Source organism: Candidatus Eremiobacterota bacterium (assembly GCA_031082125.1).
Classification (GTDB): domain Bacteria; phylum Vulcanimicrobiota; class CADAWZ01; order CADAWZ01; family Ess09-12; genus Ess09-12.
The window spans coordinates 1-57119 of record JAVHLM010000022.1; the positions used below are offsets into that span (position 1 = coordinate 1).

The 57119-nt window shown below is 56.3% G+C and carries 54 protein-coding genes (1 of these 54 running past the window's edge); 23 read left to right on the top strand and 31 right to left on the bottom strand.

Going from position 1 to position 57119, the window contains the following annotated elements:
• Nucleotides 1-125 precede the first annotated feature (125 nt).
• From RDV48_21260 to RDV48_21270, 3 genes are all read left to right on the top strand, one after another.
• Nucleotides 126-368 carry an AbrB/MazE/SpoVT family DNA-binding domain-containing protein gene (locus tag RDV48_21260; protein MDQ7825343.1) on the top strand — a complete coding sequence of 81 codons (243 nt, stop codon included), beginning with the start codon at nt 126-128 and terminating at the stop codon, nt 366-368.
• Nucleotides 362-709, top strand: a complete 348-nt coding sequence (gene mazF, locus RDV48_21265) for an endoribonuclease MazF (GenBank protein ID MDQ7825344.1) — start codon at nt 362-364, stop codon at nt 707-709. Before RDV48_21260 ends, mazF begins: the two co-directional genes overlap by 7 nt.
• Before the next feature lie 187 nt (nt 710-896).
• Complete coding sequence (locus RDV48_21270; GenBank protein ID MDQ7825345.1) at nt 897-2342, top strand: hypothetical protein; 1446 nt, start codon at nt 897-899, stop codon at nt 2340-2342.
• On the opposite strand, the gene RDV48_21275 is transcribed toward RDV48_21270, so the two are convergent.
• Nucleotides 2308-3693: an MATE family efflux transporter gene (locus tag RDV48_21275; protein ID MDQ7825346.1), complete on the bottom strand. Its 1386-nt coding sequence runs from the start codon at nt 3691-3693 to the stop codon at nt 2308-2310. The two genes, RDV48_21270 and RDV48_21275, sit on opposite strands and share 35 nt — an antisense overlap.
• A gap of 669 nt (nt 3694-4362) precedes the next feature.
• Between RDV48_21275 and RDV48_21280 the strand changes: the two genes are divergently transcribed.
• The 5 genes from RDV48_21280 to RDV48_21300 all read left to right on the top strand — a co-directional run bounded on the left by RDV48_21280 (nt 4363) and on the right by RDV48_21300 (nt 9801).
• Nucleotides 4363-6660, top strand: coding sequence for an HNH endonuclease signature motif containing protein (locus RDV48_21280; GenBank protein ID MDQ7825347.1), 2298 nt, complete (start codon nt 4363-4365; stop codon nt 6658-6660).
• Between the two features lie 51 nt (nt 6661-6711).
• Nucleotides 6712-7686: a PfkB family carbohydrate kinase gene (locus RDV48_21285; GenBank protein MDQ7825348.1), complete on the top strand. Its 975-nt coding sequence runs from the start codon at nt 6712-6714 to the stop codon at nt 7684-7686.
• A 147-nt stretch (nt 7687-7833) separates the two neighbouring features.
• Nucleotides 7834-8565, top strand: coding sequence for a DUF364 domain-containing protein (locus RDV48_21290; protein ID MDQ7825349.1), 732 nt, complete (start codon nt 7834-7836; stop codon nt 8563-8565).
• A 41-nt stretch (nt 8566-8606) separates the two neighbouring features.
• Nucleotides 8607-8996, top strand: a complete 390-nt coding sequence (locus RDV48_21295) for a 4Fe-4S binding protein (protein ID MDQ7825350.1) — start codon at nt 8607-8609, stop codon at nt 8994-8996.
• Nucleotides 8997-9000: 4 nt separating this feature from the next.
• The gene (locus RDV48_21300; GenBank protein MDQ7825351.1) at nt 9001-9801 is read left to right on the top strand and encodes a radical SAM protein; all 801 of its coding nucleotides are present in this window, start codon (nt 9001-9003) and stop codon (nt 9799-9801) included.
• Nucleotides 9802-9811: 10 nt separating this feature from the next.
• Here RDV48_21300 and RDV48_21305 read toward each other — a convergent pair whose 3' ends face one another.
• The 4 genes from RDV48_21305 to RDV48_21320 form a co-directional block, all read right to left on the bottom strand.
• Nucleotides 9812-10414 (bottom strand): histidine phosphatase family protein, encoded by a 603-nt coding sequence (locus RDV48_21305; protein ID MDQ7825352.1) that lies wholly within the window; start codon nt 10412-10414, stop codon nt 9812-9814.
• A gap of 13 nt (nt 10415-10427) precedes the next feature.
• On the bottom strand, nt 10428-10898 hold the full coding sequence (locus RDV48_21310) for an HAD family hydrolase (protein ID MDQ7825353.1): 471 nt from the start codon (nt 10896-10898) through the stop codon (nt 10428-10430).
• A 348-nt stretch (nt 10899-11246) separates the two neighbouring features.
• Nucleotides 11247-11450, bottom strand: coding sequence for a hypothetical protein (locus RDV48_21315; protein ID MDQ7825354.1), 204 nt, complete (start codon nt 11448-11450; stop codon nt 11247-11249).
• Nucleotides 11451-11765: 315 nt separating this feature from the next.
• Nucleotides 11766-12590, bottom strand: a complete 825-nt coding sequence (locus RDV48_21320; GenBank protein MDQ7825355.1) for an alpha/beta hydrolase — start codon at nt 12588-12590, stop codon at nt 11766-11768.
• Between the two features lie 355 nt (nt 12591-12945).
• On the opposite strand from RDV48_21320, the gene RDV48_21325 reads away from it, so the two are divergent.
• From RDV48_21325 to RDV48_21340, 4 genes are all read left to right on the top strand, one after another.
• Nucleotides 12946-13293 (top strand): DUF4405 domain-containing protein, encoded by a 348-nt coding sequence (locus RDV48_21325; protein MDQ7825356.1) that lies wholly within the window; start codon nt 12946-12948, stop codon nt 13291-13293.
• Between the two features lie 299 nt (nt 13294-13592).
• Nucleotides 13593-14387: an ankyrin repeat domain-containing protein gene (locus tag RDV48_21330; GenBank protein ID MDQ7825357.1), complete on the top strand. Its 795-nt coding sequence runs from the start codon at nt 13593-13595 to the stop codon at nt 14385-14387.
• 514 nt (nt 14388-14901) lie between these two features.
• Nucleotides 14902-15453, top strand: a complete 552-nt coding sequence (locus tag RDV48_21335) for a hypothetical protein (GenBank protein ID MDQ7825358.1) — start codon at nt 14902-14904, stop codon at nt 15451-15453.
• Entirely contained in the window at nt 15416-16276 is an 861-nt protein-coding gene (locus RDV48_21340) for a hypothetical protein (GenBank protein MDQ7825359.1), read from the top strand. Before RDV48_21335 ends, RDV48_21340 begins: the two co-directional genes overlap by 38 nt.
• Before the next feature lie 87 nt (nt 16277-16363).
• On the opposite strand, the gene RDV48_21345 is transcribed toward RDV48_21340, so the two are convergent.
• From RDV48_21345 to RDV48_21415, 15 genes are all read right to left on the bottom strand, one after another.
• Nucleotides 16364-16663, bottom strand: a complete 300-nt coding sequence (locus RDV48_21345; protein MDQ7825360.1) for a DUF4405 domain-containing protein — start codon at nt 16661-16663, stop codon at nt 16364-16366.
• A 144-nt stretch (nt 16664-16807) separates the two neighbouring features.
• The gene (locus tag RDV48_21350; protein MDQ7825361.1) at nt 16808-19678 is read right to left on the bottom strand and encodes a molybdopterin-dependent oxidoreductase Mo/Fe-S-binding subunit; all 2871 of its coding nucleotides are present in this window, start codon (nt 19676-19678) and stop codon (nt 16808-16810) included.
• Nucleotides 19675-20514, bottom strand: a complete 840-nt coding sequence (locus tag RDV48_21355) for an FAD binding domain-containing protein (protein ID MDQ7825362.1) — start codon at nt 20512-20514, stop codon at nt 19675-19677. The genes RDV48_21350 and RDV48_21355 overlap by 4 nt, the downstream gene beginning before the upstream one ends.
• A gap of 33 nt (nt 20515-20547) precedes the next feature.
• Nucleotides 20548-21444: an ATP-binding protein gene (locus tag RDV48_21360; GenBank protein ID MDQ7825363.1), complete on the bottom strand. Its 897-nt coding sequence runs from the start codon at nt 21442-21444 to the stop codon at nt 20548-20550.
• Nucleotides 21445-21472: 28 nt separating this feature from the next.
• The gene (locus RDV48_21365) at nt 21473-21928 is read right to left on the bottom strand and encodes a hotdog domain-containing protein (GenBank protein MDQ7825364.1); all 456 of its coding nucleotides are present in this window, start codon (nt 21926-21928) and stop codon (nt 21473-21475) included.
• Nucleotides 21919-22770 carry an ATP-binding protein gene (locus RDV48_21370; GenBank protein ID MDQ7825365.1) on the bottom strand — a complete coding sequence of 284 codons (852 nt, stop codon included), beginning with the start codon at nt 22768-22770 and terminating at the stop codon, nt 21919-21921. The genes RDV48_21365 and RDV48_21370 overlap by 10 nt, the downstream gene beginning before the upstream one ends.
• Nucleotides 22771-22881: 111 nt before the next feature.
• Nucleotides 22882-23037: a hypothetical protein gene (locus tag RDV48_21375; GenBank protein ID MDQ7825366.1), complete on the bottom strand. Its 156-nt coding sequence runs from the start codon at nt 23035-23037 to the stop codon at nt 22882-22884.
• A complete protein-coding gene (locus tag RDV48_21380; GenBank protein ID MDQ7825367.1) occupies nt 23034-23396 on the bottom strand; it encodes a NifB/NifX family molybdenum-iron cluster-binding protein in 363 nt (120 codons plus the stop codon). The genes RDV48_21375 and RDV48_21380 overlap by 4 nt, the downstream gene beginning before the upstream one ends.
• A 15-nt stretch (nt 23397-23411) precedes the next feature.
• Nucleotides 23412-23606, bottom strand: a complete 195-nt coding sequence (locus tag RDV48_21385; GenBank protein MDQ7825368.1) for a hypothetical protein — start codon at nt 23604-23606, stop codon at nt 23412-23414.
• A gap of 14 nt (nt 23607-23620) precedes the next feature.
• Complete coding sequence (locus RDV48_21390) at nt 23621-23851, bottom strand: zinc ribbon domain-containing protein (protein MDQ7825369.1); 231 nt, start codon at nt 23849-23851, stop codon at nt 23621-23623.
• A gap of 30 nt (nt 23852-23881) precedes the next feature.
• Complete coding sequence (locus tag RDV48_21395) at nt 23882-25126, bottom strand: iron-sulfur cluster carrier protein MrpORP (protein ID MDQ7825370.1); 1245 nt, start codon at nt 25124-25126, stop codon at nt 23882-23884.
• Nucleotides 25127-25137: 11 nt separating this feature from the next.
• The gene (locus RDV48_21400; protein MDQ7825371.1) at nt 25138-26004 is read right to left on the bottom strand and encodes an ATP-binding protein; all 867 of its coding nucleotides are present in this window, start codon (nt 26002-26004) and stop codon (nt 25138-25140) included.
• Nucleotides 26001-26873: an ATP-binding protein gene (locus RDV48_21405; GenBank protein MDQ7825372.1), complete on the bottom strand. Its 873-nt coding sequence runs from the start codon at nt 26871-26873 to the stop codon at nt 26001-26003. The genes RDV48_21400 and RDV48_21405 overlap by 4 nt, the downstream gene beginning before the upstream one ends.
• A gap of 50 nt (nt 26874-26923) precedes the next feature.
• Nucleotides 26924-27172, bottom strand: a complete 249-nt coding sequence (locus RDV48_21410; GenBank protein MDQ7825373.1) for a DUF5320 domain-containing protein — start codon at nt 27170-27172, stop codon at nt 26924-26926.
• A 92-nt stretch (nt 27173-27264) separates the two neighbouring features.
• A complete protein-coding gene (locus RDV48_21415) occupies nt 27265-27675 on the bottom strand; it encodes a helix-turn-helix transcriptional regulator (GenBank protein MDQ7825374.1) in 411 nt (136 codons plus the stop codon).
• Between the two features lie 330 nt (nt 27676-28005).
• Between RDV48_21415 and RDV48_21420 the strand changes: the two genes are divergently transcribed.
• The 3 genes from RDV48_21420 to RDV48_21430 are packed head-to-tail and all read left to right on the top strand — an operon-like array spanning nt 28006 to nt 34054.
• Complete coding sequence (locus RDV48_21420) at nt 28006-29436, top strand: TolC family protein (protein ID MDQ7825375.1); 1431 nt, start codon at nt 28006-28008, stop codon at nt 29434-29436.
• A gap of 24 nt (nt 29437-29460) precedes the next feature.
• Nucleotides 29461-30783, top strand: coding sequence for an efflux RND transporter periplasmic adaptor subunit (locus RDV48_21425; GenBank protein MDQ7825376.1), 1323 nt, complete (start codon nt 29461-29463; stop codon nt 30781-30783).
• Between the two features lie 4 nt (nt 30784-30787).
• Nucleotides 30788-34054, top strand: a complete 3267-nt coding sequence (locus RDV48_21430; protein MDQ7825377.1) for an efflux RND transporter permease subunit — start codon at nt 30788-30790, stop codon at nt 34052-34054.
• Nucleotides 34055-34057: 3 nt separating this feature from the next.
• Here RDV48_21430 and RDV48_21435 read toward each other — a convergent pair whose 3' ends face one another.
• From RDV48_21435 to RDV48_21455, 5 genes are all read right to left on the bottom strand, one after another.
• A complete protein-coding gene (locus RDV48_21435) occupies nt 34058-34684 on the bottom strand; it encodes an NAAT family transporter (GenBank protein ID MDQ7825378.1) in 627 nt (208 codons plus the stop codon).
• 32 nt (nt 34685-34716) lie between these two features.
• Nucleotides 34717-36321 carry an IPT/TIG domain-containing protein gene (locus RDV48_21440; protein MDQ7825379.1) on the bottom strand — a complete coding sequence of 535 codons (1605 nt, stop codon included), beginning with the start codon at nt 36319-36321 and terminating at the stop codon, nt 34717-34719.
• 14 nt (nt 36322-36335) lie between these two features.
• Nucleotides 36336-37958: a carboxylesterase/lipase family protein gene (locus RDV48_21445; GenBank protein MDQ7825380.1), complete on the bottom strand. Its 1623-nt coding sequence runs from the start codon at nt 37956-37958 to the stop codon at nt 36336-36338.
• 278 nt (nt 37959-38236) lie between these two features.
• A complete protein-coding gene (locus RDV48_21450; protein MDQ7825381.1) occupies nt 38237-39721 on the bottom strand; it encodes a PQQ-binding-like beta-propeller repeat protein in 1485 nt (494 codons plus the stop codon).
• 172 nt (nt 39722-39893) lie between these two features.
• Nucleotides 39894-40226 (bottom strand): hypothetical protein, encoded by a 333-nt coding sequence (locus RDV48_21455; GenBank protein MDQ7825382.1) that lies wholly within the window; start codon nt 40224-40226, stop codon nt 39894-39896.
• A gap of 189 nt (nt 40227-40415) precedes the next feature.
• Between RDV48_21455 and RDV48_21460 the strand changes: the two genes are divergently transcribed.
• From RDV48_21460 to RDV48_21490, 7 genes are all read left to right on the top strand, one after another.
• Entirely contained in the window at nt 40416-41126 is a 711-nt protein-coding gene (locus tag RDV48_21460; GenBank protein MDQ7825383.1) for a response regulator transcription factor, read from the top strand.
• 144 nt (nt 41127-41270) lie between these two features.
• Nucleotides 41271-43025, top strand: coding sequence for an ABC transporter ATP-binding protein (locus RDV48_21465; GenBank protein ID MDQ7825384.1), 1755 nt, complete (start codon nt 41271-41273; stop codon nt 43023-43025).
• A 14-nt stretch (nt 43026-43039) separates the two neighbouring features.
• Nucleotides 43040-44455 carry a radical SAM protein gene (locus tag RDV48_21470; protein MDQ7825385.1) on the top strand — a complete coding sequence of 472 codons (1416 nt, stop codon included), beginning with the start codon at nt 43040-43042 and terminating at the stop codon, nt 44453-44455.
• A gap of 9 nt (nt 44456-44464) precedes the next feature.
• Nucleotides 44465-44956, top strand: a complete 492-nt coding sequence (locus tag RDV48_21475; GenBank protein MDQ7825386.1) for a nucleotidyl transferase AbiEii/AbiGii toxin family protein — start codon at nt 44465-44467, stop codon at nt 44954-44956.
• Entirely contained in the window at nt 44953-45132 is a 180-nt protein-coding gene (locus RDV48_21480) for a hypothetical protein (protein ID MDQ7825387.1), read from the top strand. Before RDV48_21475 ends, RDV48_21480 begins: the two co-directional genes overlap by 4 nt.
• 66 nt (nt 45133-45198) lie before the next feature.
• A complete protein-coding gene (locus RDV48_21485; protein MDQ7825388.1) occupies nt 45199-47847 on the top strand; it encodes a DUF4139 domain-containing protein in 2649 nt (882 codons plus the stop codon).
• 2 nt (nt 47848-47849) lie between these two features.
• The gene (locus RDV48_21490) at nt 47850-49457 is read left to right on the top strand and encodes a mucoidy inhibitor MuiA family protein (GenBank protein ID MDQ7825389.1); all 1608 of its coding nucleotides are present in this window, start codon (nt 47850-47852) and stop codon (nt 49455-49457) included.
• Nucleotides 49458-49583: 126 nt separating this feature from the next.
• Here RDV48_21490 and hxsC read toward each other — a convergent pair whose 3' ends face one another.
• The 6 genes from hxsC to RDV48_21520 all read right to left on the bottom strand — a co-directional run bounded on the left by hxsC (nt 49584) and on the right by RDV48_21520 (nt 56900).
• A complete protein-coding gene (gene hxsC / locus RDV48_21495; GenBank protein MDQ7825390.1) occupies nt 49584-50759 on the bottom strand; it encodes a His-Xaa-Ser system radical SAM maturase HxsC in 1176 nt (391 codons plus the stop codon).
• Nucleotides 50746-52215: a His-Xaa-Ser system radical SAM maturase HxsB gene (gene hxsB / locus RDV48_21500; protein MDQ7825391.1), complete on the bottom strand. Its 1470-nt coding sequence runs from the start codon at nt 52213-52215 to the stop codon at nt 50746-50748. The genes hxsC and hxsB overlap by 14 nt, the downstream gene beginning before the upstream one ends.
• Nucleotides 52212-52547: a hypothetical protein gene (locus RDV48_21505; GenBank protein MDQ7825392.1), complete on the bottom strand. Its 336-nt coding sequence runs from the start codon at nt 52545-52547 to the stop codon at nt 52212-52214. Before RDV48_21505 ends, hxsB begins: the two co-directional genes overlap by 4 nt.
• A gap of 51 nt (nt 52548-52598) precedes the next feature.
• Entirely contained in the window at nt 52599-52916 is a 318-nt protein-coding gene (locus RDV48_21510; GenBank protein MDQ7825393.1) for a hypothetical protein, read from the bottom strand.
• A gap of 39 nt (nt 52917-52955) precedes the next feature.
• Entirely contained in the window at nt 52956-53588 is a 633-nt protein-coding gene (locus RDV48_21515) for a hypothetical protein (GenBank protein MDQ7825394.1), read from the bottom strand.
• 222 nt (nt 53589-53810) lie between these two features.
• Nucleotides 53811-56900 carry a tetratricopeptide repeat protein gene (locus RDV48_21520; GenBank protein ID MDQ7825395.1) on the bottom strand — a complete coding sequence of 1030 codons (3090 nt, stop codon included), beginning with the start codon at nt 56898-56900 and terminating at the stop codon, nt 53811-53813.
• 162 nt (nt 56901-57062) lie between these two features.
• Here RDV48_21520 and RDV48_21525 point away from each other — a divergent pair, with 162 nt between their 5' ends.
• Nucleotides 57063-57119: the 5' portion of a VWA domain-containing protein gene (locus RDV48_21525; protein MDQ7825396.1), read on the top strand. Its footprint extends 1914 nt past the window's final position; only the first 57 of its 1971 coding nucleotides appear in the window; the start codon lies at nt 57063-57065; the stop codon falls past the right edge of the window.

Consider the following 57119-nt stretch of genomic DNA (forward strand, 5'->3'; position numbering starts at 1 on the left):
TTGTGTCCACAATCTCCCACAGGCATTTTCATTGCGAGTTATGCAGGGCTCTCCACCGCTCAGTGTTGAAAAGCCCGCACGAATAATGTATAATCAATGTAGACACATAAAGGAGCACCTCGAAAATGAGATTGAAAGTAAGAAAATGGGGAAACAGCCTGGCGATAAGAATACCGCGGGAGCTCGCAGCTTTGTCCCGCATCACCAATGATTCAAGTGTGGAAGTGGAGGTCTCTGAAAAGATGCTCATTCTGAGGCCCGTGGAAGAAAAGAAGCCGGCACTCTCAGAGCTGCTTCAGATGATAACGCCACAGAACCTTCATACAGAGATGGATTCAGGCCGGCCCCGGGGGAATGAGGCATGGTAGAAAGAAGAGACTTCATCCCGGAGAAGGGAGACATCGTTGCGCTGGTCTTTTCTCCCAAGCAGGGCCATGAACAGGCGGGAAAAAGGCCCGCCCTCGTGGTCTCGCCTTCAGAATACAACAGGAAAACTGGCCTCTTCCTTGCCTGCCCTGTGACAAGCAAAGTGAAGGGATATCCCTTCGAAGTGACCCTGCCTGATTTCATGACTACTCAAGGGGTTGTTCTTGCCGATCAGGTGAAAAGCCTTGACTGGAAACACCGGAAAGCAGCTTTCATCGAGAAGGCTCCCGAGGGCGTGCTCGGTGCCGTGACTGGCAGAATCAGGCTTCTTATCGGTGAATAGGGACTGAAGCTTCATCGCCTGCCCAGAATATCTTGAAATTCCTTACAATAAAAATTCCCAGGGCGCGTTTATCATACAGGAACTTTTATCAGGACCACCTCCTCATAGTGGGAAACACGGCGGCTGCGCTTCACAGAACGCGGGAATGGCGGGACAGAATCTACGGAGGGGGAGGAGGAGATACGCCATGAAGAGGCTTTTTTCTTTCATTATTCTTTTCATGATGCTCTTAGCGGCGGCCGGCTGCGGAGGTGGCTCCTCCGGCGGGGGGGGAGGCGCCGTTTCATACGGGGGCTCAACGGTGAGCCTCACACCTGATCCCGCGACGACTCCTGTACAGGTTTCAGGCCTGCAGCCCCCGATTGCGGTCATCATGAACCTCCATATGGATCCGGTAGGCACTATGGGAGCCACGGAAGCTCGCCTGAAAGAGTATGCCACGCACCGCCAGGCTTTTCTCTGGCTCAAGGAGCAGGCAGGGCGCCAGAAGTTTAAAATAAGCGCCGAATGCACCGGTCTCTATGCTGAATTCGCGGTGAAAAACGGCCACGAGGCCGATTTCTCCGAGTTCATGCCCGGGCGGTATCACATACTTGGCACCCATACGCACTCCCATTATAAAGGTGATGCTGACACAGGGCAGGATTACCACTGGACGGAGGATCCCGGCCACAGCGCCGCCACTGCCGACAAAATCTTTACCGACCAGATCGGCATGGTAAATCAGATTTTCACCAGGCAGGGCTTCAAGGAGACTGACAACGCCCTCTTCCATGGAAGCCAGAGCCACAGCGCCGACATGGCATCCTCCATGGGCACACCTCCGAACAGCAATTCCTATCCCAACTTTTTCACCACCATCGAGGGTCAGCGCCGTCTCTACCATCCCTACAGGTCGGGTGCAGAGACCGATGTCATCCAGGGGAAGGAGGATCTCTCCCAGCCTTTCATCGCGGTGCCCACCTCATCGGCGCTTTTCGGCTACAACGAGGTGCACGGGGCTGAAGGAATGCTTCAAGGCACCCTGCCTTATGTGCAGCGCGACTTTGTCCTTGAGTTCCTTGAGTGGAGATATTACCAGAATCACGGCCTCCCTGCACGTCCCTGGGTGTTCGGGATAGACGAGCACCCTTACCAGATAATGAGCCAGTGCATTGGAAGCGACGGGAAGCCCGTCCAGGAGACGCTCCCCCTTTTCTATGAGTGGCTCAACACGAATTTTATCGGCTCGGCCTCACAGTATGCAACTATCACCGATGTCAGCAATGCCTATAAAACCTGGGAGCAGCTTCATCCCGGAGAGCTCCTCTACCCTCCGGCCGGCACCGGGAAGATAGTGGCTGACCTGAAAATTATCGAGCTCTACCGGCGGCTTTTCGCAGGCGAAAAAAGCTGCTTCCTTGTCAGGCATTATGATACCGATTCCGTGAGAGTCTTTGAGTTTGCCAATGATCAGGGCGCAAGGCATGCAGTCTATTACACTGATGATCCGGCCCGCATCTCATCAACGCTCGATCTCTCCTCGAGCCTCTCCGGCGCCTATCACCTTATCTCTCTCTCAGGCTCCTCCGGGGAGGCGTCTCTCTCCTCCCTCCCTGTCACGCAGGATCCCCAGCTTCTGAGCCCGCGGTGACGGTGTGAAGGGTGTTCTTCTTCAGTTTCCTGTAATAATAGAATAGTATGCCCGCCGTCAGAAGCGATGAGACCATGTCGGAGGCGGGAGAGGCAGCCCATACTCCATTCAGTCTCCAGTAGATTGGGAATATGAGCACGAAGGGGATCAGGCATATGACCTGCCGGGACAGCGACAGGATTATTGCAATTTTTGCCTTTCCGATGGATTGAAAGAAGTTGGAAGTGACAATCTGAAAGCCCACGATGGGAAACGCCATCATGAAAATCCTCATTCCCGAGGAGGTAAGATTTATCAAGTGCGGATCGTTGGTAAAAGCCCTGGCAATCTGAACCGGAAAGAGCACCGTTACCAGGAAGCCCGCCATGGAGATCACCGTTGCCCACAATACCGTCATTTTAAAAGCCTGCACCACCCTGTCCAGGAGCCCGGCCCCGTAATTATAGCCCACAATGGGCTGCATGCCCAGCGTAAAGCCAAAGACAATCATCACGATAAGCCCCACGATGCTGTTGATAATGCCGAATGCCCCGATTGCCATGTCACCGCCCTGCCTGCCCAGTTGAAGGTTCATTATGATGGAAACCAGGCAGGCACCGCTGTGAAGGAGAAAGGGGGACATCCCGATGGCAAAGATATCGGAAACGATGCTCGCGGAGAGCCTGAAGCCCTCGGGGCGAAAACGGATGTAAGGCTTTCTGCTGATAAAATGTGCCAGGACCCAGATCATCCCGACAGCCTGGGAGAGCACCGTTGCGGCGGCAGCGCCCCTGATTCCCCATTTGCAGACAAAGATGAACACCGGGGCGAGGACTACGTTGAAGGATACCGTAAGCAGAATGGAGATCATCGCTTTCTCAGGGTAGCCTGAGGCACGCATGATGCTGTTCAGGCCGAAAAAGATATAGGTAATGACATTTCCCCACAGGATAATCTCCATGAAATCCCGGGCAAAAGGGATTGTAGCGGTGCTAGCGCCGAAAAGAAAGAGAATTTCATCGAGAAAGATGAGGGAGAGAACCGAAAAGAGTGTCCCAATGATGAGGTTCAATACAAGTGCGTTGCCAAGAGTGCATATGGCATCTTCGCGGCGCTTTTCGCCCATCCGGATGGAGACAATCGCCGCAGCTCCGGCACCGACAAGGGTACCAAGGGCGATGGCAAGGTTCATGAGCGGCAGAGTGAGGGCCAGCCCCGAAATTGCCAGTGCACCCACGCCCTGGCCGATGAAGATTCGGTCGATGACGTTGTAGAGTGAAATTGCCGTGGTAGCGACGATTGCCGGAATTGAATAGCTCCAGAACAATGTCCCGACACTCTTCTCCTCGAGTTCCCTGGGGTTTTCATTCATTTTTTTTGATTCCTGATCACCGCTTCAGCAGTCCGGTTATTATTACCTTATTGATGGAGCGATATCCTCTTGATTACTTCCTGGGAGCACTTCTCTCTTCATGCATCAAAGGCAGCCCCGCAAGTAACAGCAGGATTGTAAGAATCAGGGGCGCACCCTCAATTCTTTGAAGGCCCGGCAGAAGTAAGAATCCGGCACAATAACTGACCCTGCATGAGTGCCTGAGCCTGTATTAAGTATTGAACTGCTGACGGCTTTTCAAGCCCTGTCCATTGCTGCCATATGCAGAATTGATGCGTGCCGTCGTAAAAGGACTTTGAGAATCTCTGTTTTTCAACAGGTACCGGAGTTGTGGCATCGCCCCTTTAAAAAATCGATGGAGACGAAAGAATTATTTTCGGAAGTATTCTTTTGCCAAAGGTGCGGTTTACCCTTGCGGAGAGGGCACTATATCTTTGCAGGAGAGCATTTTGGAGCTTTTTGCCGGCAAAAACACAAAACATGCCTTTCCCGCTCTCCTGATGCCATGCAGCGATGACTCTCAAAATCAATGTACACCTTATATTCTGCAGGCAGACCTTTTGACATGCCATCTCTTATGGAGTATAATTAAATATGGGATACACATGTAACCCCTGACGGAGACAACACAACGAAAGGAGGATCATTGTGAATACCGGCGCGATCCGCGAGTATCCCGGCTACGAGGCCACCATGGAGGGCGGGCAGGTCTTCAAGGCCATCCCCGGCCTCCCGCTGGTCACGTACGGCGCCGACGAGGTGCTCTCGCGGTCGAACTGCCGCCACATTTTCAGGGATCTCACGGCGGAGGTCCTGGACTGGAACCTCTGGTGCCTCTCTTCCGCCGGGGTCAGGCTCGATCTCCTCATCGGGGAGGCACTTCTCTCCCTCAACGGGAGGCTCGAGAAGCTCGGCTACGTTCGTGTCGGCGACTTTGTGCGCGAGGAGCTGGGGATCTCGTCCAGGAGCGGCTATGAGCTGATGCGGAACGCCCAGGCGCTGCAGAAGCTTCCCCTCATCAGAGAGGCTCTAGAAAAGGGGCAGCTCCGTAAGAGCGCCCTGCGGTATCTTTTCCAGGTCGTGACGCCTGAGACCGAGGGGGAATGGCTCGCAAAGGCCATGGATTCAACCATAAGAGCACTGGAAGAGGAGGTGAAGCGTTTTAAAGCCGGGGAGGCCGGCACAGATGCATCGGGGGATGCTGAAGGCGGCCCCGTGGAGTGCGGCATCAATGCCTTCGTCGCCGTGGATGACGACGAAGAGGGCATTGGGAGCCTTGCGGTGAGCGTGCGGGTTCCTTTTCCTGTTGCCGCGAAGTGGGACAGGGCGCTGGAGGTCTTCCGCAGGATCGAGGAGGCGGAGCTCCAGTCGGAGTCGTTCGTGGAGGCGCTCCTTGCCGAATTCGTTGCTTCGTCGCCGCTTGAGGGTATCGGGAGCCTGGGCCTGGAGGAACAGGGGCCTGAGGCTCAGGAAGCCGCGGGAGCTTCTCTCTGCCGCCTGCATGGGAATGGATCCCAGGGAGTCTGCGCCACCCACGGCGATGAGGCATACTCTCACGATGGCCCTGATGCTTCCGGCACCGGGGAAAGAGGCGCCGATCACGTCATCGGGGAGAAGGTGCTTCTCCTTGGCGCCATGGCGGGGGTAATCGGCTCTCTCAGTGACGAGGTCTCCTTCGGCGAACGGGAAAAGGAACTGGCCCGCCAGGTCCACAGGGACCTCGAAGAGGTGTCGCACCTCTGGGAGTTCCTCCCCTGGAAGCCCGTCACGGTGGAGCTTCCCAAGGAGCTCCAGGCTCCCGGTGGCTCTGCGCCTTCTCCCGCCGATCCTTTTGAAACGCTCGCACGGCTGAGGTCGATGGCAGCCCTTCGCCACTCCCTCTCTTTCTACCAGGGGCGCCTCCTTCGGACCCTCAACAATTTCGGCCTCTACAAGGACATGCTCTTCCTCTCCCTGGGACACTATACCAGGGAGCGCCTCGGGATTTCCCGGAGCACCGCGTATTCCTTAATCTCATTAGAAAGGAGCTATTTAGAGTATCCTGATATGCTCGACCTCGTCAAGGTGGGGAAGCTCACCCCCGAGCAGGCGCGCCTGCTCTCAAAAGTCTTCATTGAGGGAACCCGCGTCCAGGGTGCGTGGCTCTCCTACGCCCAGGAGGTCCCGGTGGCCACCCTCATCCAGGCTGTCGAGGGGTTCCTCCGCTTCGCGAAGAGGGCTGTCCACAAAAAATGGGATATCCATCCCGAGGCTTTCGAGGTGGCCGTCACGGGGAGGTCCGTCAAGAGGATTTCCCTTGCACTCTCTAATGTCACGGAACCCAGTGGGGACGAGGGTTTGGACGCTCCAGTCCAAAAATTCGCATACGAAGGTGGGGGCCCCTCCCGCCAGGATGGCCTCACCTCCGTCATCTGGCAGGTCACCGGGGGCCGGGAGCACCCCGAGCTCTCCGAGATCCTCTCCATCCTCTCGGGAGAGGCCCCACAAGAGGGGACCTTCGGATCAAACCCCTTAGAGAGGGGCGCCTTTCTCCGCTTCTTCCTGAAACGGGACCTCATCCCCCTCTGGAATCACGCGGTGAGGCTCTGGAAAGCCTGCAGGCCGGAAGCGGCCGCCGATGGCGGGCAGGACCTCGCCCTCTTTATCGAGGCTCTCCTTGACGCCTTCCTCTCCGCCTGGGACCTCCCTGAAAAAAGGGATATCCATCACCGCACCCTGGCCCGTGATAATTACCAGTGCCAGGCTCCCGGCTGCCGGTGCCGGCGCAATCTGAACGGCCATCATATCAGGTTCCGCTCCCACGGCGGCCCCACCACCGAGGGCAATCTCATCACCCTCTGCAGGGCTCACCACCTGCGGTGCCTCCACGAGGGTAACCTCGTCATCAGGGGCACGGCACCGCATCACCTCACCTTCATATTTCCCCGCAGCGGGAGAAGCAGGTGAAGGCTGACACCTGGAGACCGGAGCTCTTTTTCCTGACCATTTTCGAAGGATATGGTATTTCAACCGGGGAATATCGTGAAGGCCATGAAGTTTGTGACTGTCACTGCAGACCCTTTTCTGTCGTGGAGACTTGCGGCGCCTTCATTATCCCAGCCTGGAATAATCAGGGCCGGTGGCGGGGTAAAAACCCCGGGAGGCAGCGGCATCGGTATTTCCCGAGTCCTTCAGATGCTGGGGGAGAAGACCGTGGCCCTCGTCCCTTTTGGCGGCTCATCAGGTCTCGAGTTTATTGAGAGTGCAAAGGAAGAGCCCTTCGCTTTCCACCCCGTCCCCGTGTCAGGCACCACGAGATACAGGCTAGTCCTGGTCGATGAAAGCACAGAGGACACGATGGAAATTGATACTCCCGGCTCTCCCCTGAGCGAAAGCGACTGGCAGAGCCTCCTGCGCGAAGCCTCAGATATATGCAGCGAGGGAGACTGGGCAGTGGCGGCAGGCCCCCTGGCGCCGGGGATCCCTGACGATTTTTACCGTTTTCTTTCGGGCCGCCTCAGGGAAAGAGGCGCGATGATGGCTCTGGATGCTTCGGGAGCCCCCCTGGAAAGGGCTCTGCACTACAAGGGCATTCTCCGTCCCCATATAGTGAAAATGACCATTGCAGGGCTCTCCGGGCTTTGGAGGGCAGCGCTCTCCTCGCTGGATGAGATATGGGCGCAGGGCTACCGCTTCCCCGAAGGCCCCGAGTTCCTTATCTCCCATGATAGTGAGGGCGCTCTTGTGCTGAGCCGCAATGGATGCTGGGAGGGGAGATCCCTTCATGCAGGGGCTCATTGCAGGGGGGGCGGAGAAGACGCGCTGCTTGCCGGTTACGTGTTGATGCGCCAGCGAGGCTCCCATGAGCCTGACGCGCTCAAACATGCCCTTGCCTGTGCCGATGCCTCAGATGCTCTCCCTCCAGGCCGATCCCTGGACTCAGGCCTCATAAAAAGCTCTCTCAGCGCCATTGAAATCCGGCGAAAAGGATGACATGCGCGGAGATATGCCCTGAATTTGCGGTCTTGACAAAAAGCAGAGGATCGGGTACACTATTATATGTAAATTACATATATATTCCCCTGATACTTCAGAGAACTGCTGAAAAGCTCATAATTATTGATAAGGAGCATTACAGGCATGCGCATAATCAAGGATCTTATTGATTCTGTCGCCGGGGACCACCGTGTCCGTGACGTGAGGGCCTGCTGCTACTGGACAGCCGTTTCAAGCAGAGGGTGCGGCCTGGCGTCAACCTTTATAACTCCCTGCCCTCATCACCAGAAGCCAATGGTGAAAAACTGCGGGAAGCTCACAGAGCTCAGCGCAAAGGCTCTTGCCGAGTATTCCCTGTCGGATCACCTCCTCGAGGCCACCCTGGGGATGGCCGCCCTCAACTCCCTCATCGAGGTGGATGTCTCTCAATGCTCGCAGGACAACGCCTTCAGAGCGATTGCGCATCACTCTGAAGGCAAAAAAGTTGTGGTAGTGGGTAATTTCCCCTTCACTGCAAAGCTTGCCCCTCTTGCGGCAGACCTGGTGATACTCCAGAAGCCCAAGGGCGAGTGCCCGCTCCCGGGAGAAGATGAAAAGAGGGCTCTCAGGGAGGCGGAAGTGGCGGTTATCACGGGAACCTCGCTCATCAATCATTCTCTGGAGGTGCTCCTGGAGTGTATAAACCCAAAGGCGCTGAAAATCATGGTGGGTCCCACAACCCCCCTCTCGCCGGTGCTCTTTGACCATGGATTTGATTACCTCTCGGGGATAAAAGTGGCCGACGAGGCATTGATGATGCGGAGCATAAGCGAAGGCGCCACCTTCAAGGAAATACAGGGAGTGATGCTTCTCACCATGAAGAAAAACGGGAAATAGGGATTTCATGGAACAATGAAAAATGAGAAAGGGGAGCTGAAATGAGCGTTAAGATGCTTCAGGGTGGTGGAGAAAGAAGGGGCTGGTGCAGGCTCGGCTTCTGGGGGATAGTGGGGACCATTGCGGTGGAGGCGCTCCAGATGTATATGGGTTCCAGGAAGAAAAGCCAGGAGCAGGGGCGCCTGGAGGCGGATCCCGGGCACCGATGCAGGGAGATTGAAGCCCCGGAACCTCAGGATAGCTCCATTAAATTCCTTATTGACAGCGCCCTCTGCACCGGGTGCGGAACCTGCCTCACCTCATGCAGGAGCGGCGCAATAATCCTGGAAGGCGGCAGGGCGCTGCTTGACGCGGAGAAATGCACGGGATGCCAGGCTTGCTATGAAGCCTGCCCTGAAGGAGCAGTGATAAAGCAGGTGAGAAAGTGCTGAAACTATGACCATGCGGAAAAAGAGCATTTCTGAAAGCAGGAAAACAGTGGTCTACGGGCCCGTTACTTCCTGGCGCCTCGGGAGGTCACTCGGGATCGACCTTATTTCAACGCAGAAAAAGGGCTGCACCTTCGACTGCGTCTATTGCCAGCTCGGAAAGAGCACTCACCGTGTGACGGAAAGAAGGGTATTTGTCCCGGCCTGCGAGGTGCTGGCCCAGGTTGAAGCATTGAGAGACTGCATCGCCGATTATTATACTTTTTCCGGCATGGGAGAGCCGACTCTTGCAGCAAACATTGGCGAAGTGATTCAAAAAATCAAGAGTGTCTCCCCTGTGCCCGTCGCTGTGCTCACCAACAGCTCACTGATCTCAAAGGCGGAGGTGAGGGATGAACTGTCCTTTGCCGATTATGTCATTGCCAAGCTTGACGGGGCCTGTGAGGAAACTTTCGGGAAGGTGAACAGGCCGTCAAAAGGCTTCACGCTCCAGGGCATTATTGAAGGGCTCATTGAATTCAAGAAAATATTTAAGGGCCGGCTCGCCATACAGACCATGGTGACGGAAGAAAATGCAGGTGAGGTTAGGGCCATGGCAGCAGTGGTGAAGAAGATCGGCCCTCATGAGATTCAGATCAATACACCGTTTCGCCCCTGTAAAGTGAAGCCCCTTGAAAGGGATGAGATATATGCTCTGAAAAATGCCTTCCAGGGCATCAATGTGCTTACTGTATATGACCGGGAAAGAAGAACTCCGCACGAACCGCTCTCCCTGGAGGAGACCCTCAGGAGAAGGCCCGCGCTGTAAAATTCAGCTATTACTCCGCGAGATGCTCCACAGAGTTATAAGCCTTTACATGCCAGCCTGAGCCGTCATGCTCGATTATGGTAAGGCACGCGTTCTTTATTTTTGTCTCCCCCACGTCGATGGTTCCTGCCGAGACTGCCTTGAGAAGCGAGTTAATCACCGCGCCGTGGGTGACAAGCACTACTCTTTTCCCGCCGTAGCCTGCCATTATACCCCGCAGTCCTTCCAGTACCCTCTTTTCAAGGTCATCATCGCTTTCCTTCCCTGGAACGTTTCCCTCAGGGAAGGCAAGCTCCTGCTCCTGGTGAGTAAGGCCTGATGATTTCCCGAAATCCCGCTCGATGAAGGCCTCATCAGGGAGCAATGGAGTGATCTCCAGCGCGAGCCTTATGATATCGGCCGTTACGAAGGCTCTCTTCAATGGGCTTGCAATGATCACATCCCAGCTGAACCCTGCCAGGTGGGCGGCGATTTCCGATGCCTGCTTTTTGCCCGCTTCGTTGAGCTCTGTGTCTTCTCTGCCCTGGAATTTTCTCTCCCTGTTCCAGTCCGTCTCCCCATGCCTCACCATGCAGATGGTGGTCACCAGTGCCTTCTTCTGTACTTCCTTCATTGATGCCACTCTTTCATCCTCTCAGGCCCGCGATGAGCCTTTCCGGCTTCAGTAAAAGATCGAGGCCATCCTGAGCTGAAGGAACCACGATATGGGAAGCCGCCATAGAAGCGGGAGAAGCGCCTTCAGGCCCGAGCACGCAGATTCCGAGAGCTGCCTCCTTGAGCATGAAACTGTCGTTGAAACCATTCCCCATGGCTGCCGTCCTGCCAGCACCATAATCCCTGAGAACCGCCGCCTTTCCCTCCCGCTCGCCAGAATGAGCGATGCGCCGGAGCTCTATTCCTAAATTCGCCGCAACGGCCGATGCGTTATTCCTCGTATCGACAGTAGCGATCACTATCTTCACCTTCTGCCTGAGAAGGACTATCCTCTCTGAGACCTCAGGGGAGACTATGCCGTCAACAGTCAGTGTCCCGTTCAGGTCCAGGAGCAGGGTCTCAATCACAAGAAGCCCTCTCCCGGGGATCTCAATGGTTATCATGGCTTTTCCTTTCTGCCCGGAGCTCACCCCATGACTTCGTTCCGCCTCTCCCGCTCCCCTCCTCATCATAGTGCCGGGATACATTGATTATTGCCTCATTTCTGCCGTAAGCCATGCGATGAAGCATGATAAGCATTCCCTGTGCGCGTATGTGTCAGGCCTCATCATCTCCATTGTCTTCGCCTTTTTCAATGTGAGAAGATGCTGCAGCTTCAGAAAGAAGACTTCAGATGAAGGGGAGGAAAAGAGGCGGGGGGGGCCTGGATCGTTTTTTTCACCGAGCAGAGCTCGGCAGATTTTATCAGCGCCCTCGCGTATCTCCATTTGACTCACTCCTTCACAGCGGAATCAATGCTCCTCACTTTTTTGTTTCTCGAGGCCATACCTGGCGATAACCTCCATTTTTTCCCCTTCGGGCAGGGACTTCATATAATATTTCCAGCCCGGGCAGAAATTAATATGCCAGCGCCAGACAAGTCCCAGGATTGACCGGGGATTGCGGTCATAGATCCCCCTGAAAAAGCAGCGGGCACACATGTGAAATGCCATCATGACCTCCATTCATCACTGTCAGCAGTTTCAAAAAATTGTTCCTGCCAGACGCTTTGATAATAGTAAAGACATTCCCCCTGCCCGGCCGGCATATCCTCCCGGATCACTATCCAGTCCCAGTGGCAGTGGATGTGATAGAATGCGGGGACTATGAAATTACCTCATCGGCCAGGGACTTGAAAATCCACCTCAGGAACCCTGTCGCGGTGACCGTGAGAAACGATAAGAGCTGGGCCATATTGATATAATAGCGTTTTTTCACTTTCACTCTGCCTCCTTAAAATAAATAGGCACACTTCCCATGACACTCCCTCCTCAAAACCCGATGTGATTCCTGATAAACTCAAGGGTAACCATATTGAATTGCCTCGCCATTTCAATATGAAGCAGGTGACTTGCCTTCTCCCCCCTGAAAAAGTGAAAACGGGAACCCCTGATGGCCTCTGCTACTTTCACTGCATAGGCGGGATGAATGAGCGCATCACCCTCTCCGGCAATGACATGCGTCGGGATATCAATATCCCCGAGGCGGTCCAGGGCATTGTGGGAACATGCTGCATGCCACTGCCCGATGAGACCCTGCCGGGTGGGACGGCCAGTGCCATTCTCTTTATTCCCATCACTGAGCTGTTCTATGAGTCCTGGAACAGTTTCGAGGAGCAGGGGGCTGAATGCCAGCGAATAGACATATGCAGTGTATTCTTCCACCAGTCCCTGATCGAGGAGTGTGCACATCACGCGGCTCAGATTCCTTATCCGCTCATCACTGCGGCCCCATGTGACAGAAAGCTGCAGGGTCAGGAGCCTTTCAGGGTGCCGCAGTACCAGCTCCTGGGCTATGACTGAGCCCAGTGACTGGCCTACCACATGAGCCTTTTCTATACCAAGAGCTTCCATCAGGGCCGCCGTATCATCCGCCATGGCATGAACAGAATAGGTATCTTTATGGAGGGGGACATCACTTCTGCCGATACCCCTGTTATCAAAGGTGATTGCCCTGAAATACCTGCTGAATTCAGCGACCTGGGGAATCCAGGCGGCATGGTCCGCCCCGACTCCTGCAATGAAAATGAGGGGAACACCGGCGCCGGCCTCCTCATAGTAACAGGAAATGCCGGTTTCAAGCCGAACAGTGGGCATGAAGAACTCCTGAACTTTCCCGTAGCTCCAAGGGTGTCTTTAATATATGTAACATACATATATAATACCTCATATATCACTTCTTTGTCAAGGGATGAGCGGATTCACCAGGCTGGAGCGGCATGGGTGGGATGACAGCCATCTCCCGCCTCTCAAAAAGCCCGGAAAGCGCTTCCTATGAGTAGAACAGGGAACGAGGGTTCATGAGAACTTATGCCGCCTCCAGCCAACATGCCCGGCGGCGAGATAATTATTGTCTTGAGAGTGCACTTTATGATATTATGAGAGCATCGGGGGAAACCCAAAATCAACATTGGGCTCTTCATATACTGCAAGCTACGAAAGAAGTGAAACCATGAGAAGAACGGCGCTGAATTTCCTGATTGACTGCCTGAGCCTGGTTATCCTCTTTGGTCTGGTAGGAACCGGGGCGATAATTAAATGGATCCTGCCGCCGGGAAGCGGGGGGCAGGGACGGGCCCTCCACGGTGGTCAAGGAGGGGAGCATATAAGGCAATTCATCGGGATGGGCCGCCACAGCTGGGGTGATATCCATTTCGTGCTTGCCCTGCTCTTTGTGGTACTGGTATTCGTCCACATAATGCTGCACTGGCAATGGATAAAATGCTTTGTCAGCCCGCAGACAGGTGCGGCCTCCCCCAAAGCCGGGCCAGCCGGTGAAGATGACAGATGCCTTCCTTAAGAGAGCGCTTGTGGTGGCTTTGCCTGGCATGAGATTGATCCCAAATGCACCTTTTTGGTATAATCACCTCAGGGGGCCGGATTAAAGTTCCTATCCTTAACAGGGGCTGCAGTCCCGCCGGAAAGCGGGGCTGCCTTAAAAATGCTGACGACAAGCGATTTTCAGCCTCGCATCTCTGAGCGTGGGGTAACCCCGTGAAGGGAGTGCTCCCTCGAGGGATCTTCAAGGTGGCAGGGGGGCGCAAGGAGAAGATCGGTCGGAGTCGCACCACAGAGCATGTATGAAAGGAGTTCGAGAAAATGAGGAATCTCTGGGTGCTCATCATTTCCTTGGTGGCGCTGCTGGTTGCGGGGTGCGCCAGCGAGAGCGCCCGGGCCCGCAAGGAGCTGGAAAGGAAAAATGTCGCCTATGCTGATGAAGCCTTTTTCCAGGCAGTCAATGACGGGAGAACCGCTGATGTCGTACTGTTCCTGAAAGCCGGCAAGGAAGTCACCGCGAAGAACAGTGACGGCAGGACAGCCCTCCACGTGGCAGGCGCCGCAGGCCGGAGGGAGATAGCGGAGCTCCTCATCATGAAGGGTGCCGCGGTGAATGAGAAGGATGTGAAATATGGATTCACCCCGCTGCATATGGCATGCACAATGGGCCACAAGGAGACTGCCGCGCTTCTCATCGCCAAGGGTGCCGCAGTCAATGAAAAAGGCAGCCAGAACGGATTCACGCCCCTCATCCTTGCCTGCAAGGGAGACTTCAGCGATATCGCGGAGCTCCTCATCGAGAACGGCGCCGATGTGAAGATGAAAGACGGCAATGACTGGACGGCCCTCCACTGGGCGGCCCTGGAAGACAGAAAAGAAGCGGCGGAGCTGCTCATTGAAAAGGGCGCCGACTGCAATGCGAAAAACAATAACGGCTATACGCCACTTCACGAGGCAGCAAAAAAGGGGAGCCTCAAAGCGGCGGAGCTGCTTGTCAACAAGGGAGCCGACATCAACGTGAGAAACAGCCAGAGCGAGACGCCTCTCGGCGTGGCCCGCAGTAAAGGCAGAAGGGAGGTATATGACCTTATAAGGTCAAGGGGCGGGATTCAATGACCCTGCCCAGAGAGAGCTCAAAACAGGTTTTACAGGACTTTCCCTGTCCTGAAAAAAGATCGGAGATTCATACATCTGAACCTGCAGCACATCCCTCACAATGAGCGTTTACCCCCGATCCTTACATGAGAAGGCTAACTTTGTCAAGACCACGTGGTGGTCATTGCCAGCCGATATCCTTAAGCCTATAGCCATCCATCCCTGTTTCAAGCTTTTTGGGGAGTTTTTCCGGACGTTTAAGCTTACTCAGGCGTCTGGAAAAACCAGCACGAAGTGAATCCGTATTTTGCCCATTCCTTTGAAGTCCACCTCCCACGCTTACATTCGCACTCTTGATGGATCATATCTTAGTGATCCAGTGCACATTGCAGGGAGTTACCCTGACTCCATTCCCTGGGCTCATGAACTTATGCTCAAGAGCATCACACCAATGGCAGCCTTTAATTTTTCCCGGCGCGGGCATTCGTGGCACAGGCAACATGCTGTCTCATGTAAATCCTGCCGGCCGGGAGCAATGATGCCGGGAAGGCGGATTTCTTTCGATAAGGTATACAGACGCTACGGAGAAGGCGACAAGACGGTCCTCGGGGGGATCACCGCAAAGAGAGGAGATCAGGCGGTCGAGCTCCCCTGGAGCGGGGAAGACATCCAGCTTCTCTCATACTATTACTGCGGCAGCGAGCCCGGGTCCCTGAAAAATCCTGATACGGCAGAAGCCATTCGGAAGGTATATGACTCGGGGAATACTTTCTATGACCGCTATCTTGCGCAGTGTTTCCAGTACAAGGAAGGAAATCCTTTGTACGCCTATTCCAATGCAGTGAGGCTCACCAGAGACCGCGATCCTCAGTCGGACCTGCACTTCAAGGATGGGGAAAAGTTCTTTCAGATTGAGTCCCTGGGCGATTTCAAGAGAGCCTGCGTGCTCTCAGGGGCGATGAAAGCCACTGAGCTCTCTCCTGATGAGCAGAAAGCCCTTCCCATTATCTCCGGCATGCTGAAAGAAGGAGCGACCTTCGTGGAGAGATATGGCGATTCGAAAGTGGGCCCTCTCGCTCCTGCCTAAAGATGAGCAGCGCCTCATCTCCCAGATGAGGGAGCTGGGACAGAAGGGGATGAGCTTCAAGGGCTACTATGACGGCTCAGAACTGACCGTACTCAAGGGAATGAAAGGAGAGCTGGGGAAGGCTTTCGTAAGACATAAGGGCGGGAATGAGAGCGTGCTGGACGATCCCAGGGATTTCCAGAGGCTCAAAGCAATCTACTTTACCGGTGACCTGCAGGCGCTCCCGAAGGGGGAAAAGGACATTGTTGAGTCCATAAATTTCATGAAGGATCAGGGATATGGCTGCGCAGTGCTCTACCAGGGAAAAACAGAATATGCCGAGCCTTTTGACGTGCTGAAAGCCGCCGTGAAGGGGCACAAGAGCATTGGGTTTGTAGACAGAGAACAGGCCTTTACCGAAATCTCGGTCTCCGATGACCTTGCCGATCTCAAGGCGATCCATTGCAACCAGGGCCTGGAGTCCTACTCAAAGAAGGAGCTCAAGCTTATCAGCCTCATCCAGGATCTCATGGGAAAAGGGTACACGTTCCAGGCAGATACGAATTTTGCCAATGTGGACTCACTGGGGAACAAAGTCTCCGTTACGCGGTACTATCCAGTGGGGGTACTTGCAGTGCTGAAAGGCCTGCGGTGCGGAAACACCAATCTCTGGCTTTACAAGGACAACACGAGAATTCCCATATCGCAGTTCCTCGACACGGTAAGCATGTTTGACAAGATAGAGGAGCTGCGCAACGAGGAGCCTCCTCCCCCGGAAAGCAGCATCAGGGAGGATGATGGCTTTGTCATCATCGGGGGAGTGAGGCTGCCGGTGAAAGGCTGAGAACCTGCCGCACTTCCCATAAAAAGCTCCCGGCCTTCCCGACGAAGCGGGCTAAATGGACCTGCAGGAATCCCCTCCCGTGATTGCTCACTTCTCCTCTTCTCCCCCGGAAGCAGCCCCCTCACGGGAATCCTTCCTCAGTTTTTCAGTCATGATCACTATCCACTCCCAGTGGCAGTTGATGTGATAAAATGCGAGGACTACGAAGAGAAGACCGGACCAGCGGTGAAGGATGCCGAAAAGCCTGCATCCGGGCGCAAGCATGGCCGCCCATATTCCCTCATCGGCCAGGGGCTTGAAAATCCACCTCAGGAACCCTGTCGCGGTGACAACCAGGAAGGAAAAGAGCATCGCCATGTCGATATAGTAGTTCTGTTTTGCCTTCATCTTTCACACACCTCCTGTTATATAAGTGTCATTGAAGCCTTGCACGCTCTTTTCCCCTGTCATGAAAGATACACTCTATATCCCTGTGGGGCCTTGGTATTAGAGGGTCACCTCACATGCCTCTTTTAATGAAGCTCAAATATCTCATATTTTCCCCAGGGCGGCGAGGATCTTCTCCGGAGTGAACGGCCATGTCCTCATCCATACACCCACCGCATCATAAATGGCCTCCGCTATGGCCGGAGCCGCGCCGTTGCAGGCGATTTCCGAGATGGACTTCGCCCCGTAAGGCCCATAGGGGTCATCGGTATAGATAAGCTCCGCCTTGAATTCGCCGGGAATATCCTGGATCATGGGGACCTTGTAGTCAACAAAGTTCGCGTTGATGCAGCGCCCCGTGCCGTCATAAAGCATCTGCTCATAGAGCGAGTGACCGATGGTCTTCAGCACTCCTCCGTACATCTGGCCGAGGGCCAGCTCGGGGTTGACGGGCGTTCCGCAATCCTGCAGGGCGAAATACTTCTCTACCTTTACCTCGCCTGTGCATACGTTCACTGCCACCTGGCAGAAATGGGCGCCGTAGGGGAATGAGGCCCTGTCCGAGGTAAAATGCCCCGTGGCGATAAGCTGGCCGCAGCCGGTCCCCGTTTCGGCATAATGGGCTATTTCTCCATATGCCAGGGATTTTATTGTACCTTCAACTCTCCCGGGATACACAAGCCTGAGATCCTCCGGTTTTTCCCCTGTGATTTCCGCCGTTACCTGTATGAGGCGGTCACGCATCGCCTTGGCGGCGTTGTGAGCGGCACCGCCGGAAAAATAGGTGCCGCTTGAGGCATAGGCGCCCACATCAAAAGGCGTGATATCGGTATCAGCAGCTATGATGGCAATCTTTTCCATATCTACGCAGAGTGTCTCGGCGGCGAACTTGACCGAGACGGTGTCAAGCCCGGTGCCGAGGTCGGTCCCGCCGGAAAGAAGCAGGAAGGTGCCGTCAGAGAGCATCTTTATCTCGGCGTTTGCCGAGTCAAGCCCGGGAAGTCCCGACCCCTGCTGAATGATGGCGAAGCCCTTTCCAATCTTCCAGTCCGGATCGCTGCTTTCCACAGGCTCTCCCCATTGAATAAGCTCCCTGCCCCTCGCGAGTGCCGGCCCGAGGCCGCAGCTCATCACCTTTTCGGGCTTCCCCTCCCTTCCCTCGCCGAGGCACCGGAGGATCTCCAGCATTTCGCCCTCACGGACACGGTTCTTCTCAATGATTTCCATGTGATCCACCCCGAGCTCTCTTGCAAGCTCGGCGACGGCAAGCTGGAGGGCGAATGCGCCCTTTGGAGCGCCATAGCCCTGATATGCGCCCGTGGGAGCAATGTTTGAATAGTACGTCGTGACATTGAAGCCCATGTTGTCGCAGAGAAACAGAGGGAGGGACTTGGAGCAGGCGTTCATCGGCACCGTGAGGCAATGGGCGCCGTATGGGCCGGTATTCGCTTTCAGGTCCATGAACACCGCGGTGAGCCTGCCGTCCTTTTTTGCGCCAAGCCTCACCTTCACCCTCATGACATGCCTTGTCCGGGAGGCGATGAACTCCTCCTCGCGGGTGAAGCGCTGGAAAATGGGGCGGCCCGTCACCCATGTGAGGTACGCCGCGACCTCTTCAAGCACAATGTCTTGCTTTGAGCCGAACCCGCCTCCGACCCTCTCCTTGATGACACGGATGTTGTTCTCGTCGGTCTCTATCACGCGGGCAACAATGCGGCGCAGATGCCAGGGCACCTGCGTTGAGGCGTGTATCACCAGCCTGTCGCCGTCCATATGGGTATATACCACGTGAGGCTCAACAGGGGTGCACTGCACCTGGGCGCTTTCATACTCGCGCTCAAGGATCACGTCGGCCTCCCGGTAGCCCTTTTCAAGATCGCCGATACCTCCCTTCACGCTTGCCGCAATATTGCGGCGCGGGTCACCATGGATGGGAAACTGGTAGATTATGCGGCCGTCTCTGGGATCGGCCCCCTTGTTATACTCTTCCAGGTTATCGGGCCCCCCCGCGATATATTCAACGGCGCTGTCATGCACGAGAGGTGCGCCGGGGGCCGCAGCCTCATCAATGGTAAGCACGGGTGCGAGGATCTCATATTCCACGGCGATCTTCTGTTCCGCCTCCAGCGCGGCTTCCCAGGTCTCCGCCACAATCGCGGCGACACGGTCGCCGACATGGCGCACCTTTTCGCTGATGAGTTTGCGGTCATAGGGCGAGGGCTCGGGGAAACCCTGGCCGGCCTGGTTGTAGTAGATGTCAGGGCTGTTGAGGTGAGTGAGGATGTGGACCACTCCCGGCACCTTTTCCGCCTCGCAGGTATCAATGGATTTTATATAGGCATGGGCATGGGGCGAGCGCATCATTTTCAGAATGCAGGCCCCCGGGGCGACCATGTCCTCGACAAAGGCTCTCTCCCCCCGCGCAAGCTTTGCGCCGTCCACTTTCCGCTTTGCCTTGCCCACCACCCTCGTGTCATCCCGGAACGACGGGGCGATAGGGCCGACAAAGCCTGGATCGGCAAGCCTTTTCACTGCAAGCTCGACTGCCTGGTAAAACTGCTGATAGCCGGTGCAGCGGCAGAAAATGCCGGAAAGAGCGTCGGTAATCTCACTGCGGCCGGGATTCGGGGAGCGCCTGAGGAGGCTTTCTATGGCCAGCACCATCGCGGGAGTGCAATACCCGCACTGGACGACGCCCGTGTCAACAAGGGCCGACTGAATCGCCGTGAGGGTGCGGTGCTTCGAAAAATGCTCTACAGTGACAATATCCCCGCCGTCTATCTGGGCGGAAATGAGCAGGCACGAGTTGACGAGGCGGCCGTTCAGGATAACGGCGCATGCGCCGCAGGTCCCTTCGCCGTTGCAGCCGTCGCGGACAGAGATAATCCCTTCCCGCCTCAGAAGGGCATCGGCAGGCTCTCCCGGCTCCGTATAAAACTGGCGCCTCAAGCCGTTGAGGGTGACGGTGATTTTCATGATCTCCCTCCCTTCCTGTCGAGAGCCTGATGAAGGGCCCAGCCCACCATCACCCCTGCAATGTGGCGCTTGAATCGCGCGCTGCCGCGCAGGTCATCAATCGGCGTTACCATGCGCTTCACCTCCGCCTCAATTTCGTCGCGTGAGGGAAGGCTCTGGCCGTCAAGCTGCTTTTCAAGCTCGAGGAGCCGTACGACTGTTGCCGCCACTCCTCCCATCGCCACACGGGGGCTTTCGATTTTAGAAGAATCGCCAAAGAGCGTCACCGAGACAGAGAGTATTGAAATATCGTTGGCGGTCCGGCTGTGCCTGCGGGTAGCCCACTTTGCATTGATTCTTGCTCTGGAGACTGATACTTTCAGGATAAGGGCGCAGGGATCGGGCCGGGCTATATGCTCCAGAAGGGGAAGGTCGGTATCTCCGGACTCAGCGGCGAGGTGCACCCGGGCGTCAAGCGCCAGAAGAGACGGAATCAGGTTGGAGCAGGACTTGTTGGTGCCTATGTTTCCGCCGAGCGTGGCCATATTCCTGATGGTGCGGTTTGCAAAGTGCCGTGCCGCTTCCGCCAGCAGGGGGGGCGTTGCGGGGTTATCAAGAAGGTCCTGGATGACCATATTCGCTCCGATAATCACTCCAGATTCAGTCTCTTCGATGGCCGCCAGAGGCAGGTGAGCGACTCCGATGGCCCGGTCCGGCACCTGCGCTCCAGGGCGCCGCATGCACCACCCCCTGGAGTTTACTTCCGTGCCGCCGGCAATATATGCCGATGCAGGAGAGCTATTTTTCAGCATTACCGCCTCTTTGACACTCGCAGGACGCAAAAATTCATTAAACATCCTCAAAACCTCCGGCTGGCTTGATTAATCGGTTTATAGATTACTGGCTCCATGGGGTGGCCTTTCTGTAAAAGACCTGACAGCGCTCCAGAGCATCAAAAGCCTCTCGTTGAAGGTGCTGCGGTATTCCGTTATTGCTTTCCCCTCTGCGAGGGCTTCCCTGAAAGCCTCGTCATAGGGCAGCTCGCCGGCGATGACCAGGCCTCTTGCCGTGCAGAGCTGCTCCATCATGGTTTTGATCTCCGGGTTTAAGGTGCTCTTATTGATCAGCAGACACGTGGGAATGACAAAATGCCCCGATAGCTCCAGGATTCTCTCGAGGTCGTGGAGCCCCGCAACGGTCGGCTCAGTGACGGCCACTACCGCATCACAGCCTGTCATTGCGGAAATAGCAGGGCACCCCATTCCCGCGGGACCATCGATGAGAATCGCGGGGTACTCCCCTTCCCGGGCAAGGCTCTCGGCCATCATCCTGAGCACGCGCACGAGCTTTCCTGAAGCCTCCTCAGCAGGAAGAAGGGAGGCGTGGACAAGAGGGCCCCACCCGCTTTTTGAGACATGCCATTCACCGCTCAGCGACTCTCTCATGGAAATGGCAGACGAGGGGCAGACTCTCTCGCAGAGGGTGCAGCCTTCACAGAGAGAGGGAGTGACCGCGAATTCTCCCTGAGGGCTTTCCATGACGGCGCCATAGGCACATGCTTCCAGGCACTGCCTGCACCTGTTGCAGACATTCATGGCGATAACGGCCTCTTTCCGCCCGTAAAAAGGCTCAGTATGGAGGACCTCGTGGGGAATTACAAGGGGAAGGTTTGAGGATTCCACATCGGCATCAAGAAGCACCGCACCTCCCGCAAGGGAGGCGAAGGCCGCGCAGATCGAGGTTTTCCCCGTTCCGCCTTTCCCGGAGAGGAAGCATATCTGCTTCATTCTTTTCCCTTTCAGCGCCCTGTAAGGCTCATGCCCGTCCGCCTTCCGCCATCCTGATAAACACAGCCTGGGCTTCGGCGCAGAGACGCTCTCCCTGGAAAAACCGTGCGATGAGGAGATAGGCGTTCTTCAGCTTTCTCTTCAGAAAGGTGACTACCCTTGCCCTCTCATTGGTATGGACTGGCGCATAATACCGGATATTCAGCCGGGCTGTCCGTGCCTTTACACAGTTGATAAAAAGGCAGTTTGTCATCGCCGAGTCAAGCACCGTGGCAATTATCCCGCCGTGGAGGGTGCCGTCATAGCTCTGAAAAGTCTCGTCACAGAAAAATTCTGACGCCACCGAGCCGTCGGCCTCAATCGCAAAATGAAGCTTGAGGCCGTGGCTGTTCTTCTGGCCGCAGGCGAAGCAGCGCTTGTGGTCACCATCAGCAATTGCAACAGGCATCATTTTTTCCCCGGATTTCACCAATTTCAGGAGCATAGGACCGTCACCCTCTCAAGAATCGATTTGAAAAGCGAACAGTACCGGTCATGTTCACCGGAGATTGCAGAGCCTTTCGAGGCGCTCCTCGCGATCTGCAGGTCATAAGGCACCCTGCCCAGCAGCTCAACACCCCGGGCGGCGCAGAACTCTTCGATCATTTGGTCATGAGCCCCCGACTTGTTGATTACCACAAGAACCCGCAAAGCCATCGCCCTTGAAAGCTCAAGAATCCTGGCCATGTCAGAGAGGCCGAAGACGGTGGGCTCAGCCACTATAAGGACTGCGCCCGAGCCTCTCATGGCCTCGGCGGCGAGAACCGTTCCGGGAGGGCAGTCGATAAGGGCATCCATATTCCTGTCTATATGGTCTTTTAAGGCCCTTATGAGAAATTTTCCGCGGTGCTCGGTGACAAGGGCCTCTCCTCTGATGAAGTGAAGGGCGGGCTTGCCGCCCCCGCGGGGGATCTCGCCTTTTTCTATTTTCCCTATTGGCCTCTCCCTGAATGAGATGGCCTTTTCGGGGCACACAGAGGCGCACCCCAGGCAGCTGTGGCAGAGATCCTGAAAGAGCAGGACCTTCTCCTCAAGCACCGCCAGAGCGTTATAGGCGCAAAATGCCGAGCACTCGCCGCACAAGGTGCAGCGCTGCCTGTTGATGACAGGCACCTTCATGGAAAAAGATCTGCTTGCGGCGTAGCATACGGGGAAAAAAAGATGAGCATTGGGCGCCTCGACATCACAGTCGGCAAGAGTGAGCACCCTTTCTGCCGAGAGGGCGAGATTCACCGCGACGGTGGTCTTTCCCGTCCCCCCCTTACCGCTTGCAATCGAGATAATCATGGCTTCGGGCTGCCTTCCATGTCAGAACCTCCTGCTCACTAATAAAAAATGCAGAGGCAGGCGCAGACGCTTTCAAATCCGCGAAAAGCCCGGGTTGCGCTGAAGAGCTTTTCACAGGCCCAGTTGGAACCCTGCGCCGCCGGCCATTGCCTTGTCACCAAGGGTGCTGAATAGCAATTCTTTATACTTCGTGCAATGACAGGGCACCTCGTTGTCATAGACAATCTTCATCTCAAGAGGCGCAGCAGGCTCGCGGGAGAGCATCACAGGCCCGAGTGCTCCGCCGCCGTAGGCGAAGAGACAGAGGGAAGCGTTCCCTTGCGGTAATCTTCCAGGGCCTCACGGACAGTCCTGGTATGGGCTGAGTACATTTTCACCCCTGCGGCCACAAGCGTCTGGTGGGCCTTGGGGCCGAAATTTCCCGAGATGACGGCATCGACTCCCTTATGGGCTACGAACTGGGCGGCCTGGATTCCCGCGCCTCCCGAGGCGGTAATGGCGGGATTCTCAAAGGCCTCGTACTCGAGCGTTGCCGGATCCGCGATGATGAAGAACTGGCATCTTCCGAAGCGGGCGTCGACCTGCCCGTTGATATCTTGTGCCTGTGAGGTGACTGCAACTTTCATGACATTCTCTCCCTTCTATTGACTCCGCACCATCAAGGTGCCGCATTTCGGGCACTGAAGCGACAGGCAGGGCACGCCGCGCTGATGGGGCACCTCGGTGCCGCACTGAGGACAGCGGCAGGTTCCCGGAGGGCCCAGGCCGCTTCCTCCCGGCCCTCTTCCCCTGCCTCCTCTTCCCCTGGGTTTATTCTGCTGATTATCTCCGTTCATGATTCTGCTCCTTTCTATTTCCCGCAGCAATGCTTCGGGCTCGCGCAGGGTGTTGACGACCCGCAGCAGGTTCCGGAGCTTGCTGCGGCCTCCCTTGTTGAAGATGCGACGCTGAAAGATGAGGTATAGACTCTCTCAAGAGCCCCGGCGCCGCATTTGCCGCAGGCCGGCTGCGGGTCTCCCGTTTTCATGATCTGCTCAGTGATGAAGCCGCATTGAAGGCATTTATACTCATATATCGGCATGGTGCTCTCCTTGAAGATAGTTGCATGATTTCAATGATCGCAGACATTCTCCCCTGTTCTCAGGGTTCCCGAGAGATAACTGCGAAGAAGGTCCTCCGGCGTGCCTCCCGGAGCGCCGGTGAGCACCTCTATGCCCTTTGCCCTGAAAAGCTCCTGGGCCCTCGAGCCCATTCCTCCCGCTATCACTAACGAGACTCCGAGGCCCGCAAGCCATTCAGGCAGAACTCCCGGCTCATGGGGCGGGGGCTTGAGAAGCTCCCTGGAGCCAATCTGTCCCTTTTCAAAGGCCACGATGGCAAATTCCTCGCAGTGGCCGAAGTGGGCGCAAAGCTTCCCTCCTTGTACTGGAATAGCGCATTTCATCGTTTTCACCTCCTTTTTCATGCTCTTCTTATCTTTACCCCGGGCTTCCTTTTCGCTTTCGGCAGAAGCCCCTGCAGATTTCTGTCTTTCTCCCCCTATAATGATTTTTTCCACGATCTTCTGAAAGGCCGCCGCTGAAGGCCCTTCACCGGCGGAAAGGGAAGGCTTTCCGTCATCGCTTGAGAGCATCACGGCAGGATCAAGAGGAATGGCTCCCAGGAAAGGAACTTTCATTAGCCTTGCTCCTTCCTCTCCGCCACCCTTCTTGAAGATGGCGGTCTCCTTCCCGCAGTGGGGGCATGAAAAGCCGCTCATGTTCTCGATGATGCCGCGCACAGGCATCGATACCTGCCTGCAGAAGTTGACACACCTTCGCACGTCGGCAAGGGACAGTTCCTGGGGAGTCGTCACGATAACTGCTTCACCGCCGGGAATGGTCTGGGCTATGGTGAGGGGCTCGTCACCGGTACCGGGAGGGGAGTCAATCACCAGGAAATCAAGAAGCCCCCACTCCACGTCGGAGATAAACTGCCTGATGGCCCCTATTTTCATGGGCCCTCTCCATATCACCGCATCGTCGCCTCCTCCCACAAGGTTCGCAATGGAGAGGACCTTGAGATTATCGGTGTATTGTATGGGGATAAGCCGGTCAAGCTCAGAGAATACCCTCTGGCCCCGGATCCCGAGAAGAGTCGGCACGCTCGGGCCATGGAGATCAACGTCCATAAGGCCCACGCTGTTTCCTCTCCTGGCGAGGGCCACGGCGAGATTTACGGCCACAGTGCTCTTTCCTACTCCTCCCTTGCCGCTCATCACTACCAGCTTTCTTCCTATCTGAGAAAGTGATCCGGTGATCAGCCTGTCCTGCTGTTTCATATACTGCTCTTTTTCTGTGTCCTTGCAAGAATGCATTACTTCCTCCTTCAGTTTTCTCCCATCATTTCCCGCGCGCTCTCCCAGATTCCCCCGATAGCTCCTGAAGTGCCGCCATCACAGTATTCAATAAGAGTCTTCCTGTTGACCAGGGCCTCCGTGAAAGAATGGTCAAAAGGGATCTCGCCAAGGCACGGGACACTGCTCACACTGCACAGGAACCTTATCTCCCTGGACATTGCGGCGTTCAGGTCGCACTTGTTTATCACCACCGCCGCCGGCACATTGAAATGCCGCAGAAGCCCGAGCACCCTCGAGGTGTCATGAAGCCCTGAAACCGTGGGCTCGCTCACTATAAGGGCCAGCCTGGCTCCCGTTATAGAAGCGATGACAGGGCACCCTATACCGGGGCTCCCGTCGGCGATAATCAGGGATGCCCCTTCAGCCTCGGCGTGCTCCCTGGCGAGCTTTCTCACGCGTGTCACAAGACGGCCCGTGTTCTCCTCGGCTATTCCAAGGCGGGCATGAACCATTGTCCCGAAGCGGGTTTTCGAGACAAAGACTTCACCGCACTCATTTTCTTCCATTCGAATGGCTCCCGCGGGGCAGTGGTCGGCGCATACGCCGCACCCCTCGCAGTCAAAATGGTCAATCTGGAAGCGTTCGTCTATCGCATCAAAACGGCAGAGCTCCCTGCACCTGCCGCATTCTGTGCAGAGATCGCTCTCTATGACAGGCTTGAAGCCGCTTCTGAAGACCTCGCGCTCCCTTATCTCGGGAGCGAGCAGAAGATGGAGGTCAGCGGCATCAACATCGCAATCGGCAAAAACACTGCCACGGGAGAGGGCCGCAAAAGAGGCGGTAATGCTTGTCTTCCCTGTGCCGCCCTTGCCGCTGATCACCACAAGCTCTCTCATCTCTCACCCCGCATCTGCCCTTGAAGGGCCGCCTTCCCGCAACGCTCTGCGACTTTCCTGAGAAGGCCGCTGAAACAGGCCTTTAACTCGGGATGAGCCTTTGCGAGCACTGCTCCGGTGGAATAGGACTCTGCGTATTTCCTTTCAAAGGGTATTTCACAGAGTACTTCGATATGCTCTTTGTCAAGATACTCATTGAGCTCACGGTACGGCCGGCCGGCCCTGTTGATCACGACTCCTGCAGGGACCGCGATCTTTCTCACTGTCTCGAGAGCTATGGAAAGATCATGGAGCCCGAAAGGCGTAGGCTCAGTGACAAGGATACAGAAATCAGTGCCTTTCACTGTGGCCACCATGGGGCACGATGTGCCGGGAGGAGCGTCGAATATGACGATAGCATCCTGGAGGGCTTCTCTTTTCACAGCCTTCACGAGAGGAGGCGAGAGGGCCACGCCTACTTCGAGCCTGCCGTGAACGAAGTGTATATGCCCCGCCATGCCCTTCTCCACCATGCCGATAGCACGTTTTCTCAATGTTATTGCCGATTCCGGGCAGGCGAGAAGACAGCCGCCGCATCCATGGCAGAGCTCCGGGAAGACCATGGCATTTTTAAGAAGCACCGCGATTGCATTAAACCGGCACACCTTTGCACACCTGCCGCAATAGGTGCATTTTTCCAGGGCGATCTCCGGCACCTCAAGGGTGACCGGCACCCTTTCCTTTATCGAAGGTGCGAGAAAAAGATGGCAGTTCGGCTCTTCCACATCGCAGTCAAGAAGCTGCACCTTTTCTTCTGCGCAGTAAGCCAGGTTGACCGCCACAGTGGTCTTGCCCGTGCCTCCCTTGCCGCTTGCAACGGAAATCTTCACTTTCAATGCTCCTTTAAGAGGGGGGAAGCCTGGATGCCTCCCCCGGTCACTCACTGATTGACGTTTTTCAGCTCCCCGAGCCTTGCCTGTATCGCTTCCATCTCGGTCTTCAAAAAGGCGAGCTCATTCTCAAGAAGGGTGGGGTCGCCGTACTGCATCCTCCAGCGCCCGCAGTGCATCCCCCCTCTCCTGCCATAGCCCCGGCCCCGCCCAAAGCCCGCGCCGGGATAGCAGAAGCCAAAGCCGCCCCCGCTGCGGGGGCCCTGCCCGAGAGGCCCTGTTCCATCGCCACCTGGCATAGATTTCACCTCCTTTCCTTGCTTATCCTGAGCATCTGCACTCTCATTGCGGGAATTTCTGTTTCCCTCCACGCTGAAAAAAATGGTGTTGCTTAATGGCGTTTTCCTTCTTCTGTAACAATGACCTGGCGGCAGGCGGCGCTCACCGCTGAGAGAGCTCCAATCGTGCGGTCTATCACCTCGGCCCACTCAATTATATGACGCTCTCCCCGGGGGGTAAGCCTGTATATCCTCCGCGCCGCTCCTCCTCCTGCGGTGCTCCATGCAGAAACGACCATGGAAGACAGCTCAAGGCGGTGCAGCGTCCTGTAAACCGCGCCCATATCGAGCCCGGCATGGGTCACCGCGAGCTCATTCGCCTTCTGCGCTATGGAATAGCCATGAGCCTCGCCGCACCTGGCAATCGATGTGAGCACGATTGGCTCCACAAAGCGGTAGAGATTGCCCATCTCGCAGGAGCATACACCTGTACCCTCTCTTCTGCAGCGTCGGCTACCTTTCATGGGTCCTCCAGTATTAGCAACTTGCATATAAGCAACCTACATATATAATATATGGTCACGATGCATTTGTCAAGGCAGGTGCTTCAGGGGAGATTTCTTTCCGCCGTAACCTTCAGGCCGCTTTGGAGGTGAAAATGCTCGAGGCCCCGGGCCTCCTTGGTTTCTTTAGCGACGCGCGCCTGACAACATTTTTCTTAATCAGCCGCCACCCCTCTTGACATATTTATCGTAATATTGTAATATATGAATTATGATATATTTTGATGCCGCTCCAATATTCCGTCTCATGGGACTGCTGCACATATCAGATTGGAGGCGCAGGTGCACCTTATGAGGAAAACACTCAACGCAGCCCTTCTCGTTCTCTTCGTGGCACTGCTTACCACACTTTCCCACGGCCAGTCCGTTGAGGAAAGGGCAGGCGGAGAATTGAGCCTGGCACCCCGGCATTTTGAGGAATACCTGAAAAGCTCATTACCGCTTCCGCTCACCGATGCCCTGAAGAAGGTAATTGAAGGCAACTATGCAATCAAGGCGCAGCAGGAAGAGGAAGGCGCGGCGCGGGCGGGCTTTGATTACGCAAAGAGCTTCGGCCTTCCCCGTGTTGACCTGCAGCTTGGCTATACCGTCTCCGACAACCCCGTGAACGTATTCGCCTTCAAGCTCAACCAGGCGCGCTTCACCATGCAGGATTTCGATATCCAGTCCCTCAACGACCCCGCCTCGACGACAAACTTCAACGCAGGCCTCCAGGTGAAATATCCTCTCTATACGGGAGGCAGAGTGGAGCTTGCCATGGACGCGGCGAAAGAGAACATCAAGGCGAGCAGGCAGGCGACAAGCGAGACCTCGAGAGGCATGCTTTCAAATATGCTCCAGTCATATCTCGCAGGCGCCCTTCTCATTGAAACCATCAAGGTGCTTGATGAAAGCCTCCAGGTGGCGGAAAAGCAGGTAAAGCTCGCCAGGAGCTTTTATGATCACGGGCTCGTGGTGAAAAGCGACGTGCTGGGCGCTGAAGTGTATTTTGCCATGACGCTCCAGGAGAGAAACCGTGTCTTCGGGAAACTGCAAAACCTCAACGAAGTGCTCAACAGGCTCATGGGGATAGAGGAGAAGCGCTCCTACTCCCTGGACTACGATTTCGGCATGCTCCCCGAGGTGAGAGAAGATTACGCCGCCCTGGAAAAAATGGCCCTGGAAAAGCGCCCCGACTATATCCAGGTCCTCCACCAGAGGACAGCTTTTGCAAAAATGAAGTCCGCCGAGGAGCGCTCATCGCAGCCCGAGGTAGGCTTTTACGGCCTTGCGCAGCACAATGACAGGGGCTTCTTCGTGCAGGGCTCCGGCGACATGACGGCAGGGATCTACGCCTCAATGCCGCTCTTTGACGGCGGCCAGAGAAAGGCCAGGGTGGACGAATACCGGGCGAAGCTCAAGGCCCTGGACCACAGGATTGAAATGCTCCGGCTCACCATAAGGGGGGAAGTGAGGGAAAGCCTCACCGACTACAATACCGCCCTTGCCAATATCAGGGCCTCGGAGCAGCAGGTCAGCCAGGCGAAGGAAAACTTCAGGATTGTCAGCAACCGTTACAGGGCAGGGCTTTCCACCTCCCTGGACGTGCAGCAGTCAGAGACTGTTGAAAGGCAGGCAAAGCTCTCCCGTCTTTCAGCTTCCCACGACATCCAGGCTGCTTTTTACCGAATACAGGTGGCCACGGGCGCAATAATCGACGGGATGGGCCTCAGTGCAAAATAACGAGACCGCGCAGAGGAGGATACCATGATAAAGAGAGCCTTGCTGAATAAGGGACTGAAGCTCATTGCAGTGATGCTCATGGTCATCCCTTTCACTGCCTCCTGCGGCCACAGGGAAAAAGCCGTGGAGGAAAAATCGGCGAGGGCTGAAATCACCGTTGACACGGCCACGGTAACAGAGAAAAAAGTGCCCCGGGGCGCGGAATTTCCGGGAACCGTCACGTCTGAGAAAACTGCTCTCATCGCCCCCAAGGTGATGGCCCTGATAGAAGAGCTCACCGTCAATGAAGGCGACCTCGTGGAAGGGGGGCAGCTGCTGGTGAAGCTTGACGGGCGGGACATCGAGGCGAAAGTCATGCAGGCGGAAGCGGCAGTGAGCCAGGCTGAGGCTTCAAGCAGGCGGGCAGATGCGGCAGTGAGCCAGGCGGATGCCTCTATGAACAGGGCCCAGGCGGGCATTGATGAGGGCAATGCGGCAATGATCCAGGCAAAAGCAAACCTGGAGCTTGCCTCAAAGAACCTCACGCGCTTCAAGGATCTCTACCGCGAGGAATCAATTCCCTTAGCCCGGCTTGAAGAGGTACAGGCGCAATACTCTTTTGCCCAGAGCTCCCTTGAGCAGGTGAAAGGCAAGATCGCCCAGGCAAAGGCGGGAAAGAAAGAGGCCATGGCAGGAAAAGCCCAGGCCATTGCCGCTTCCGGCGAGGCTCAGGCAGGGAAACGGCAGGCTCTCACCGGCGTCGAATCGGCACAGATCATGCTCTCTTACACGTCCCTCAGCGCGCCCTTCAGCGGGGTGGTCACAAAGAAATTCAGCGAAGCCGGCACCATGGCCTCGCCGGGCCAGCCTCTGCTGAGAATTGAATCGCTCTCGTATCTGGAGCTCGATGTGCCGGTCCCCGAGGGCAGGATCAAGGATATCCCCCTTCACAGGCCAATCAATGTATTCATCGATGCCCTGAACAAGAAAGTGCCGGGCGTGGTGAAAACCTATATTCCCTCCGGCGACGCGGCAACCCATACCTTCAAGGTGAAAATCGGCCTGCCCGGGGATAAGGGAATTCTTCCCGGCATGTACGGCCGTATCATGCTCGCAGACAGGAACAGAGCGGCTCTCCTTATCCCGCGGAGCGCCCTTGTTGAAAAAGGAAAGACAACAGGTGTCTTCAAAGTGGCCGTTGACCAGAGCGGCGAGAAGGCCTTTTTTGTGCCTGTTGAGGCCGGGAAGACTGTCCAGGGTGAGGTGGAAGTGCTCCGCGGCCTCGCCCAGGGGGACCCGGTAGTGGTGAATCCGCCGGAGGACCTGAAAGATGGGCAGGCTCTGAAAACAAGGAAAAGAGGGAGCTGATCCGATGGCTGAACATGATGATTCATCTTCCCCGCAGCCCGAAGCAGAGCCAAAAGCTGAAGCAGAGCCGCAGCCCCAGGGGCAGCGCTCCTCCACCTATGATATGAAGAACCTGAATATCGGAGGCAGGCTCACTGAGTTCTTCATCGACTCCAAGCTTACCATTCTTCTCATCATGGTCACCATGGTCTTCGGGATACTTGCTCTCTTTATCACGCCCCGCGAGGAAAATCCACAGATCAGCGTCCCCTCCGCCAACGTCATCATCATATACCCCGGCGCCTCAGCAGGCGAGGTGGAAAAGGTTGTCTCCGATCCTCTCGAGAGGCTTCTCTGGAAAATCAACGGCGTGGAGCATGTGTATTCTGCCTCCATGCCCGGAATGGCTGTAGTGACCGTGCGCTTTCACGTGGGCCAGCCCCTTGAAGACAGCATGTTCAAGGTTTACAACCAGGTTTACAGCAACCTGGAGCAGAGCCCCAAGGGGGTCCTTCACCCCCTTATCAAGCCTGTGGACATCGACGAGGTGCCCATCGTTGCCTTCACTCTCTATTCTCAAAGCCTCTCGGACTATGAGCTTCGCCAGGAAGCCCAGAGAATCATAGGAAAGCTCCGCGAGGTCCGGGGAAGCAGCGACGCCGTCATCGTGGGAGGGCAGAAGCGGCAGATTACTGTCGAAATTGATCCCGTGAGAATTGCCGCCTCGGGCATAGATCTCCCCCAGGTGGTGCAGGCCCTCCAGGTGGCTAACCAGGAGCTTCCCGCAGGGGACGTGGAGAGAGAGGGGAGAAAGTATTTTGTCCAGGCAGGGCAGTTCTTTCAGGACGCGAAGGAGCTGGAAACCCTTATTGTGGGGGTAAACCAGGAGAGCCCCGTATATCTTCGTGACGTGGCGCAGGTCACTGACGGGCCGGGAGAGCGCACCACTCTCACCCGCATCTCCTTCGGCCCGGCCGCGGAGAGCCATGAGGCTCACTTCATGGGGGAAGGGCAGCAGCCCGGTACCTCCTTCCAGATGGTGACCATCGCGCTGGCAAAGAAGAAAGGCCAGAATGCCGTCATTATTGCCAATGACCTCGTGAAGAAGATGCAAAGCATCGCCTCCACGGCCCTTTCTCCCGGGGTAAAATGGGTTGTCACGAGAAATGACGGGGAACGGGCCAATGATGCCGTAAACGAGCTTGTGCACCACCTCATGTGGGCCATTGTGATAATCATCATTCTTTCGGTAGTGAGCCTGGGGCTGCGTGATGCCGCTGTCATCGCCGTGGCGCTGATCCTCACGCTTCTCGCCACGCTGGGAATAGGCCTCCTCTTCGGGCAGACCATCAACAGGATAACCCTCTTCGCCCTTATCCTGGCCCTGGGGCTCCTTGTGGACGACTCAATCGTGGTGGTGGAGAACATTCACCGCCACCTCTCGATGACCTCCTGCCCGAGGAAAAATGCATGCGTAGGCGCGGTGAATGAGATCAGCGCGCCCACCATCTATGCCACCCTTGCCGTCATGGTCTCCATGATCCCGATGGCCTTCGTGACAGGAATGATGGGGCCCTATATGGCGCCGATTCCTTTTAATGTGCCCGTGTCCATGTTCATCTCGCTGCTGGTGGCCTTCAAGATCACGCCCTACCTCGGGTCGCGGTGGCTCAAGGTCCATCCCCATGCGAGCAGTGACGATCTGAAAAAGGGCTGGTTTTACAGAATTTACCAGAAGCTCATCACTCCCTTCCTCTCCTCCCCGGCGCTGCGGCGGCTGCTCTACCTGGCCCTGGCTATAATCCTGCTCATCATGCTCTCCTTCCCGCTGCTGCAGTGGGTGAAATTCAGGATGCTTCCCAAGGCCAATACCAACACTTTCCTGGTGACCATTGACATGCCCGAGGGAACGGTCCTGGGCAGAACCGATGAGCTGGCCCGCAAGGCCGCGGAGCTGATCCTGGCGCAGCCGGAAGTGAAGGATGTGGAAACCTTTGTGGGGACCGGCTCCATCGTGGACTTCAACGGCCTGCTCAGAGGAACAAGCTTCAGAAACGCCACCCACTTTGCCGACCTGCGTGTCAACCTGATTCACAAGCATTACCGGAAAGCCAGAAGCGAGGACGTGGTGGCCAGGCTCCGCCCCATGCTCCATAACCTCAGGTGCCAGATGGATGCCAATATAAAGCTCGTTGAGGATCCACCGGGCCCTCCGGTACGGTCAACTCTGGTGGCAGAGCTCTTCGGATCCTATGGGCCTGAGCAGAGGCGCCTCGCAGGGACCATCGAAGATGAGTTCAGAAAAGTGAAGGAAGTAGTCGATGTTGATTCAACGGTAAAAGTAACCCCGGGGAAATACGTGGTCAGGGCTGATAAGGTAAAAGCCCATCTCGCAGGCATCCCCTTCCAGCAGATCGTGCAGACCCTTTCAGGAATGATGCAGGGATACCCCGTCACCACGCTCCATCTCTGCAACGAGGAGGAGCAGGTTCCCGTGGTGCTCCGCTATCCCCTCCAGGACCGCCTTGCCATAGATGACCTTAAAAAAGTGACGCTCACTTCGATGAAGGGGGGGAAAGTGCCTCTCTCGGAGCTGATCACCATCAGCAGGGAAAAAGTAGACGCCACTATCTATCACAAGAACCTGCGCCCCGTGACCTACGTGTTCGGGGAGATGGGAAAGCGCAGCAGCGTCTATGCCATGATCGATCTTCTCATGTGGCAGTCCCGGCAGAAGCTGCCGCGGGGCTATGACCTGGAATGGGAGGGAGAATGGGATCTGACCCTCAAGGTGTTCCGCGACCTTGGCATCGCCATGGGAATCGCGGTGCTCCTTATCTATTTCATCATGGTAAGCCGCTTCAAAAGCTTCAAGGAGCCCCTCGTCATCATGGGAGCCGTGCCGCTCACCATGCTGGGCATCCTTCCGGGTTTTGCCATTCTCGGCGCTTCCGGCATCTATTTTTCCGCCACGGGGATGATTGGCGTCATTGCCCTCTCAGGGATCGTGGTGCGGAACTCCATAATACTCATTGAGTTTATCGCCGATCAGAAGGAAGCGGGCCTTACCATGGAGGAGGCAATCGTGGAGGCAGGCTCAGTGAGGGCGCGGCCTATCGTGCTCACTGCCGCCGCGGCAATGAGCGGCATGTTTGTCATCGCTGCCGACCCGGTGTGGAGCGGCCTCGCGTGGGCAATCATCTTCGGCGTGGTGGCCAGCACGTCGCTCTCGCTGGGCGTCATTCCGCTTCTCTATTACTCAGTCAAGGCCGGCGACTGGAAAAAGGCTTAAAACTCAAATAACATTGATGCTGAACATCGCGCCGATCCCATGGCCTATCATCTCTACGGCTATAGCAGAGATGATGAGCCCCATCACGCGCGTTGCAATGCTTATCCCTGTTTCCTTCAGATATTTCACGAGAGGCACGGCTGCCCGGATTGACCCATAGGTGGCCAGGCCGACCGCTCCAATTATCACCGAGAGAATGCCCAGCTCAACCAGTGAATGGGTCCGCGTCCCGTAGAGCACGGCGCCATTAATGGCCCCGGGTCCCGCGAGGAGGGGAATGGCCAGAGGGACAATCGCGAAGTCCATGCCGACTTCGCCGCCGGGCCCCTTGACAAATGACTTGTCAGAAGAGCCAAGGGTCATCTTGACGGCTATCAGGAAGAGTATGATGCCCCCGCCCACCTGGAAGGCGCCGATGCTTATCCCGAAGACATTCAGCATCGCCTTGCCGAGGAAAAGCGAGACAAGCATGATGATCGTCACCGCCACCGATGCGCGCAGCGCAATTGCCCGGCGGAGAGCCGGGCTTATTTTCTGAGTCGCGTCGAGAAAGATCGGAATTCCCTCGAGCGGGTTCACAAGCACGAAAAAGGTGATAAAGGCTTTCACATAAAATGCCATATCTTCCATAGAGAGCCACTCCCTCCGGGATTGACAGCGCTTCACATGGGCGAGTCGAAGTTCTCCTTCTGATACTGCTTGTAGATTTTCCTCTGCCATGAGTTGGTCAGAATCTTGGAGTTCTCTTTCGAGCGCCACTCAGCATAGACGGTATAGGTCTTGCCCATCCGGGCACCGGGGCACTTGAGCTCGTAATAAGTATCTCCCGCGTCGTTGTACCAGGTGTTATGCCAGTAATAATTGCCATTCCCCCATTCTTTCACGTAAACCCGGTAGACCCACCACCGCGTGTTGCCGTAATAGTAAGCGCTCACTACCACATCAAGATTGGCTTTCTCGCTCACGATCTTCTCCTCGCTGCTGGTCCTGCCCGCCGCGGCACCCGAAGACTCCGATGCCTGGGGAACTACTTCTCCATATGCAGTAAGGGTGATGAGAAACGCTTTCGAGGCGTTCTCGCCGAGGCTCACCTTTCCATGGGCCGCCCGGTGGCCTGTGAGGCTCGCGTCGAGAGTCCACTCACCGGCGGGAATATGCCCGATAAGAAAAGTCCCGTCATCCTTCGAATAGGCCGAAAGGCCGTTCGAGAGCATCACGAGGGCTCCCTTCAAGGGCCTCTTGTTTCCGTCCTGTATTTTACCCGAGAGCGTGCCGCCCGCTCCCGGCCCCTGATCTTCGCTCACGGTAAGGGAGAGCTTGTTGCTGGGCGTCCTGTTCATGCAGACCAGCAGGCTTCCCGACATTGCATAGGAAGGCACGCGGAACATAATTCTTGTGGGGCTCCATGAGAGGATATAGTCACCCTTTATCGGGACGCCCGCGAGAAAAAGCCCCGCCACGTCACTGCCTAAGCCGCTCCCCTCGAGGGTAACGGTCTGGCCCGGAGAGACCGAAGAGGGCGTCACGCGGTCCAGGCGGGCGCCGCTCTGTTTACCCGGCATCACCGTGAGGTTGAGAGGGTGCCACACAAAAACCCACGTGCCCTGCCCCGGTATAAGGGCGGTGCCGGCAGTCCTGATATCCTCGGAGAGGAGACCCTTGTTGAAGCGGTAGACTCTCGCCGAGAGCCAGTAATTCCCCTCGTCACCGGGTAGAGCCGCCACGTCGCCCGCCAGATGCATCGAAGTGCCTATGACGGCACCGAGCATATTCCAGGGAATGTTTTTTTCCTTGGGGCACCCGCAGAGATTCCACCCGCATTCGAAGGAGACGGCACGGATATTCGCATTGTTTGGAATTCCCCTCGCGGTGGCGACTCCCGGGGCATCAGCATAGACCAGGTAGCCCAGTCTCGGGTTCACCTCGGAGGGATTATTCTGGCCGTCCAGCAGATAATAGGAGCCTCCCCCGTAAGACAGCAGCATCCTCTTGAACCCCTTGAGCTCGAGCACCCGGGAAAAAGGGAAAGATACGATATTCCATCCTTTTACCAGCTGGTAGGTCCTGGTGAAGGGCTCGCCTTCCGAAGCCTTCCTTGGAGGCGCCGGGACATGCCCCGACGGGGCCCCGCATGCGGGAGGAGGATCCTTCGGAAAGGAAGGGGGCCTCGTGGGGTCACAGTTTGCGCCTCCCCCCCCGGCCAGTGCTACCCCTGCGACCAGGGTGATCCATGCGAGCAGAATCAGAACCAGTGCCCCTTTTCTCATAACCGATCCTCCCTTTATTCAAGCATGCTCTGCAGCTTGTCATAGTACTTCTCAAAAAACTCATAGGTTTCCTGGAAGAAACCTGAGCTTACCTTTACCTCATTGCCGAATTCCATGTATTCATCATTTTTTGCCCTGTAGGGAGGCCACTCAGGAAAGCCATTCCCGCCGGGCACACCTCCCCCGGCAAAGGCTGCCCACGCGGTGTTCATTGCTCCCGAGAGCTTTTCATCAAAATCGTCAATGCCGAGGCGCCTGTCAAGATTTCCGAAAACGTAGAATATCTCTAGGCCATGAAAGGCGCCGCGGTCAGCCTTATGGGCGGCAGGCGGCACCCGGGTGAAGTAATAAAGATACGATTTCCCCGGCAGGCGCTCCACGTCGGCTGCCATAGCTTTTGCAGGGACAGCCATGGCCCACACGGTAATGAAACGGTTGACCGTCGCCGGGATATTTTTCCTGTCGGGCGGGAAAAGCTTCAGAGCCACGTCGGCATCATTACCGAAGCACTTTTTCATCCAGAGCCGGTAAGCCATTTCGGTCCTGAGGGGGAGCTGGGGGAGAAAAATCGTGCCCTCATCGGCATTGACACCTGTCATGAAAGGCACATTATGCACTCTGCCCTTACGGAACATCCTGCCGGGGTCATCGGGAATGACCCACCCGTCAACAATCCACCCATATTTTACCCCGTCGCCCGCGAAGCCCCCGAAGAGCCCCTGGGCAGGCCGGGAGGCCGCAAGGATCTCATCGGAAGTCTTTGCCCGCATGGCATGGAGGGGGTCCTTCGCCCTGTCGCATTTGAGAGCCTTCGCCACATCAATCCCTATCTCTTCCATAGGTTTCATGTCATACCATTTCTTCCGAAGGTGCCTGTTGCGGCCGTATACCCCGCCGCTCTCGGCGATGGCACGGTGAAAAAGCCCCTTCGCAAGCGGTGATACCATGAGCCTCGAGACGCTCCCCGAGCCCGCCGATTCCCCGAAAATGGTCACACAGCCGGGATCCCCCCCGAGATTCCCGATATTTTTCCTCACCCACTGGAGGGCGGCTATCTGGTCCAGAAGGCCATAGTTCCCCGAGACTCCATGCTCTGACTCCTTTGAGAGGAGCGGGTGGGCCAGGAAGCCGAAGGGGCCCAGACGGTAGTTGATGGTGACAAGGACGATGCCCTGGCGGGCAAAGCGCTTCCCGTCGTAAAGTCTTGCCGCGCCTCCACCCGTGGTGCAGCCTCCCCCATGAATCCATACCATCACGGGGAGCTTCTTCTCCCCCCCCTTTGCGGGAGCCCAAACGTTAAGATAAAGACAGTCCTCGCTCATTCTGCCCTGTTCTGCATGAATAAGCTCCTGCTTTGGCTGAGGGCACCAGGGACCGAATGCGCTGCAGTCCTTTAAGCCATCCCAGGGTTTGACAGGCTGCGGAGGCCTCCACCGCAGGGCACCCACGGGTGGCGCGGCAAAGGGAATGCCCTTCCACACAAGGATGCCATCCTCAAGAGTCCCTTTTACCATCCCTGCCCCGGTCCTGGCAGCAAGGCCGTCACTTCCACTTGCGCCGGAGAAAGCCCCTGTTGAAAAGACTCCCAGGCAGATGAGCACAAGAGCAATCAAAGGTGCAAGACGTTCTATTTTCACTTTTCTCTCTCCATGCGGGGACGTGTTGATTCAATAGTTCTCCCCGCGGCTTTACATTCCTACCGCCAATTCCCCTTCTTCACGGAGCCTTCACTGAGTTTTCATACTCCCTTCACAGAACTGCCCTATAATGATATTCAGAACAGGGCAAGGAAGGTGAATAAAATGATTACCAGAGTGTTTGAAGGCAATGGAATTCCTCTGATCACAGGCTGCTCGCCCAACTGCATCTTCTCGCTTGTGGGCCTGACGATGGGGGCATATGGCGGCCGATAGGCCTATGAAGGCTTCCGGGAGCCGGGCCCCTTGTCAAGGCGGAGGCCGTCGATAATGATGAAGTCATCTTCTTCGGATATCTTCGCTTTTTCACCGGCATCTGCCTGCTCGGCCTGGACATCCTTCACGGCCTCCTGGACCTTTCCTTCTAAGGAGCGGCCGTCAAGGGCCATCATCTTCAGGGTGCCGTATTCCTGGGTGAAGACGGTGGTGCCGTCGGGCGCCACCTGCAGATCGCCAGCCCAGCCAAAGCCGTCGTTTCTTGAAAAAGGCTTTCCCGTTGCGGCATCAAGCCCATAGACTGTTTTTCCCACCTGCACGAAGAGCGCCCCTTTCGGCGAGAGCGCCTGGGGGCCGAGCTTCGCTCCTGCGGGGATATCGAGAGTCCAGAGAGGCGTTCCCTTTTCCATATCGAGAGCCTGGAGCTTGTCGCCGTCTTTCACGGTGAGCATGCCCTCCTCAGGGAACATCCGGACATAGCGCTCATCACCCTGGGCCTTGCTCTCCCAGAGGGTTTTTCCCGTGACGGTGTCAAGGCAGAGGAGCGTTGAGGACTTCTGGCCGTCACCCACGATGAGCTTCCCGCCGTGGGCGCCATGAAGCGTGACGCTTGAGATCCCCAGGTCGGCCGGTGTGCGCTCCCACTCCACGCCGCCCTTTTCCCTGTTCCTGACTTCCAGTTTTTCATTCTTCGGGATATAGACATGATCGCGGTCCTGGGGAAAAAAGCAGCTGTTGCGGCCGTCGGCCCTCCAGAGCTCCTTCCCCTTCGGTGACAGCGCCATGACATCATTACCGCTTGTCACGATGGCGGTGCCGGAGCTGTCTATGCCCACGATGGAAGGCGAGTACTTCCCTACTTTTCGCGAATACTTCTCGTCGCCGTCGGGGGTGAGGGCCACAAGCCGCTCTCCCCGGAAGGTGAAGATGGTCCCGTCAGGGCCTACCTGTGGTGCAGGGTCCCACAGGCCGGTCTTGTTGCATTTATAGCTCCATTTTTCCTTGCCCGTCGAGGGATCAAGGCCATAAAGCCTGTCAAAGCCCAGCATTACAAGGAGGGTACTGTCCTTCCCCGTGGTGAGATAGCTTGCCGAGGGCTCAGAGTCGAACTCCTTCTGCCATGCCACCTGGCCCCTGGCCGTGTCATATTTCGCCAGAGTCTTGTATCCTACCCCGTAAAGAGAGCCGTCTTCCATAAGCTTCATGCCCCCCGAGCTGCCGTGGACGCCAGGGAAGGCTACTTCCCAGAGGGGGCCGCTTTTCTGCTCAAAGAGCGCCGAGAGGGCGTCGAGGCTCACCGGTCCGCCCGATGCGGCATTCCTGAAGGAGGCTGCCATGAAACCTCTTGACGGCAGCTCCGATGAGAGGGAGGGTGATCCCACCGTGACAGAATCCGAGGGAGGAAGGTCCTCCTTCTGATTCCCCTCCCTGTGAAGCTTCATTGAAGGGGGGGTACTTCCCGTGTATCCCGCTTTCTTGATCTCCATTGCCATCACCCTGCTTTCAGAGGTATCGCCTGCTGCCTGCACAAGTAGCGGCCTGCCGCGGCTCTCATAAATGCCGGAAGCCATGCGATTGTATTATATCATGCCTTTGCAGAAAAGTAATGAAACGAAATGTTAATATTCCGGCAGACCGCCCGGTATGGCGAGTGCGGCTCTACCTGAAGAAGGGGAGACCCAGGGTTTTTCTCAGCTTGATGAGGACTCCGGGGTCGCTGGTCTCTATGTAGGTGGAGAGGAGATCGCGCTCATACTCGCCCAGGCGGGCCAGGAAAGTCTCAGGCTCCAATTGCACCTCGCTGGCGAGAGCTATTACCGCAGGGTGATCAGGTCCCCCCTTGGACACCTCTTCCTTCGGCGATTCCGACGATGCCCCCTCTTCATTTTTCTCAAGAAGCGATTCTACGAAGCTCTTTACCGAGGGAAGGTCCTCCTCGGGAAGCTGATCAAGCATTGCTTCGATTTCCTGCCGGACTTCAGGGAGTTCCATGGCGCCTCCTGGAAATTATAAATGGCCTGGTAAACAATCATATTCAAGCCGGGCTTTCATATCCCCTGCTGAACCCGCCGGGAATGACAATCATGCCAGAGGAACTTTTCCTGGTATATCGCCTCGAAAATAAAGGAATAAGCAGCACCCTCTCTCTAATATTATTCAGGGAAGGAAAGGAGATTCACCTTGTCAGGATTGCTGATCCTCATTGCCGAAGACGACAGGACCCACAACACCGTCCTCAAGGATTACCTGGAAAAGATAGGTTACAGGACGGCCTCTGCCTTTGACGGGAAAGAGGCGCTGGAGCTCTTTTCAAGGCTGAAGCCCGATTTCGTCCTTCTGGATGTCATGATGCCCCATATGGACGGTATCGAGGTGTGCCGGACCTTGAGGAAAACCTCAGATACGCCCATCCTGATGCTCACTGCGCTCTCCGAAGAGACCGACAAGCTCATAGGTCTTGAAATCGGCGCCGACGACTACCTCACCAAGCCTTTCAGCCTCAAGGAAGTGGCGGCACGCATAAAGGCAATCATGCGCAGGTTCCGCTCCGGAGGAGAGGCTGGCAGCAACAAGGCAAAGATTGTCTCGGGCGACATGCTCATTGACACGGAAGCCTGCTCGGTGATACTCAGGGGCCTGGAATTGAAGCTTACGGCTACGGAGTTCAAGATACTTGAAGTCTTTGCGAGGCACCCCGGGAAGGTGCTGAGCCGCTCGCATATCGCCGAGCTCGCCTATGGCGACACTTTCGAAGGCTTTGACCGGACAATTGACGCCCATATCAAAAATATAAGGCATAAATGCTCCTCCGTGGTGCCCGAGCACGACTTTATCGAGACCTCAAGAGGACTGGGGTACAAGTTCATCGCCCAGGGCGAGCAGGGCAGATAACTTCTTCCCGGCAGCCTTTCGCCGTTTTTTCACTGTATATTCATTATCCCTTCACATAAAGCCGATATACTATATCCAGTCGGGAAAGCTCCCTGCAGAGGGCCCCCGGCTTCCTGAAGAGGAATGGAAAGATGGGAAGAGGCAATGAAGTCAGTTAAAGAGTTCCTGAAACAGTTCTACGAGTTCTCTCCGAAAAAGATTTTCCTCTACATGGCCTGCACTCTCTCGAGCGCCATCCTGGAAGGTATCTCGCTCCTTCTGCTCGTGCCCTTCCTCAGCGCCGCAGGGATGGGTCCCTCCGCCGCGGCGGGAAAGCCCGCCTTTGACGAAAAGCTTCTCGTGGTGATACTGCTTCTCTTTCTCCTTATCACCATAATAGAGGAATTTATCAAGCGGAGCACCTCCATCCTGATGATCGCCCTCAAGGCGGGATTTTACAGGGCGCTGAGCGACCGCTTCTACGAGGCCTTTGCCTGCTCGCGGTGGCAGGTAATCCTGAAACAGAGGAGATCCGACATCGCCAATGCCCTCACCAACGAGCTCAAGACCATCGACATAGGGACCCAGATATCGCTCCAGACTTTCAGCACCATTCCCTCGGTGCTCATCCAGATAGTGGTCGCTTTTGTCTTATCCTGGCAGGTGACTCTCGCAGCCATCGCCTGCGGCATTCTTTTCTTCCATGTCATGAAGCCGGTGAACAGAAAGCTCGGTGACATAGCTGAATCTCTTAACAACGTGCTCAGGGACAGCCTTTCCGACGTGAATGAGCACCTGGGCGGCATCAAGGAGATAAAAGGGTACAGCGCGGAAAAGGTCCACTCAGAGCGCTATCAGAAAAAGACCCGCAGGACGGAAGAGCAATACGTGCAGTTCATCAGGACCTTCTCCACTTCCAATTTCATCTACAATACCGCAACAATCATCATGCTGGCCATCTTCATATATGGCGCCGTGGCCCTCTTTCACGAGAGCGTCGTGAAGCTCATCGTCCTCTCAATAGTATTCTTCAGGATATGGCCCCTCTTTGCCACCTACCAGACATCCCTCCAGTTTTTCATCATGATGATCCCGGCATGGGAGAGCTTCTCGAACAGGATGAGGGAGCTTGAGGAAGCCCGGGAGGAATCCATGGAAAAGCCCGGCACAGAGCCGATGGTATTACAGCAGGGCATAGAAGTGAAGGATGTCACCTTCTCCTATAATCAGGAAGAAATACCTACCCTCCGGCACGTGAGCCTCTCCATCCCCGCCCACTCCTTTGTGGCCGTCACGGGGCTCTCCGGCTCGGGAAAGAGCACCTTTGTCGATATACTGCTGGGCCTGCTTGAGCCCTCGTCAGGCGAGGTCACCATTGACGGGGAGACGCTGAATCCCGCGATGGCTCACCTCTGGCGAAGCGCCATAGGCTTCGTGCCGCAGGACACCTTTCTTTTCAACGGCACCGTGAGGGAGAACCTGCTGTGGTCCCGGCCTTCCGCCACTGACGAAGAGATCATGGAGGCACTGAAGCTTGCCGCCGCCGATGATTTCGTCAAGGCCCTTCCCCAGAGCCTTGACACCGAATGCGGCGACAGGGGCACGCGCTTTTCGGGAGGCGAGCGCCAGAGGATCGCCCTGGCGAGGGCCCTCCTCAGGAGCCCGTCGCTTCTCGTGCTGGATGAGGCCACGAGCTCCCTGGACACGGAAAATGAAAAGAGGATCATTGACGCCATAAAAAGCCTTCACGGGAAGATGACCATCCTGATAGTGGCCCACCGCCTCTCAACCATAAGGGAGGCTGACGAGATCGTGCTTTTCGAGAACGGCTCGGCGATAGAAAAAGGAACCTTCGGGATGCTGATGGAGCGGGAAAACGGGAGATTCCATGATCTGGCCCGTGAATATGCGATGAAATAAAAGGAGGCGAGAGCATGCTTCTGACATTCCAGTCATTCACCAACAATCCCTATGTCTATGATCCCCGGTCCAACGAGATCTTCAGGGTTGACGAGCATGTCTTCGAAGAGCTCACCACAGCCGGCGGGAACATCTCGGAAATCCGTGATGAAAAAGTGAGACAGGGCTTCCGGGACGCCGGTGTGAGCGACGAGGTGCTGCCGCTCGAGGACCATGATCTGTTCAAGAAAGAGATAGATGCCATGCAGATCGGCATGCGGAAGCTCATTATCGGCCTTGCCCACACCTGCAACCTCCGCTGCAAGTACTGCATATACTCGGGAAACTATGCCGACGAGCGATCCCACGAGGGAAAACAGATGACAGAAGAGACAGCAGACAGGCTCATCGACGTCTTCTATGTCAAAAGAGGCGATGATTACCCGAAAATGTGCATCTTTTACGGCGGTGAGCCCTTCACCAACTTCCCCATCCTGAAGAGGATAGTGGAAAAAATCACGGCCCTCAGGGATGACGTGGGCTTCAGCGCCACGACAAACGGCCTGATGCTGAAAAACGAGGAGATCCTGGATTTCATCAAAAGCTATGACTTTGTCATCAACATAAGCTTTGACGGCCCCTCGCAGGAAGCCATGCGCATCGACCAGAACGGCCGGGGAACCTTTAATGACCTCATGGGCCTCATAGAGCACATAGCCGAAAAATACCCTGATTTTTACAGGGAAAAAGTGGGCTTCAACGTGACGGTGACGCCGGCATCGGACCTCCACGAGACCGTGGAGTTCTTCAACACGAATCCCCTCTTCAGTGGCAAGACGCTGAACGTCATCAGGCACTATGACCCCGACAACGTCTTCTGCAGGAAGTACGATCTGATGGACCATGAAAAGACGCTCCGCGATGAATTCGACAAGCTCAGGAGAGAGTACCCCGCGGTCTTCAAGGAGCACAGGCCCTTCCACGACGGCTGCTACCTCTCTCCCCTCGCGCGCCTCGACCAGAGGCCCATGGGCGACGTGACAAGACTCCCCCTCAACTCATGCTGCTACCCCGGCCTCAATGCCGTATTCGTGGATATAGACGGCACCTGCTCGCCCTGCGAGCGCACAGAGCACATCAAGCTCGGGAGCATCTATGACGACGAGCCCGTTAACCTGAAAACCGCCGAGGAGCTCGTGAAGAAATACCAGGAAATTGCAGGCAGGCACTGCCCCCGGTGCTGGGCCGCACGCCTCTGCGCCAAGTGCTTCTCCCACGTGAGGAGAGGCACTGTCACCGAGGAGAACTTTGTAGCCAACTGTGACGACTTCAGGGAATCCTTCCGAAAGTCGATGGAGCTCTTCACGACCATCAAGGAAATTGACGAGAATGCCTTTGCCGACGTGAAGGTGATCACGGAGCTCCCGGTGAAGGAGAAGCAGAAGGCATAGGGAGCAAATATGCTGCTTGACTATAAAAGCATTTTCACGGAATTGAACCGGCTCGCCATCGACTACGTGGTAGTCGGAGGAATGGCCGTCAACTTTCACGGCATTCCAAGGATGACCTACGACATAGATCTCATGATCCTGCTGGAAAAGGACAATATTGAAAAGACCGTGAGGCTGCTCATACAATGGGGCTACAGGGTAAGGATTCCCGTTGATCCCATGGAGCTGGCGGATGAGGAGAAGAGGAATTCCTGGAGATCGGAAAAGAATATGAAAGCGATGAATTTTTATTCTGATACGCTGGCAATCGGAGAAATAGACATACTCTTTGATTCACCGGTTTCCTATGAGGTTATGAAAGCCCATGCCGCGATCATGGAAATCGGAAAAGAGAAGATACCCTTTGCCTCCATCCAGGATCTTATCGCAATGAAAGAGCATGCGGGGCGAAGGCAGGACCTCAGTGATATTGAGCATCTGCGCCTGATTATGGAGAGATGATGGAAGAGCAGAAAAAGGGCTTCAGCTACACGGTGAGCCCCTCTCAGATTGACGAGTACAAGAGCTGGCCCGTTGAACGCCGGCTCGAATGGCTGCTCTACGGCAACATGCTGAGAAGAGAGCTCCCCGAGAAAACCAGGGAGCTCCACGATGCCTTCCGTGAAGGCCGGCAGTAATAGCCCTCGGAAGTTGCCCTTTCCTGCTCCTCTGTGTATAACAGAAAAAAGAAAGGTGGGTGTTCCATGGAAGAAAGACAGGTTCTTGATACCTCCATCGACACCGTGACGGTGTTCCACAAGGCGGCGCTGGTGCAGAGGCTCGGAAGGCTCCCTGATCTTACGGGAAAGATCACTGCGCAGTTCCTGGTGAAGGGGCTCCCCCTCGCCATGGACAGCGCCTCCCTGAGGGTCGGCGTCATCGACCGGAGCGGGTGGAAAGAGACTGACGGGAAGGAAGAGCAGGCAGGGAAAAGGATCAAGTTCATCCACCGGTCGGGATGGACCGTGCGGAATATCATCGTGGAAGTGGACCGGATTGACGACGAGCAGAAGGCTGCTGAAGAGAGCCCCGCCACCCTTGAGCCCCTGGAAGATGAGATAATAAGGCTTGGCGGCGAGATGAAAGGTCTTCAGAGCCAGATAGACGAGGTGAAAAAATGGATGGCGATGCCGCCATCACTTCCCGCCGGTGAAGAGAATGTGGCCATGAAGCCCTTTCCCTTCCATGCATGGGAAGGCTTCGTAAAAACCTGCGAAAAGCACCTTGAGAGGCTCAGCGTCAGGAAGCGGGAGATTCAACGGAAGCTCAGCGAAGCGGTCCAGAGAGAGCAGCAGGCAAGGGCGCTTCTTGAGAGAGGGCGCCTCGCACGGTGCGCCACCGCCCCCGTCCGCTACTGCAGAAACCTCGTCATCACGCTTGCAAGGATAAGCGAATCCGGTGAGGCCCCTGAGAGCCTCGAGCTGTCGTACATTGTGCCCGGCGCCTGCTGGAAGCCCGTCTACTCCCTTCATATAGACAAGGAGTATAAGAACGTGCGCCTGGTCATGGGAGCCCAGGTGGCCCAGCGAAGCGGCGAGGACTGGCCCCAGGCGAAGCTCCGCTTCTCCGGTGCGTCACTTCAGAGGGTCCTTGCTCTTCCGGATCTCCCCTCGAAAAGGATAGGAAGAGCGCAGAAGCTCAAGCCTCCCTCTTACCGCGTCAAGGCACCGCCGCCCCAGGATCTGTTTGCTGCCTTTGACAGGTGGCTCCAGCAGGAAAAAGTTGCCGAGAAGCCTCTTTTCACCACTGTGGACTTTCTTTTTGACAGCTACGAGAAAACCGCGGGGCAGATCATTGCCGAATCCACAGGGGCTTATCCCCCTTCCAGCGCTGCCTCAGTGGAAAGGACTCTCCAGAAGGCAGGGAAAGCCTCCGCCCCCCGCGCCAAGGAAAGCCCGTCCGCCCGCGGCACCTCTCCCCACGAGACGGTAAAGCAGCTTCTTAAAAGAGCTTTTCAGGCCCCGAGCGAAGAACAGGCCGTACAGCTCTATGAGGAAGTGCTGACCCTTGACCCGACAAATCCCACGGCATGCAGGGAGCTCACCAGGCTGGCGTCTTCTCTTTTCGATGATGAGCAGGTTTTCGGCTCGGCAGATCATGACGCTTCTTTATGGGAAGTCCCTCTCGGCGGGGCTTCTTCATTTGATCTTTCTCAGGGTGCAATACCGGAAATGGCGCCGATGCCGGAAGCATCTTATGCTGAACAATCCGAGACCCTCTTCGAGGGCGCCCCCCCCGAGATGCCGTCGTTCTCAGGGCCGATGAGCCGCGATATCATGCCCACTCCGAAACAGGACTTGTTAATGGCCAGAAGGAGCAGCATCCCCGCAGCCCCGCCCCCTCCCTCTCCCGCGCCGCAGATACAGGCGAAAATCCTTCCCACCTCTGCGCCCGGCAAGAAAAGGATGCAGAAGCAGGAAGCTTTCAGGGAAAAGGCGCTGACGGGCACCCTGATGCCTGACCTGGAGCTTGATAGTGAGGAGGTCCTCTGGTCCGGCGAGCCTCTCGCAGGTCCCGGTAACGCCCCTGACTTCAGCAACTTCGAGCTTGACGGCATAGAAGACCGCCAGCGGGGCCGCCTCAGGATGGTGAGATCCCTCTCACTTTCGGAGCGCGTAGAAGAGAGCGAAACTGCCGTGATGCAGAGAATCGCCCGGGCGGTAAAGGCAGCTCAGGTCACGCTCCCGGGCCTGGAAGACATGCCTTCATTCCAATGCGTCTACGAGGCTGAGACAAGAGCCCACATCCCCGGCGACGGCTATCCGTACCGCATCGATCTCTTTGAGGGAAAGAGCGGGGCAAAAGTTCATTTCCGCTCGGTGCCCATGACAGATCCCCAGGTCTTCAGGCGGCTCATCGCGCAGAATCCCTTTCCCCTCCCTCTGCTGGGCGGCGCCGTGCAGGTCTTTCTGGAAAAAGCCTATCTTTTCTCGACAACCCTCAGCGATGTGGGCAGGGAAGGCGCCCTCACCTTTTCCCTTGGCGTCGAGCCCAGGCTCCGCGTCGCGAGGAACACCTCCTTTTCCCAGGATGAGAAGGGCCTCGTGGCCGAGAGCTCCCTGGCGAACCACCGCGTCACCATCCAGGTGCGCTCGCGGCTCCCCGAGCCTGCAGAGGTGGAAGTGATAGAGAGAATCCCCGTCAAGGAGGAGAGCGAGAAAAAAATTGACATCAAGATCATCACCTGTGAGCCGAAAGCCGATCTGCCTGAGTTCATCGGTGAGACAAGGCTCAGGGGCGCGCACCGCTGGAACCTTGCCGTGGCGCCTGGAGAAGAGGCTTCCATAAGGCTTGAATACCGCATTGCCATCCCTTCAAAGATGGAGCTGGCAGGCGGGAACAGGAGGATATAGCCATGACAATGGAACTCGCAAAGTTGCCCAGAGCCGGGCTCCCTGAAAACCGCACTGCCGTCGATGCTCCTGTAACGGACGTCACCATCACGGAAGACCAGGCTGACGTGGCAAGGAAGATCCCCGTCACATGGGAAAAGGGAATGCATCACTTTTTCATCACGCCCGTCACTCCTTACCTCGTGGACTCTACGCTCTGGGCCGAGGTGCTCCCCTCTGCCGATATGCCCTCTCCCCACATAGGGAGCGCCCGTGTGGTGAGGTGGTCCCTGGCAGACATCCCCCTCACAGGGGAGGACGAAACGACATTCCGGGGGCTCCTGGCAACCCTGGGAGAAAAAATTAATGAGCTCTCCGAGAGAAAAGCCCGCCTTGCCCTCCTCAGGGGAAGCCTCGCCAGGGGGCTCCCGCCGGCGGCGCAGAGCGTCATAGAAGAGGTAGTGGCATCGGGCGCGGAGCCGGAAAGCTATCAGGAGCTCCTGGGCCGCGTCCTTGCAACCCTGGAATCTCTCTCCCGCGAGGAGCAGGCAATAGTAAGCCTGGGGATGGGCTATGAAAAAGAGCTCATCAGCCTCAGGAGGGACTGGCTGGAAAAGACCTCACAGGAGCTCCACGTGACGTGGCTGGCGGGAATCCTTGTCACCATAGAGGCGAAAGAAGGCGGCCAGGGAACACTGCGCTGCGGTTACCAGGTGCCCTGCGCCCAGTGGAGGCCCCAGCATGAAGCCCATCTCATCAGCGAGAGCAGGGTCCTCCTGGTCACCAATGCAGTGGTATGGCAGAACACCGGCGAAGACTGGAACGGCGTCACCCTTACCCTCTCGACGGCAAAGCCCAGCGCGGGAATGGATGCCCTCCTCCCCCGGGAGGATATCGTGAAGCTCAGGGAAAAAACAAAAGAGGAGCGCTCCAGGATAAAGGTCGAGACCAGGGACCAGGCTATACAGACCACTGGCGTGGGCGCCGCAGAGGCCGAGGAGCCGCCCCTTCCCGCCGACGGCGGTGAAACGCAGCTTTACCGCATCGGGGAAAAAGTCACGGTCCCTGCCACGGGGCGCCCTTGTTATATAAGAATAAGCGGGCAGGAGATGGATGGCCAGGCAGCTCTCATGGCCACGCCGGAACTGGACAGCCATGTGTTTCTGGTCTCACAGGTCAAAAACGCCTCAGAGCGGCCTCTTCTCGCGGGGCCTGTGACGCTCCACAGGATGGGAGCTTACGTAGGGACAGGGCAGCTCGAGTTCACCGGCTCCAATGAAATGTTCCACCTCTGGTGGGGTTCAGAGGACCTCATCAGGATTGAGCGCTTCGCTGACAGGAAAGAGGAGGAGGCCACCCTCATCGCGCCCAGGAAAATCACCACGACAATCACGCTGCTCGTGAGAAATCTTTCGGGGGACCCGCAGGAGTTCACGATCAGGGAGCGGGTGCCGGTAAGCGAGCTGGAGCAGATCAGGGTAAAAATCAGGGAAATGCCCCCGGAGGCCACGGCGCCCGACAGTAACGGCTTCCTGGCCATTCACGCGTCGGTGGGGCCGCGGGAAGAGAAAAAATACCGTGTAAGCTTCTTGATGGAGGTAGACAAGGAAGTGGACTTTGCCGGCCTATGAAAACCGGCAGGGAAAATTCACGGCTCCTTCACGGAACCTTCATCATTCCTTCACAAGGCCGTGGTATCATGAAGCTGTCGAGGAGAAGGGGGTGGTGAGAAGAGGAGCACTGAGAACGAAGAGCGGTCACAGGAAAATGGAGGTTCCCCCCTCCTTTTTCTGCTTTTCGGGAATGGTATCTCCTCCTTTGAAAGGCTTTATCTGTGAAGGCTTCCTGACGGAGGTTCCGAAAAATCCTCCGCATGAGGCCTTTTGCGAGCACTCCCCGCATTCAGGGAGGAACATCTTCTTCCAGTCCGAGATGCTGTCACGGGCGAAGGGACGGACCTTTTCGGAAATGAGGCAGAGGGGGAGATTGTAAAGGGAGACCCTCATCATGCGCTGATTCAAAAAGACTACGGCCTTTTCGAGCGCGCCGCGGTAGTCTGAAGGCTCAACCCATACCTCATCGAGATTGGCACAGGCCACACCGGAAGTCTCCATTGCCATGAAAGCTATGTGGACGGCGAAAGGGAAGTTCCAGAAGATGAAATGGGCCAGGTCGGCGAGGCGCTCTGCATTCTGCCGCACGATAACCACCCGGATCTCGATGGGGCGGCCGTACCTCACCAGGTTGTGGATGCCGGCGACAGTCTCGCGAAATGATCCCTTTGCACCGGTGATTGCATCGTGCTCGACATCATTGTCGGCAAAGACGGGGATACAGAAAACAAGTCCCCGCGGGGCGCTTTCAGCAACCCTCGTGGCCACCTGGAAGTCAGCAAGCCTCCTGCCGTTCGTGAGAAGCTGCACCGGTGACGAGGGAAAGCGCTCCCTCAAAAGGTCCAGAACCTCGACAAGGCCGTCGAGCACAAGGGTGGGCTCGCCGCCAGTGATGCCGAAGGAGGGAGGCTCCGGGACCGCGAGAAGCCGGAGCATTCTTTTTGCCGTTTCATCGTGATGGCAGGGATGGGCCTCGGGGGTCTGGGGGCACATGATGCAGCGGGAATTGCAGTAATCGGTGAGATAGAGAGGGTTCTGGCGGGAGCCGGTATCCCAGACAAGGCTGATACGCCCGTCGGGGTCCACCTTTACGATATCCCCTTCCCTCAGTCGGGTCAGAAAACCGCCGGGGACACTGCAAAGCCCCGTCATCTTTTCATCTCCCGGCGACGAAGTGATGCAGAAGTCCTCCCTTCCCTGGCTTTCGCCGCATACAAGCGCCGTATCGGCCCTCTCCTTCCGGTGAGCTTTCGGGGTGGTGGTGATCCGGCGCACCTGTGATGCATCGATGCGGCGGGGAATTCCTTTACTTTCCTTCATCGGGCACGCACCTGAAGCCTTCCCTCTGAATCCATGACCAGAACACCTCCATGACCCTCTCATCATTCTCGATGAGCTTTCCGAAGAGGTAATCCAGGATCCCCATATTCTTCGTGCAGAACTCGCTCCCCGGCCTTCTTCCCCTGATATCGCCGCGCTCCACGTAGTAGCGGACTGGATCGGCGCCGCAGTAAGGCTGATACACACACTGGGCGCACATGGGGAGCATCTCGACGCAGCTTTCACGGACAAGCTCGCGGAGCAGCGGTCCCCCGAAGATCTCGCCGTGGCTCTGGTGAAGCACATTCCCCATAAGGAAGCGCTTGTCGCCCATGCGGGCGAGCATCCGCCCCTCGTCGGCGGGATAGACCTCGCCGTTGTAGTCATAGACGGCGCCACTTATCCCTGCGCCCGCCGGCGACTGGAGGTCCACGAAGCCCGTCGAGAAGGGAGTGAGGATCCGCAGGAGCAGGAACTCCGCATAGAGCTCTGAAAAGTAGGTCCCCTTCATGTTCAGCTCGATGAGGTACTCCAGCGCATCCCTGTAAGCCTCGACGAACTCCCGGGCCGGATAGCCCAGGTGGTCCCGGTTTTTTACGGCAAACCCGTAAGGGTTGAGGCCTCTCAGGAATATGCTCCGGAATCCCATGCCAAGGTAATGATCTATGATCTCCCTGAGGCGGGTAATGTTATCTCTCGTGATGGTGAGAAGGGCGCTGCAGGACTGGGGATTAATGCTCCTGCGGTAAAAAGCGAGATTCCTGACGAAACGGTCATAGCTGCTGCCGTTGTCGCGGCTCCTGCGGTGGAGATCATGGAGCTCCTTCGGACCGTCGAGCGACGTGGAAAACGCCATCCTGTGCTCCCGGCAGAACTTCGCCCACTTCTCTTCGGCATGGAGCAGGTTCGAGCACACCACGAAATCCAGATACTTCTTCTTTTTCCTGTTGAGCTTCTCAGCCTTTTTCACGATAAGCTCAATAATGGGCCAGTTGAGCGTGGGCTCGCCGCCCTGGAACTCTATTTTCACTCCCGGAGAGGGTGAATCAAAAATGACCTCGACCACTTTCTCTGCCACCTCAGGGGTCATATCAAAGCCCTTCGAGGCGGGATCGGTGCTTGATGCCTGGCAATAATCGCACATGCAGCTGCAGCGCGCAGTGATTACTACCATGTGAAGAGCGGTGAAATCGCGCATGTAAGCTCTTTTTGAGCGCATCTTCACCGCCATGAGCTCAATGGCGAGATCGAGATCGTCATCGGCGATAAAATGCCTGCCCTTGAGGGGAAAATAGAGGCTCCCGAGGTCTCCGGGCCTGCGGGCTTCCAGAAGCTGCGAGAACTGCCCCTCATCAATGAGGGTGAACTCTCCGTTCAGGTTCACAAGAAGGACCCGGTCGCCGCCGAGCTTCTTGAAATGAAAGGGAAGAAGAGTGAGGGTGCCGGCTGCGCTCATTGCTTCTTCTCTTCAACTTCGATGGGGAGAAATGCGTGGCGGTAAAGTATCTCCCGCAGCGCCCCCGTGCGCTTCATCAGGTCAAGGCGCACCTGCTCTTCAATGATGTCGTTGAGAAGCTCACCGGCGGCTTTCTCGCCCTCTCTGCCATTATTGCCGCCCTTGCATTGAAGGAGCACCGCGTAAGACTGTTCTCCACAGGGCTCCACTTTCACATAGAAGAGCTCATTAAGCTTCTGTGCGGCCGTAAAAACTGCTTCGCGCTCATAGAGCAGAGATGAGACTTCAACGCGGTAAAGATCGGGAGAGAGCTTTTCCACTATGTGTTCCATAGGTCCTCCAAAGGCCCCTGCCCCCCGGAGAGGGGCAGGGGCTCTGTGCCGTTACCAGCCGCTCCAGTGAGAGCCATGAGAGCCATGGCCTCCGCCGGACCAGTGATCGCCGGAGTAATGATTCCCATGGGAAAAGTGGTTCCAATGAAGGGGAGAGATTTTGCCATTGGAAGCCTTTTCTCCATCGACAGTGAGGGTATAGTCACTGACGCTGTGCTGCAGGTACACAGGGCTCGAGGGATCTACCTTCTGCTTGACTGGCTCTTTCTTCTCATCGGGCATGGCCTTGGCCTGGCTTGTGCCGACGAGGGAGGCGAGCCACCCGAGAAGCATCAGGGAGCCTCCCAGGTACTTCAGAAACTTGGACATCGTGTATTCCTCCTTTTCACAAGGATATCTGCCGGATGCTTACTTGCCTGTCAGTTTGCCGTTTTCAAAGGTTCCCGTTTCTTTCTTCCCCCCGGGGAGCGTTTTTGTTCCCTTGCCGTTGGGAAGCCCATGCTTGAACTCGCCTTCATATTTCTTGCCATCTTTCGAGGTGATGACGCCTTTCCCCGTGATGACTCCGAAGACAAAGTCGCCTTCATAGCGGGTTCCGTCTTTCCACGTGAAGACCCCCTTGCCATGCTCCTTGCCATCCTTGAGCGCGCCTTCATATTTCCGGCCGTCGCTCCATTTCATGACGCCTTTCCCGTTGGGAGCGCCACCCTTGAACTCGGCTTCCCCTGAGAGGATCACCTTGCCTTTCGAGTCATAGACCTCGTAGGTGCACTTCCCCTCGGCCTTGCCCTTTACATAGGTCCCCTCGAATTTCTCGTTGAGCACGCCGTTTTCGAACCATTTCATGACGCCTTTCCCGTCGGCATACCCATCCTTTTTTCCTCCGGCCCACTCTGCAGTGATGGTAGGACTTGCATTCCACACCTTCACCTTTGCCTTGCTGTCAGTGATATAATCGCCTGCGAAGACAACCCCGGCCAGCGCGATAATGAGACAGCAGCAAAGAAGTCCGGGCCACAGAGCTCTTTTTCCCAGAACCATAAGCATATCCTCCTTTCATTTTTTTTATTTTCACGGGAGCACCAGAGCCTTCACCGTAAAAACCATCGTGAAAAAAACTGCATAATCAATGCCTGTGAGACTTTGAGAGAGATTTTGAAATCAGGGAGCACGTCGTAATCTTTTCTCTACATGGCACTTACATATAACACTTCTCGTTCATAGAGAGAAATCCTATGGTAAAAGAGTCCAATTTCTCCCCGGTCATTCCCCTGATGGCTTCTCCTTATTTTCAAGCCGCATCAGGCTCTCGCGGGCCTCCCGGTAATCCGGCCTGAGCTCCAGGGCCTTCCTGTAGTCAGAAATGGCGCCCTGCAGGTCTCCCAGTTTCTCTCTCGTCACAGCCCTGTTAAACCAGCCCAGGGTATAGTCTCCCCGAAGGGAGAGAAAACGGGTAAAATCCTCTTCCGAAGCCTTGTACTCGCCGAGCCTGAACCTGTCAAGAGCCCTGTTGTAAAAAGCCTCTGCAAAATCTTCGATGTGCTTCAGCGCTCCGGTATAATCGGCGGCGGCAGCGACATAGTCACCCAGGGCGTCTCTTGCAACGCCGCGGTTATAATATGCTTTTCCGTTGGAGGGCTGAAGGCCCAGCACCACGGAGTAATCTTCTACGGCCTTCCCGTACTCCTTCAGATCCACCCGTGCCAGGGCGCGCCGGTAGTAAGCATCGGCATAGTCAGCACGCATCGCTATAGCCTTGGAAAACTCCGCTTCGGCTCCCTGGTGATCGCCTGCCTGGCTCTTCTCAATGCCTTTTTGGAAGAAAGCCCCGGCATTGCCGCGGTCCGCTCCGGTGGAAGGCACCTGGGAAGTCGGGACGGCGCCCTGGGGGAGCTTCCACCAGGGAGTGCCGGTATATGACGAACGCTCCGGCCTGGGAAGGGGACTGCCCGGGACAAGAGTGAGCGCCTCGCCGCACGAAGCCTTCACTTCCTCGCCTGTGGCAGTTTTCTTGACGGTGACCGTGCCTTCAACAACCCTCACTGAAGTCTCCTTCCCCTTCCCCGCATCGATGACAAAACTGGTGCCCGAAGGGGTGACGGTAGCCTCTCCATCGGCTGAAACGGCGCCGGCATTCACGAACTGAGCTTTCCCGAACTCCACCTGCACGTAGTTATAATTTTCAGAGATCTTGATGCGGTGAGCCCCCGGTCCCAGGGATACCCATTTCTTCTCGCCGTTCTTGAAATAGCCGTCCTTGAATCCCTGGAAAGCCACGGTGACTCCTTCAGGGACCTCGATGATGTCATCTTTTTTAAGCTCCATCGAGGAATTGAAACTCACAGGCCTTCCATTTCTTGTGACTTTTACTGACTTCATGGCATCAGGGCTCGCTGCCAGGCCTTCCCATACGTTGGATGCCTTTATTCTATACTGTGAGGCAAGCTCGGAAAGGTCGCCGTCATACCTGATGCCCGGCTTTTTGCTGTTCAGCTTCACGTCAAGGAACTCCTCGATGCTTCTCGCCGGGGTGATGGAAGTCCAGAAGGCCTCATGCTCCCTGATGGTCTTTGCAAAGTCCCTGTACACCTTCTGGGGGTCATCGAGATCCTCCCTGTAATAAGCCGAAAGGAAGCTCGCAATGTTCCCCTCGATGACATTGCCGTCTGCCACGTATTTCGATGCCGCCTCGCCCGACATCTTTGCATTGTCAAAGTTTATATCATATTCCCCTTTCTGGGATTTATAGAAGAGCTGGGCAAAAAACTCGGCCGAACCCTCCTCGAAGGCGAGCTCCTTTGACTCGTCCTGGGCAGGAACCCACGTGTTATGCCCCCCCCCTACATATTTCCCCATGAGGGGGTAGCCTTTCACATAATAACCTGAGGGATCCACAAGGGTGTCCATAATGAGATGGCCTGTCTCGTGGGCCATGACCCTCCTTATGCTCTCCAGCTCCTTTACATACTTCACTGAAGAGCCGTTTATCTGGATCTCCTTGTTCATCGGGTCATAGGCCGGTGTCGATACCGCCGCGTTGAAATTGATCTTCGCCTTGAGCACCGCCTCCGCTTCTTGTGAGGAGAAGCCTCCCTTTTTCAGGAAATCGGCCATATCCTTCTTGAGCTTCTGCACATAACTCTCCAGGGAAGTGCAGAGGACCTTCACCTCGGCGGGCACCGTGGCCTGCCGGGTAAAGATGAGGAAGTCGGGATCCCTGAATATCACGTTCACCTTCCGCCCTGCCGGGAATGGCACAAAGGCCGTGCCGTCCTCGCCGCTTGTGACGGTTTTGTCGGCGTCTTTTCCATTCATTGCATAGGTGAGCTTTATCTTCTTCCCCGCCATGGGAGCTTCATTTTCATCGCATACGAGAAGCTTCAGCCCCACAGTGGTCGTGAGCCTGAGGGTCGCCGAGCCTTCGGCCGTTTTCCCGCTCGAAGCATCACTGGCCTTGCAGGTAAACACCAGGGGCACCTCGGGTTTTGAGGCGAATTCCTCCACCTCTTCTGCCTTTGGCGCCGTCACGGAAAAAGAAAGGCTCCCGGAGCCGTCGGTTTTCCCGCTTAACGGCAAAAGACCGGGAGCCTTCAGGGAGGGGCTCACCGTTACAGGGATCGATGCCGCGGCCTTTCCTTGAGGATCGGTCACTTTGATTGTGAGCGTCGCCTTCGAGCGGCCATCGGCGGGGACGGTATCGGGAGCGACAGCGGCCTTGAGAGTGAGGGCCCGCGGTGCCTCCCCGCCCGGCAGGCCCAGCAGGTACCGGTAGAGCCCGTCAACGTAGGCTTTTGTAGGAGTCTGGACAGAGGTGAAGCTTCCCTGGTCCTGGGCAAAGACATGGACCACCAGGGTGCCCTTGAGCAGCATCGCGTAGTGTGCCTGGATATGGGGCGAGCGGGAGGGCTGGGGCGCCAGGAATATCTGCACCGTACCCTTCGCATCCCTGCCAAGCTCCACAGGCTCTGTCCTCACGTTGTCTCGCGGGTCTTCCCAGCCGTGGAGGTAATCGGTGACATATTTATACTTGTCCTGATATTCGCTGAGAGCCTTTTCCTTGGACTTGTTCACCGTTATCTGCACGATGACCTCGCTGAACCCGTCATTGAGTTCCTGGCTTTTCGGATGAGTCATGAGATGGTATTTTATGCCGAACTCTCCTGGCTCATAGTCATACTCCCAGCACTCAATCTCCTTCACCGTGTTGAAATTTCCCATTCTGAAGAAATAGGGCGCGAAGCGCTTCGGTATCTTTGATATCTCTGTTCCCCTGTATTCCTCTCCGCAGGCGATGGCCTGGAGCAGGATAGAGAAAAGGGCGCCAAACAGCAGAGCTTTACCGTGCTTTTTCATAGGGATTGACCTCCCGGGAAGATTATTGCCTCAAGGGGAATTCTCCCCCGCGGTGCAGCGCCCCTCTTCTCCTGCCTCCTGACTCCTTCTTGAAAAAGGAAAGCATCACGATGAGAGAGAATTCTTTGACCACATCCCCTTATTACCACACGGGAGGCGCCCATGCTCACCCTCTCGGCGGAGCTGAGCCGCAGGCTCATTGCCCGCGGCTCTCCAGGC

Excerpts from the sequence above, each read along its gene's own strand:
- RDV48_21330 (MDQ7825357.1), top strand. The coding sequence starts at position 13,593 with ATGAGGAATCTCTGGGTGCTCATCATTTCCTTGGTGGCGCTGCTGGTT.
- RDV48_21425 (MDQ7825376.1), top strand. The coding sequence starts at position 29,461 with ATGATAAAGAGAGCCTTGCTGAATAAGGGACTGAAGCTCATTGCAGTG.
- RDV48_21285 (MDQ7825348.1), top strand. The coding sequence starts at position 6,712 with ATGGTATTTCAACCGGGGAATATCGTGAAGGCCATGAAGTTTGTGACT.
- RDV48_21320 (MDQ7825355.1), bottom strand. The coding sequence starts at position 12,590 with ATGCCCACTGTTCGGCTTGAAACCGGCATTTCCTGTTACTATGAGGAG.
- RDV48_21260 (MDQ7825343.1), top strand. The coding sequence starts at position 126 with ATGAGATTGAAAGTAAGAAAATGGGGAAACAGCCTGGCGATAAGAATA.
- RDV48_21335 (MDQ7825358.1), top strand. The coding sequence starts at position 14,902 with ATGATGCCGGGAAGGCGGATTTCTTTCGATAAGGTATACAGACGCTAC.
- RDV48_21310 (MDQ7825353.1), bottom strand. The coding sequence starts at position 10,898 with ATGATAACCATTGAGATCCCCGGGAGAGGGCTTCTTGTGATTGAGACC.
- RDV48_21420 (MDQ7825375.1), top strand. The coding sequence starts at position 28,006 with ATGAGGAAAACACTCAACGCAGCCCTTCTCGTTCTCTTCGTGGCACTG.
- RDV48_21290 (MDQ7825349.1), top strand. The coding sequence starts at position 7,834 with ATGCGCATAATCAAGGATCTTATTGATTCTGTCGCCGGGGACCACCGT.
- RDV48_21465 (MDQ7825384.1), top strand. The coding sequence starts at position 41,271 with ATGAAGTCAGTTAAAGAGTTCCTGAAACAGTTCTACGAGTTCTCTCCG.
- RDV48_21435 (MDQ7825378.1), bottom strand. The coding sequence starts at position 34,684 with ATGGAAGATATGGCATTTTATGTGAAAGCCTTTATCACCTTTTTCGTG.
- RDV48_21385 (MDQ7825368.1), bottom strand. The coding sequence starts at position 23,606 with ATGAACGGAGATAATCAGCAGAATAAACCCAGGGGAAGAGGAGGCAGG.
- RDV48_21470 (MDQ7825385.1), top strand. The coding sequence starts at position 43,040 with ATGCTTCTGACATTCCAGTCATTCACCAACAATCCCTATGTCTATGAT.
- RDV48_21440 (MDQ7825379.1), bottom strand. The coding sequence starts at position 36,321 with ATGAGAAAAGGGGCACTGGTTCTGATTCTGCTCGCATGGATCACCCTG.
- RDV48_21370 (MDQ7825365.1), bottom strand. The coding sequence starts at position 22,770 with ATGATTATCTCGATTGCAAGCGGTAAGGGGGGGACGGGAAAGACCACC.
- RDV48_21490 (MDQ7825389.1), top strand. The coding sequence starts at position 47,850 with ATGACAATGGAACTCGCAAAGTTGCCCAGAGCCGGGCTCCCTGAAAAC.
- RDV48_21340 (MDQ7825359.1), top strand. The coding sequence starts at position 15,416 with ATGGCGATTCGAAAGTGGGCCCTCTCGCTCCTGCCTAAAGATGAGCAG.
- RDV48_21380 (MDQ7825367.1), bottom strand. The coding sequence starts at position 23,396 with ATGAAAGTTGCAGTCACCTCACAGGCACAAGATATCAACGGGCAGGTC.
- RDV48_21360 (MDQ7825363.1), bottom strand. The coding sequence starts at position 21,444 with ATGAAGCAGATATGCTTCCTCTCCGGGAAAGGCGGAACGGGGAAAACC.
- hxsC (MDQ7825390.1), bottom strand. The coding sequence starts at position 50,759 with ATGAAGGAAAGTAAAGGAATTCCCCGCCGCATCGATGCATCACAGGTG.
- RDV48_21520 (MDQ7825395.1), bottom strand. The coding sequence starts at position 56,900 with ATGAAAAAGCACGGTAAAGCTCTGCTGTTTGGCGCCCTTTTCTCTATC.
- RDV48_21295 (MDQ7825350.1), top strand. The coding sequence starts at position 8,607 with ATGAGCGTTAAGATGCTTCAGGGTGGTGGAGAAAGAAGGGGCTGGTGC.
- RDV48_21485 (MDQ7825388.1), top strand. The coding sequence starts at position 45,199 with ATGGAAGAAAGACAGGTTCTTGATACCTCCATCGACACCGTGACGGTG.
- RDV48_21455 (MDQ7825382.1), bottom strand. The coding sequence starts at position 40,226 with ATGGAACTCCCTGAAGTCCGGCAGGAAATCGAAGCAATGCTTGATCAG.
- RDV48_21480 (MDQ7825387.1), top strand. The coding sequence starts at position 44,953 with ATGATGGAAGAGCAGAAAAAGGGCTTCAGCTACACGGTGAGCCCCTCT.
- RDV48_21400 (MDQ7825371.1), bottom strand. The coding sequence starts at position 26,004 with ATGAGAGAGCTTGTGGTGATCAGCGGCAAGGGCGGCACAGGGAAGACA.
- RDV48_21305 (MDQ7825352.1), bottom strand. The coding sequence starts at position 10,414 with ATGAAGGAAGTACAGAAGAAGGCACTGGTGACCACCATCTGCATGGTG.
- mazF (MDQ7825344.1), top strand. The coding sequence starts at position 362 with ATGGTAGAAAGAAGAGACTTCATCCCGGAGAAGGGAGACATCGTTGCG.
- hxsB (MDQ7825391.1), bottom strand. The coding sequence starts at position 52,215 with ATGAGCGCAGCCGGCACCCTCACTCTTCTTCCCTTTCATTTCAAGAAG.
- RDV48_21475 (MDQ7825386.1), top strand. The coding sequence starts at position 44,465 with ATGCTGCTTGACTATAAAAGCATTTTCACGGAATTGAACCGGCTCGCC.
- RDV48_21315 (MDQ7825354.1), bottom strand. The coding sequence starts at position 11,450 with ATGATGGCATTTCACATGTGTGCCCGCTGCTTTTTCAGGGGGATCTAT.
- RDV48_21415 (MDQ7825374.1), bottom strand. The coding sequence starts at position 27,675 with ATGAAAGGTAGCCGACGCTGCAGAAGAGAGGGTACAGGTGTATGCTCC.
- RDV48_21300 (MDQ7825351.1), top strand. The coding sequence starts at position 9,001 with ATGACCATGCGGAAAAAGAGCATTTCTGAAAGCAGGAAAACAGTGGTC.
- RDV48_21270 (MDQ7825345.1), top strand. The coding sequence starts at position 897 with ATGAAGAGGCTTTTTTCTTTCATTATTCTTTTCATGATGCTCTTAGCG.
- RDV48_21450 (MDQ7825381.1), bottom strand. The coding sequence starts at position 39,721 with ATGGAGATCAAGAAAGCGGGATACACGGGAAGTACCCCCCCTTCAATG.
- RDV48_21390 (MDQ7825369.1), bottom strand. The coding sequence starts at position 23,851 with ATGCCGATATATGAGTATAAATGCCTTCAATGCGGCTTCATCACTGAG.
- RDV48_21325 (MDQ7825356.1), top strand. The coding sequence starts at position 12,946 with ATGAGAAGAACGGCGCTGAATTTCCTGATTGACTGCCTGAGCCTGGTT.
- RDV48_21410 (MDQ7825373.1), bottom strand. The coding sequence starts at position 27,172 with ATGCCAGGTGGCGATGGAACAGGGCCTCTCGGGCAGGGCCCCCGCAGC.
- RDV48_21275 (MDQ7825346.1), bottom strand. The coding sequence starts at position 3,693 with ATGAATGAAAACCCCAGGGAACTCGAGGAGAAGAGTGTCGGGACATTG.
- RDV48_21350 (MDQ7825361.1), bottom strand. The coding sequence starts at position 19,678 with ATGAAAATCACCGTCACCCTCAACGGCTTGAGGCGCCAGTTTTATACG.
- RDV48_21430 (MDQ7825377.1), top strand. The coding sequence starts at position 30,788 with ATGGCTGAACATGATGATTCATCTTCCCCGCAGCCCGAAGCAGAGCCA.
- RDV48_21510 (MDQ7825393.1), bottom strand. The coding sequence starts at position 52,916 with ATGTCCAAGTTTCTGAAGTACCTGGGAGGCTCCCTGATGCTTCTCGGG.
- RDV48_21515 (MDQ7825394.1), bottom strand. The coding sequence starts at position 53,588 with ATGGTTCTGGGAAAAAGAGCTCTGTGGCCCGGACTTCTTTGCTGCTGT.
- RDV48_21505 (MDQ7825392.1), bottom strand. The coding sequence starts at position 52,547 with ATGGAACACATAGTGGAAAAGCTCTCTCCCGATCTTTACCGCGTTGAA.
- RDV48_21355 (MDQ7825362.1), bottom strand. The coding sequence starts at position 20,514 with ATGTTTAATGAATTTTTGCGTCCTGCGAGTGTCAAAGAGGCGGTAATG.
- RDV48_21365 (MDQ7825364.1), bottom strand. The coding sequence starts at position 21,928 with ATGCTCCTGAAATTGGTGAAATCCGGGGAAAAAATGATGCCTGTTGCA.
- RDV48_21345 (MDQ7825360.1), bottom strand. The coding sequence starts at position 16,663 with ATGAAGGCAAAACAGAACTACTATATCGACATGGCGATGCTCTTTTCC.
- RDV48_21395 (MDQ7825370.1), bottom strand. The coding sequence starts at position 25,126 with ATGCATTCTTGCAAGGACACAGAAAAAGAGCAGTATATGAAACAGCAG.